49 protein-coding genes and 2 pseudogenes (2 of these 51 cut by a window edge) are annotated in these 57,671 nt (G+C 56.6%); 20 read left to right on the top strand and 31 right to left on the bottom strand.

Annotated features, from left to right (window positions below):
• The 3 genes in view from ACR0C3_RS14960 to ACR0C3_RS14950 are tightly spaced (each overlapping or abutting the next) and all read left to right on the top strand, a layout consistent with a single transcriptional unit that may run on beyond the window.
• A protein-coding gene (locus tag ACR0C3_RS14960) for a cbb3-type cytochrome c oxidase subunit I (protein WP_480759185.1) crosses the window boundary here: on the top strand, positions 1 to 183 show its 3' portion. It extends 1,905 nt beyond the left edge of the window; 183 of the gene's 2,088 nt are visible here — the last part of the coding sequence; its start codon lies beyond the left edge, outside the window; it ends in the stop codon at positions 181 to 183.
• Positions 180 to 812: a cytochrome c oxidase subunit 3 gene (locus ACR0C3_RS14955; protein WP_170659089.1), complete on the top strand. Its 633-nt coding sequence runs from the start codon at positions 180 to 182 to the stop codon at positions 810 to 812. Before ACR0C3_RS14960 ends, ACR0C3_RS14955 begins: the two co-directional genes overlap by 4 nt.
• Positions 805 to 1,131, top strand: coding sequence for a cytochrome o ubiquinol oxidase subunit IV (locus ACR0C3_RS14950; RefSeq protein WP_419741360.1), 327 nt, complete (start codon positions 805 to 807; stop codon positions 1,129 to 1,131). Before ACR0C3_RS14955 ends, ACR0C3_RS14950 begins: the two co-directional genes overlap by 8 nt.
• Positions 1,132 to 1,139: 8 nt before the next feature.
• On the opposite strand, the gene crcB is transcribed toward ACR0C3_RS14950, so the two are convergent.
• A complete protein-coding gene (gene crcB, locus ACR0C3_RS14945) occupies positions 1,140 to 1,502 on the bottom strand; it encodes a fluoride efflux transporter CrcB (protein WP_170467499.1) in 363 nt (120 codons plus the stop codon).
• On the bottom strand, positions 1,499 to 1,867 hold the full coding sequence (locus ACR0C3_RS14940) for a fluoride efflux transporter FluC (RefSeq protein ID WP_480759184.1): 369 nt from the start codon (positions 1,865 to 1,867) through the stop codon (positions 1,499 to 1,501). Before ACR0C3_RS14940 ends, crcB begins: the two co-directional genes overlap by 4 nt.
• 265 nt (positions 1,868 to 2,132) lie before the next feature.
• Here ACR0C3_RS14940 and ACR0C3_RS14935 point away from each other — a divergent pair, with 265 nt between their 5' ends.
• Positions 2,133 to 3,713: an FMN-binding glutamate synthase family protein gene (locus ACR0C3_RS14935; protein WP_480759183.1), complete on the top strand. Its 1,581-nt coding sequence runs from the start codon at positions 2,133 to 2,135 to the stop codon at positions 3,711 to 3,713.
• A 3-nt stretch (positions 3,714 to 3,716) separates the two neighbouring features.
• Here the strand turns inward: ACR0C3_RS14935 and ACR0C3_RS14930 are convergent, their stop codons facing one another.
• Genes ACR0C3_RS14930 through ACR0C3_RS14915 form a run of 4 tightly spaced genes read right to left on the bottom strand, consistent with a single transcriptional unit; the run spans position 3,717 to position 7,632 of the window.
• On the bottom strand, positions 3,717 to 4,373 hold the full coding sequence (locus tag ACR0C3_RS14930; protein WP_170378328.1) for an ABC-type transport auxiliary lipoprotein family protein: 657 nt from the start codon (positions 4,371 to 4,373) through the stop codon (positions 3,717 to 3,719).
• Entirely contained in the window at positions 4,370 to 5,686 is a 1,317-nt protein-coding gene (locus ACR0C3_RS14925) for an MlaD family protein (RefSeq protein ID WP_170378326.1), read from the bottom strand. Before ACR0C3_RS14925 ends, ACR0C3_RS14930 begins: the two co-directional genes overlap by 4 nt.
• Positions 5,687 to 5,699: 13 nt before the next feature.
• The gene (locus ACR0C3_RS14920; protein ID WP_170639677.1) at positions 5,700 to 6,506 is read right to left on the bottom strand and encodes an ABC transporter ATP-binding protein; all 807 of its coding nucleotides are present in this window, start codon (positions 6,504 to 6,506) and stop codon (positions 5,700 to 5,702) included.
• Between the two features lies 1 nt (position 6,507).
• A complete protein-coding gene (locus ACR0C3_RS14915; RefSeq protein ID WP_480759181.1) occupies positions 6,508 to 7,632 on the bottom strand; it encodes an MlaE family lipid ABC transporter permease subunit in 1,125 nt (374 codons plus the stop codon).
• Between the two features lie 252 nt (positions 7,633 to 7,884).
• On the opposite strand from ACR0C3_RS14915, the gene ACR0C3_RS14910 reads away from it, so the two are divergent.
• The 3 genes from ACR0C3_RS14910 (at position 7,885) to ACR0C3_RS14900 (ending at position 12,402) form a co-directional block, all read left to right on the top strand.
• A complete protein-coding gene (locus tag ACR0C3_RS14910) occupies positions 7,885 to 9,750 on the top strand; it encodes a PAS-domain containing protein (protein WP_480759364.1) in 1,866 nt (621 codons plus the stop codon).
• Positions 9,750 to 10,451, top strand: a complete 702-nt coding sequence (locus ACR0C3_RS14905) for a response regulator transcription factor (protein WP_170720213.1) — start codon at positions 9,750 to 9,752, stop codon at positions 10,449 to 10,451. Before ACR0C3_RS14910 ends, ACR0C3_RS14905 begins: the two co-directional genes overlap by 1 nt.
• 133 nt (positions 10,452 to 10,584) lie before the next feature.
• The gene (locus ACR0C3_RS14900; RefSeq protein ID WP_480759180.1) at positions 10,585 to 12,402 is read left to right on the top strand and encodes an ABC transporter ATP-binding protein; all 1,818 of its coding nucleotides are present in this window, start codon (positions 10,585 to 10,587) and stop codon (positions 12,400 to 12,402) included.
• A 57-nt stretch (positions 12,403 to 12,459) separates the two neighbouring features.
• Here the strand turns inward: ACR0C3_RS14900 and ACR0C3_RS14895 are convergent, their stop codons facing one another.
• From ACR0C3_RS14895 to ACR0C3_RS14880, 4 genes are all read right to left on the bottom strand, one after another.
• Positions 12,460 to 13,770, bottom strand: a complete 1,311-nt coding sequence (locus ACR0C3_RS14895; RefSeq protein ID WP_480759179.1) for an HlyD family type I secretion periplasmic adaptor subunit — start codon at positions 13,768 to 13,770, stop codon at positions 12,460 to 12,462.
• Positions 13,754 to 15,901: a type I secretion system permease/ATPase gene (locus ACR0C3_RS14890; RefSeq protein WP_480759178.1), complete on the bottom strand. Its 2,148-nt coding sequence runs from the start codon at positions 15,899 to 15,901 to the stop codon at positions 13,754 to 13,756. Before ACR0C3_RS14890 ends, ACR0C3_RS14895 begins: the two co-directional genes overlap by 17 nt.
• 99 nt (positions 15,902 to 16,000) lie before the next feature.
• Positions 16,001 to 16,840: a SapC family protein gene (locus tag ACR0C3_RS14885; protein WP_480759177.1), complete on the bottom strand. Its 840-nt coding sequence runs from the start codon at positions 16,838 to 16,840 to the stop codon at positions 16,001 to 16,003.
• A gap of 38 nt (positions 16,841 to 16,878) precedes the next feature.
• Positions 16,879 to 20,688, bottom strand: coding sequence for an Ig-like domain-containing protein (locus ACR0C3_RS14880; protein WP_480759175.1), 3,810 nt, complete (start codon positions 20,686 to 20,688; stop codon positions 16,879 to 16,881).
• 228 nt (positions 20,689 to 20,916) lie between these two features.
• Between ACR0C3_RS14880 and ACR0C3_RS14875 the strand changes: the two genes are divergently transcribed.
• From ACR0C3_RS14875 to ACR0C3_RS14850, 6 genes are all read left to right on the top strand, one after another.
• Positions 20,917 to 22,965: a dockerin type I domain-containing protein gene (locus ACR0C3_RS14875; RefSeq protein ID WP_480759173.1), complete on the top strand. Its 2,049-nt coding sequence runs from the start codon at positions 20,917 to 20,919 to the stop codon at positions 22,963 to 22,965.
• 220 nt (positions 22,966 to 23,185) lie between these two features.
• Complete coding sequence (locus tag ACR0C3_RS14870; RefSeq protein WP_480759172.1) at positions 23,186 to 23,797, top strand: TetR/AcrR family transcriptional regulator; 612 nt, start codon at positions 23,186 to 23,188, stop codon at positions 23,795 to 23,797.
• Positions 23,794 to 24,057: a hypothetical protein gene (locus tag ACR0C3_RS14865; protein WP_425084435.1), complete on the top strand. Its 264-nt coding sequence runs from the start codon at positions 23,794 to 23,796 to the stop codon at positions 24,055 to 24,057. Before ACR0C3_RS14870 ends, ACR0C3_RS14865 begins: the two co-directional genes overlap by 4 nt.
• A 9-nt stretch (positions 24,058 to 24,066) precedes the next feature.
• Positions 24,067 to 25,218 (top strand): aromatic ring-hydroxylating oxygenase subunit alpha, encoded by a 1,152-nt coding sequence (locus tag ACR0C3_RS14860; RefSeq protein ID WP_480759170.1) that lies wholly within the window; start codon positions 24,067 to 24,069, stop codon positions 25,216 to 25,218.
• Between the two features lie 47 nt (positions 25,219 to 25,265).
• Complete coding sequence (locus tag ACR0C3_RS14855) at positions 25,266 to 25,709, top strand: hypothetical protein (protein WP_480759169.1); 444 nt, start codon at positions 25,266 to 25,268, stop codon at positions 25,707 to 25,709.
• 12 nt (positions 25,710 to 25,721) lie between these two features.
• Entirely contained in the window at positions 25,722 to 26,780 is a 1,059-nt protein-coding gene (locus ACR0C3_RS14850) for a 2Fe-2S iron-sulfur cluster-binding protein (RefSeq protein ID WP_480759168.1), read from the top strand.
• Between the two features lie 398 nt (positions 26,781 to 27,178).
• Here ACR0C3_RS14850 and guaD read toward each other — a convergent pair whose 3' ends face one another.
• From guaD to xdhA, 5 genes are all read right to left on the bottom strand, one after another.
• Positions 27,179 to 28,507, bottom strand: a complete 1,329-nt coding sequence (gene guaD / locus ACR0C3_RS14845; protein WP_480759166.1) for a guanine deaminase — start codon at positions 28,505 to 28,507, stop codon at positions 27,179 to 27,181.
• Between the two features lie 63 nt (positions 28,508 to 28,570).
• Complete coding sequence (locus ACR0C3_RS14840) at positions 28,571 to 30,172, bottom strand: xanthine/uracil/vitamin C permease (protein ID WP_425084431.1); 1,602 nt, start codon at positions 30,170 to 30,172, stop codon at positions 28,571 to 28,573.
• A 43-nt stretch (positions 30,173 to 30,215) separates the two neighbouring features.
• Positions 30,216 to 31,094, bottom strand: coding sequence for a xanthine dehydrogenase accessory protein XdhC (gene xdhC, locus ACR0C3_RS14835; protein WP_480759165.1), 879 nt, complete (start codon positions 31,092 to 31,094; stop codon positions 30,216 to 30,218).
• Positions 31,095 to 31,097: 3 nt separating this feature from the next.
• Positions 31,098 to 33,416 (bottom strand): xanthine dehydrogenase molybdopterin binding subunit, encoded by a 2,319-nt coding sequence (xdhB, locus tag ACR0C3_RS14830; protein ID WP_480759163.1) that lies wholly within the window; start codon positions 33,414 to 33,416, stop codon positions 31,098 to 31,100.
• Positions 33,417 to 33,431: 15 nt separating this feature from the next.
• A complete protein-coding gene (gene xdhA / locus ACR0C3_RS14825; RefSeq protein ID WP_480759162.1) occupies positions 33,432 to 34,895 on the bottom strand; it encodes a xanthine dehydrogenase small subunit in 1,464 nt (487 codons plus the stop codon).
• A gap of 154 nt (positions 34,896 to 35,049) precedes the next feature.
• Here xdhA and ACR0C3_RS14820 point away from each other — a divergent pair, with 154 nt between their 5' ends.
• Positions 35,050 to 35,952 carry a LysR family transcriptional regulator gene (locus ACR0C3_RS14820; protein ID WP_480759161.1) on the top strand — a complete coding sequence of 301 codons (903 nt, stop codon included), beginning with the start codon at positions 35,050 to 35,052 and terminating at the stop codon, positions 35,950 to 35,952.
• A gap of 41 nt (positions 35,953 to 35,993) precedes the next feature.
• Here ACR0C3_RS14820 and ACR0C3_RS14815 read toward each other — a convergent pair whose 3' ends face one another.
• Positions 35,994 to 37,226, bottom strand: coding sequence for a urate hydroxylase PuuD (locus ACR0C3_RS14815; RefSeq protein ID WP_480759159.1), 1,233 nt, complete (start codon positions 37,224 to 37,226; stop codon positions 35,994 to 35,996).
• 101 nt (positions 37,227 to 37,327) lie between these two features.
• Between ACR0C3_RS14815 and ACR0C3_RS14810 the strand changes: the two genes are divergently transcribed.
• A complete protein-coding gene (locus ACR0C3_RS14810) occupies positions 37,328 to 38,239 on the top strand; it encodes a LysR family transcriptional regulator (protein ID WP_480759158.1) in 912 nt (303 codons plus the stop codon).
• A 10-nt stretch (positions 38,240 to 38,249) separates the two neighbouring features.
• Here ACR0C3_RS14810 and uraH read toward each other — a convergent pair whose 3' ends face one another.
• The gene (gene uraH / locus ACR0C3_RS14805; RefSeq protein WP_170378283.1) at positions 38,250 to 38,603 is read right to left on the bottom strand and encodes a hydroxyisourate hydrolase; all 354 of its coding nucleotides are present in this window, start codon (positions 38,601 to 38,603) and stop codon (positions 38,250 to 38,252) included.
• 146 nt (positions 38,604 to 38,749) lie between these two features.
• On the opposite strand from uraH, the gene puuE reads away from it, so the two are divergent.
• Positions 38,750 to 40,162, top strand: coding sequence for an allantoinase PuuE (gene puuE, locus ACR0C3_RS14800; protein WP_480759157.1), 1,413 nt, complete (start codon positions 38,750 to 38,752; stop codon positions 40,160 to 40,162).
• Complete coding sequence (locus ACR0C3_RS14795) at positions 40,159 to 40,644, top strand: ureidoglycolate lyase (RefSeq protein ID WP_480759156.1); 486 nt, start codon at positions 40,159 to 40,161, stop codon at positions 40,642 to 40,644. The genes puuE and ACR0C3_RS14795 overlap by 4 nt, the downstream gene beginning before the upstream one ends.
• Before the next feature lie 185 nt (positions 40,645 to 40,829).
• Here ACR0C3_RS14795 and bhcD read toward each other — a convergent pair whose 3' ends face one another.
• The 4 genes from bhcD to bhcA all read right to left on the bottom strand — a co-directional run bounded on the left by bhcD (position 40,830) and on the right by bhcA (position 45,270).
• Positions 40,830 to 41,795, bottom strand: a complete 966-nt coding sequence (gene bhcD / locus ACR0C3_RS14790; protein WP_480759154.1) for an iminosuccinate reductase BhcD — start codon at positions 41,793 to 41,795, stop codon at positions 40,830 to 40,832.
• A gap of 110 nt (positions 41,796 to 41,905) precedes the next feature.
• Positions 41,906 to 43,069, bottom strand: a complete 1,164-nt coding sequence (gene bhcC / locus ACR0C3_RS14785; protein ID WP_480759153.1) for a 3-hydroxy-D-aspartate aldolase BhcC — start codon at positions 43,067 to 43,069, stop codon at positions 41,906 to 41,908.
• A gap of 42 nt (positions 43,070 to 43,111) precedes the next feature.
• Positions 43,112 to 44,080: a beta-hydroxyaspartate dehydratase BhcB gene (gene bhcB / locus ACR0C3_RS14780; protein ID WP_480759151.1), complete on the bottom strand. Its 969-nt coding sequence runs from the start codon at positions 44,078 to 44,080 to the stop codon at positions 43,112 to 43,114.
• The gene (bhcA, locus tag ACR0C3_RS14775) at positions 44,080 to 45,270 is read right to left on the bottom strand and encodes an L-aspartate--glyoxylate aminotransferase BhcA (RefSeq protein ID WP_480759150.1); all 1,191 of its coding nucleotides are present in this window, start codon (positions 45,268 to 45,270) and stop codon (positions 44,080 to 44,082) included. The genes bhcB and bhcA overlap by 1 nt, the downstream gene beginning before the upstream one ends.
• Before the next feature lie 167 nt (positions 45,271 to 45,437).
• Here bhcA and bhcR point away from each other — a divergent pair, with 167 nt between their 5' ends.
• On the top strand, positions 45,438 to 46,274 hold the full coding sequence (gene bhcR, locus ACR0C3_RS14770) for an HTH-type transcriptional regulator BhcR (RefSeq protein WP_480759148.1): 837 nt from the start codon (positions 45,438 to 45,440) through the stop codon (positions 46,272 to 46,274).
• Positions 46,275 to 46,281: 7 nt separating this feature from the next.
• On the opposite strand, the gene ACR0C3_RS14765 is transcribed toward bhcR, so the two are convergent.
• Both ACR0C3_RS14765 and ACR0C3_RS14760 read right to left on the bottom strand, forming a co-directional pair.
• Entirely contained in the window at positions 46,282 to 47,124 is an 843-nt protein-coding gene (locus ACR0C3_RS14765; protein WP_480759147.1) for a bifunctional allantoicase/(S)-ureidoglycine aminohydrolase, read from the bottom strand.
• A gap of 408 nt (positions 47,125 to 47,532) precedes the next feature.
• Positions 47,533 to 47,700, bottom strand: a complete 168-nt coding sequence (locus tag ACR0C3_RS14760) for a hypothetical protein (RefSeq protein WP_480759146.1) — start codon at positions 47,698 to 47,700, stop codon at positions 47,533 to 47,535.
• Positions 47,701 to 49,764: 2,064 nt separating this feature from the next.
• Between ACR0C3_RS14760 and ACR0C3_RS14755 the strand changes: the two are divergent.
• A pseudogene (locus ACR0C3_RS14755) lies at positions 49,765 to 50,090 on the top strand (transposase); the annotation flags it as partial.
• 103 nt (positions 50,091 to 50,193) lie between these two features.
• Here the strand turns inward: ACR0C3_RS14755 and ACR0C3_RS14750 are convergent.
• The 5 genes from ACR0C3_RS14750 to ACR0C3_RS14730 form a co-directional block, all read right to left on the bottom strand.
• Positions 50,194 to 50,880, bottom strand: coding sequence for an ABC transporter ATP-binding protein (locus ACR0C3_RS14750; RefSeq protein WP_480759144.1), 687 nt, complete (start codon positions 50,878 to 50,880; stop codon positions 50,194 to 50,196).
• Entirely contained in the window at positions 50,877 to 51,626 is a 750-nt protein-coding gene (locus ACR0C3_RS14745; RefSeq protein WP_480759143.1) for an ABC transporter ATP-binding protein, read from the bottom strand. The genes ACR0C3_RS14750 and ACR0C3_RS14745 overlap by 4 nt, the downstream gene beginning before the upstream one ends.
• Positions 51,619 to 52,602, bottom strand: a complete 984-nt coding sequence (locus ACR0C3_RS14740; protein WP_480759142.1) for a branched-chain amino acid ABC transporter permease — start codon at positions 52,600 to 52,602, stop codon at positions 51,619 to 51,621. The genes ACR0C3_RS14745 and ACR0C3_RS14740 overlap by 8 nt, the downstream gene beginning before the upstream one ends.
• Positions 52,599 to 53,519 (bottom strand): branched-chain amino acid ABC transporter permease, encoded by a 921-nt coding sequence (locus ACR0C3_RS14735; RefSeq protein WP_480759140.1) that lies wholly within the window; start codon positions 53,517 to 53,519, stop codon positions 52,599 to 52,601. The genes ACR0C3_RS14740 and ACR0C3_RS14735 overlap by 4 nt, the downstream gene beginning before the upstream one ends.
• Positions 53,520 to 53,582: 63 nt before the next feature.
• On the bottom strand, positions 53,583 to 54,713 hold the full coding sequence (locus tag ACR0C3_RS14730) for an ABC transporter substrate-binding protein (protein WP_480759139.1): 1,131 nt from the start codon (positions 54,711 to 54,713) through the stop codon (positions 53,583 to 53,585).
• A gap of 232 nt (positions 54,714 to 54,945) precedes the next feature.
• Here ACR0C3_RS14730 and ACR0C3_RS14725 point away from each other — a divergent pair.
• A pseudogene (locus ACR0C3_RS14725) lies at positions 54,946 to 55,236 on the top strand (DDE-type integrase/transposase/recombinase); the annotation flags it as partial.
• A 373-nt stretch (positions 55,237 to 55,609) separates the two neighbouring features.
• On the opposite strand, the gene ACR0C3_RS14720 reads toward ACR0C3_RS14725, so the two are convergent.
• The 3 genes in view from ACR0C3_RS14720 to ACR0C3_RS14710 are tightly spaced (each overlapping or abutting the next) and all read right to left on the bottom strand, a layout consistent with a single transcriptional unit that may run on beyond the window.
• Positions 55,610 to 56,119, bottom strand: a complete 510-nt coding sequence (locus ACR0C3_RS14720) for a TetR/AcrR family transcriptional regulator (protein ID WP_480759138.1) — start codon at positions 56,117 to 56,119, stop codon at positions 55,610 to 55,612.
• Positions 56,116 to 57,111 (bottom strand): flavin monoamine oxidase family protein, encoded by a 996-nt coding sequence (locus tag ACR0C3_RS14715; RefSeq protein WP_480759136.1) that lies wholly within the window; start codon positions 57,109 to 57,111, stop codon positions 56,116 to 56,118. The genes ACR0C3_RS14720 and ACR0C3_RS14715 overlap by 4 nt, the downstream gene beginning before the upstream one ends.
• Positions 57,108 to 57,671: the 3' portion of a cupin domain-containing protein gene (locus ACR0C3_RS14710; RefSeq protein WP_480759363.1), read on the bottom strand. It continues 108 nt past the right edge of the window; the window shows 564 of its 672 coding nt (coding positions 109-672); the start codon falls outside the window, past its right edge — the gene reads right to left on this strand; the stop codon is at positions 57,108 to 57,110. Before ACR0C3_RS14710 ends, ACR0C3_RS14715 begins: the two co-directional genes overlap by 4 nt.

Here is a 57,671-nt window from a genome sequence, read left to right as displayed (position 1 = left end):
CTTGCCTTCATCATCTGGACCTTCGATACCAGCACCGAAATCACCATCCCCGCCGAGGAGGTCCGCAAAGACCACGAAGCCTGGCTCGCACTGGTTCACAGCGAAACCGCCGTGGATCGCGACCACGAGACGGCGACTGAAAACCGTGGCCTTGCCCGACCCGATATGGAGGCGGTGACATGAAACGCGCCCCGACCCATAGCTACCCCGGCATCAACCTCGGTGAACGCCATGCCAGCGCTCACAAAGCGTCCGAAGTCGTCACCTTCGGTTTCTGGGTCTTCCTGATGAGCGACCTGGTCTATTTCGGCCTGATGTTCGCGATCTACATCACGATGATCGACGCGCAGGCGGGTGGTCCCGGCCCGCACGAGCTGTTCGACCTCAAAAGCATCTTCGCGCAGACCATGATCCTGTTGACCAGCAGCCTGACCGTCGGGTTGGCCATGCTGGCTCTGAAATACAACCTGCCACGGTCAAAGATCATTCTGTGGTTCGGAGTAACGCTGTTCCTGGGCCTCAGCTTCCTTGTGCTGGAGATCCGAGACTTCATGGCAATGGTCGAGAAGGGTGGTATCCCGCAGCGCAGCGGCTTCCTTTCTGCCTTCTACGGGCTGGTGCCGTTGCATGGGCTGCACGTAGCGGCAGGCTGTGTTTGGTTGATTGTTTTAGGCATTCAACTGCGCGTCATGGGCATGACCGATCTGGTCATCTCACGCGTCGTGCGGCTTGCATTGTTCTGGCACTTTCTCGACCTGATCTGGATCGGCATCATCACAATCGTCTATTTCGGAGGTCTGACCTATGGATAAACGCTCCGAGATGCACCGGCGCGAGCGGCGGCGCTATGTCATCGGCTACGGAGGCTCGCTGCTTTTAACACTTGCGATGTTTGGCGTTGCGCAGGTATTTGGTATTGAAACGACCGGAGTGTATCTGACCATCGGTCTGTTGGGTTTGGCGCAGCTGATCTTTCAACTGGTCTATTTCCTGCACATAGATCGTCGGCGCAGCAGCCGCGAGGATCTGGATCTGATCCTATTCTCGACCCTCGTTTTGTTGATCATCATTCTCGGAACGGTCTGGATCTTGGGCAACCTTGCGGTTCGAATGCACATGCACGCAATGTAGCCGGTACGTCAGCGTGTTATGACGAGACCCAACCACAACGCGCCCCAACACATTACAAGGCTTACGACGATATTGCCTGCGGCCAGAGCCAGAGTTTGCTTGCGTCGCAGCTCTAGCGATTGATAGGCGAAGCTGGAAAAAGTGGTAAACCCGCCGCAAAAGCCGAATACCAATCGCTTTTCCTCCTCGCCCATGTCGACGGGGCCTCCCAGATAGCCCAGCCACAGCCCAAGCAACAGGCTGCCAAGCACGTTCACTATCAAGGTTGAGAGAGGGAGGTCATGCGTGATCCGCAACGCCACCCAATGACGAAGAACAGCACCCAAACCACCGCCTAGGCCAAACAGAGCATGCAGGTACAGATCCGTCATACGGACCCCCGACCTGCATGAAAACGCCGCCCGAGGGATTCACCAGCGATTGCGGCACCCAGGCCAACGGCAATTTCCAACCCGGCCGCAGTCGCTGCCGCCCCAAGCGTGTTTGCGGCCAACCGTTCAAGCTCGGCCACGAATGAAGAGAACGTGGACAGGCCACCACAAAATCCGACGGCTCCGAGGTGCAAAACATGCGCGTGAACCCGATGGCGAATGGAATACAGCCAGCCAAGGACGAAACAGGCGAAAACGTTGATCCCGAACGTTGCAGTCAGGACCGAAGCGCCCGGGATTTCTACTGAAAAAAACTCCCGCACTAGAGAACCCAGTGCGCCGCCGACAAAAACGGCAAGAAACATCAGGACGCGGCCTTGGGTACCTGATTGAGAGTTCTGCGTGTTCACTCTGCCTGCCCTTAATGCCAGCCTGTCAGGCGTCGCGCCTTAAAACATCAGATCGATCAAACCCGTAACGCGATTTCACAAACGCGTCCCCTTTGATTGCAAACTGTCTGGGGGCTTGCAATCAAAAGCCAAGCTGTTTCACTTTGATTCAGCATTTTCGGTTTTGATCTGAATGGATTTTACGCCGCCCTCCAACACAACCCACCCAAGGAGATCAGGAATGGTTGTACGCAGGCTTTACTACTTTCTCAGCTTCGTCTGTTTGCCTCTGGTTTTGCTTTTGGGCTTTGTCTGGCACCCGGTGCATTGGCTCCTGATCATTCTGATCCCCTATGCGGTGATCGGCATGTACGACATTCTGACCACCAAGCATAACGTGCTGAACAACTATCCTGTGCTGGGCCATTTCCGGTACATGTTGGAGTTCGTCAGTCCCGAGATCCGTCAGTATTTCGTGGAAACCAACGAAAGCGGTCGTCCCTACAACCGGATCGTACGCAGCCTGATTTACTCCCGCGCCAAAGGTCAGGTCGATACTCAGGCCTTTGGTACGCAATACGACATCACGACCGTAGGCTATCACCGCGCCAATCATTCGCTGGCGCCCAAACACGTGGATGAAAGCGAAGAACGTATCATGTTGGGCGGGCCGCAATGTGAAAAACCGTACAGCGCGTCGCGCCTGAACGTCTCGGCGATGAGTTTCGGGGCGCTTAGCGCCAACGCCATTCGGGCTTTGAATGGTGGGGCAAAAGATGGCGGTTTCGCCCATAACACGGGTGAGGGCGGATTGTCTCCGCATCATTTGGCCGAAGGCGGTGACATTATCTGGCAGATTGGCACCGGCTATTTCGGTTGTCGGACCCCCGACGGCGGGTTCGACAAGGATAAATTTGCAGAAAAGGCCACTAAGGACGTGGTCAAAGCGATCGAAATCAAGCTGTCTCAGGGGGCTAAACCCTCGCATGGCGGGGTACTGCCCGCGGCCAAGGTCGACAAAGAGATTGCTGAGATCCGAGGCGTGCCAGAGCATCAGGACGTCATTTCTCCGCCGGTTCATTCGGCCTTTGACGGCCCGACCGAGCTGCTCGAATTCGTCCAACACCTGCGTGAGATGTCAGGCGGAAAACCGGTCGGCTTCAAGCTGTGCATCGGCAACCCGTCCGAATTCATGGCAATCTGCAAGGCAATGTTGGAGACAGGGATCCTGCCCGATTTCATCACCATTGATGGTTCCGAAGGGGGCACGGGGGCGGCTCCGGTCGAGTTCACGAACCGTCTTGGAATGCCGCTGAACGAGGCGTTGATTTTCGTGAACAACTGTCTGAAAGGCGTGGGTCTGCGTGACAAAATTCGCATCATCTGTTCGGGCAAAGTGGCCACAGGCTACGATCTGGTCGAAAAATTCGCACTGGGGGCTGATATGTGCAACGCCGCGCGTGCCATGATGTTTGCGGTTGGTTGTATTCAGGCGCTGCATTGCAACACCAACCGCTGCCCATCCGGTGTGGCGACCCAGGACCCGATCCGGGGGCGGGCGGTAAACGTGCCGCAAAAACGCAAGCGGGTACATCGCTATCACGATGCCACGTTGGAGAGCTTTCGCGAATTGTTGGGCGCGATGGGAAAATCAACCGTGGCCGAGCTTCACCCCCGTGACATCCTGCGCCGGACCGCCGACGAGCGGGAGCATTCCTACGCGCAAATGCACACAATCCTTGAAGAAGGCGCATTGCTGTCGGACGCTATTCCAGCCGAATTTGCCGACGATTGGAACCGCGCGTCTGCCCAGCATTTCTAGGGTCTATTGCAAAGACGGTCGGGGATTGTTGGCCGCGTGCGAGTGGATTTTACGCACGCTCCACTCAACGGCATCGCGCATGGTTTTGCCAAGCGCGATGTCGAAGGCCTCTACTAGATCAGGGGTCTGATCGCTGGCCGAGACGACATATTCGCGGAATGAGCTTGAGGCGATGATTTTGTCTTCGAACTCGTCGATGATCTTGATGTTCATCCGCACCTCGACCCTTACCGACGTGGAATCCTCAGTTTCCGATACGACAAGACCCTGAAATTCACGCAAGTCCGGTTGAATGACATAGTCCGCGCGCAGACCGACTGTGGATCGACCCACCGCAGCAACCTTGCCCGAGTTCTCAAAGCTCTCGACCATCAGCGCCTGCACGATCAGCGGCGCGCGATCGACCCAGCGCGCTTGCGGCAGGTATTGCACCTGAAGCGCAGTGGGCTGAATGGCGATCTGGTCGGTGTTGACGGCGGCCGTCGCCGTCGGCTCTTGCACGACGATCTGCTTTTGGACCCGGGGCAGCGAAGAAGAAAACGTGCTTTTGGGTGTCAGCAGATACAGGTTGTTGGGTTTTGAGGCCTGTCGCAGCGTACCAAGCCCGGCGCAGGCCCCCAGCAACGTCAAAGACAGGGTCAGAAACAGGGTCCTAATCATTGACGGAACTCCGATGCTTGGGTGCCCAGCAGGAACCGTGCCGGGTCGCGTTCTATTCTGTCAGCCAAGCGGTCGAGGGAAATGACCAGCCGCTGCGCCTCTTCGACAAAACGGACGAATTGAGGCAGGCCAACGCGTAGGAAGTTCGACACCTGCCGGCTGTTGTCTTGTACGATCTTGTCGACCGTTCCCAGCAGCTCCTTCGCTGAGTTCGAGGCGCTGAGGACGTCGTCCGAGATCTCGTCGATTTTATTGGTGATGTTTGAGACGGTCTCGGTCACCTGATTGGCCGCTTTGCGGATGTCTTCAGCCACGGGAGCCACGTCTTCGTCTATCACCCGGTTGGCCGTATCAAAGGCACGCTCGGCCGAGGCCAATACGCCTTTGGTCGAGTCCATCGCGGTGGTGATTGACGCCAGCGTGGTGTTGGCATTCGCCACAGTTTCGGTGATCACACCTAGCGAGACACTGGCCTCATTTGACAGCCGCGTCAGGTTCTCGGCCAGTTCCGAGCCGCGCTGAATAAAGGGCTTGATGTCTTCGGCCATGACGCTGTTTGCCGTTGTCAAGGTTGTTTTGGCTTCATCCAACGCGCCTGTCGCCGAGTCCGCCGCCGTTTTGACTGATTGCAGCGTCTCGTTTCCGGTCTGAAGCGTGGTTTCAGCCGCAGCGATCAGCGGGTCGAGACGTTTGGTGAACTCACCGATATCCTTGGCCGCATCGCCGATATTGCCGGAAACGGTTTCAAAATCCGACATGGTCTTGTCCAAACGCCCGGTGGCGGAGGCTAGGTTTTCGAGAATATCCGAGACGGCCTTGCGGTTCTTTTCATCGACGACCGAGTTCAGCTCTTGCAACAGTGTGATGGCTTCATCCAAAACCTTCGGCGCGCCTTCGAACAGAGACTGAATTGTACTGCGTTTGCTTTTAATCACGCTGTTTTGCGGCAGACGGGCGGCGGTGGTCGATCCTCCTGTCAGTTCGACATAGCCAACGCCGGTTACACCAAGCGATTGCAATTGGGCGATCGTGTCTTCGGTGACGGGGATATCTGCATCGACCTCAATCCTCACCCGCACTTTCGAGGGGTCGTCATCATCCAGATTTAATGAGATCACCTGACCGACAGGAAGGCCGTTGAAACTCACCCCGCCAGCGGCCGACAGGCCAGAAACGTTGTCGAACAACACGTCATAGTAGGCGTATTGGCGGGTCACCTCGAACTTGGCGAGCCATAGGAAAAAGCCAAAAGCCCCCAATAGTGCTGCAAGGGTAAATGCTCCGATTAGAATATAGTTCGCTCGGGTTTCCATCGCCTTACCTGCCTTACCCCTTCTGCTGTGCCGCGCGGGCGCGGGGGCCTGTGAAGTATTCCTGAACCCAAGGATGGTCGACCTTGGTCATCTCTTCTATCGGACCTTCAACCAGTACGCGTTTTTCTGCAAGTACCGCGATGCGGTCGCAGATCGCATACAGACTGTCCAAATCATGGGTGACCATGAAAACCGTCAGGCCCAATGCCTGCTGCAACTCTCGGATCAACTCATCATAGGCGGCGGCGCCGATTGGGTCCAAACCAGCGGTGGGCTCATCTAGAAACACGATCTCGGGGTCCATGGCCAAGGCGCGAGCCAGCGCGGCCCGTTTGCGCATCCCGCCCGAAAGTTCGGATGGAAACTTGCCGCAACTCAGCTGTGGCAGACCCACTAGGCTGATCTTCAATGCGCCCAGAGATTCCATCAGTTTTTCGCTCAGGCCAGTATGTTCGCGCAGCGGGGCCATGACGTTCTGCAAAACGGTGAGCGAGGAAAACAGCGCACCATCCTGAAACGCCACGCCCCAGTGGCGTTCTATACGGCGGCGATCTTCCTCGGGTCCATTCAGGACATCTACGCCTAGTACCTCGATGCTGCCTGCCGCTGGCGTGTTCAGCCCCACAATCGTGCGCAGTAGTACCGATTTACCGGTGCCCGAGCCGCCAACGATGCCCAAGACCTCACCCCGCCAGACATCGAGATCCAGATTGTCATGGACAACCTGCGGCCCGAACTGATTGCGAAGCCCGCGCACGCGGATCACCGCCTCGCGTTGCGCGTCTGCCTGAGTGGTCTGATGTTGCACCGTGCCGTCCATGTCAGATCCCAATCTCAGAGAAGAAGATCGAAAACAGGGCGTCGATGGCGATCACCATGAAAATTGACTGCACGACCGAGGCCGTGGTGCGCTGACCCACGCTCTGGGCCGAGCCTTTAACCTGCATGGCCTGCCAGCAGGCGATCACGCCGATGACCAACGCGAAGAAGGGCGCTTTGATCAGCCCAACGGCCAATTGCCAGACATCCGTGCTTTCGTTCAAACGGGTGACGAACATGCCGGGGCTGATGCCGAGGTCGATCCAGCTCATCAATCCACCGCCGAACAGCCCTGCCAAATCGGCGACAAAGCCCAGAATCGGGAGCATGATCAACAGGGCCAGAACACGCGGCACCACCAGCACCTCGATTGGGTCCAAGCCCAGAGTGCGCATGGCGTCTATTTCCTCCTGCACCTTCATCGACCCGATTGACGCGGTAAAGGCCGACCCCGACCGACCGGCAACAATAATAGCGGTCAGAAGGATCCCAAGCTCTCGCAGTACCGAGATCGAGATCAGCTCGACCACAAAAATCTCGGCACCGAATTGTTTCAGTTGCGTGGCCCCCTGAAAGGCCAGAACAACGCCGATCAGAAACCCCATCAATGCCACGATGGGCAGAGCCTTGAACCCGGTTTCCTCCATATGTGTAAACAGGGCAGCTCTGCGCAAACGCCAGGGCATGACCAGTGTGCGCCCAAGCCGATGCAGCGTTAGACCTAGGAACCCCAGGATCGAGAGCGTGTCCGTCCACGCGCCAACTGTTTTTTGACCCACGCTGGCGACCCAATCCACGGCATTGCGAGGCGGGGCCAGTTTTCCGGGATGGTCTGGGATGTTCTGCGATACGGTCTCGATCAGTGCGGCATGTGCCGGTTGAACACCCCGGAATTCCAGTTGCGCGCCAGCCGTCGTGAACCGCTTGGCAAGATCCGCAACCAACCACGCGCCGCTTGTATCCAATGCTTCCACATCCGACAGATCCAGCGTGACATGCCCGCCCTCTGGCTGAATGCCTGCAAAAGGCCCCTCGACCGGAGCAAGCAATTGCGTCAGCATTTCGCCTGCAATGCGGATCCGGGTGCCATCGCTTTCGTGTTCGGCAGAAATGGTTGGGCTGCTCATATCTGTATGTGATGCAAAAAAGCCTGAATCTGCAATGGTTGTATGCCTTTGTCGCCGGATTTACAAATCTGGGATTGCGCGGCTGCGACACTTGCAGCTTGCACGCCACGGTTGTTTGGCGCGTACCTGCTTGCAGATTTTGGGACAAAATAACCGGCTGGGCGTTCGCCTCTACACCAAGTCTAAATCTGATGCTACGGATAGGCCGCAAGGAGGGCGATCTTGACCGTTAGCGAAAAGCGCATCAAAGCGATGACGACTGCCGGGCTGAATTTGATCGGTCAGGCGCTGTCGATCTATGACAACAAACTGCGTCTGGTTCTCAGCAATCGACGCTTTCAAGAGATGTTCGGCCTTCCCGACGACCTCGTGAAACCCGGCGCGTTGTTTCGTGACACGATTCACTTCCTCGTCACCCGCGGAGAATACGGGCCCGAGGGCGATGTAGATGAAATGGTGCAGCAACGCGTCGAGCAAGCCATGGCGTTTGAGCCGCACTACATGGAGCGCGTCCGCCCCAACGGGCAGGTTGTCGCTGTTGAGGGATCGCCTCTGCCGCAGGGTGGTTGGGTTGCAGTGTACACAGATATCACAGGCACGAAACGCGCCGAAAACTTGCTGCGCGCCCGATCCGAGGAGCTTTCGGACCAGCTGCTCAGCCATACCGAGGAACTTTCGGCCACCAATCGCAAGCTTGCCGCCACCATCGCCGCGTTAGAGGAGGCCAAGCGCGAACTGACCGAGATCGAAGCCCGCACGCGCATGACGACCGAGATGATGCCCGCCCATATCGCGCATCTCGATGTCGATGGGCGCTACGATTACTCAAACCGGCGGCTCAGCTCGGTGCTGCCGGGTCGCCCATCTGATATTCTAGGGCTGCAGATCTCCGACGCCCTTGGCTTACACGCTTTTTCACGAGTCGAGCCGCATCTGTCAAAAGCCTATGGCGGCGAAACGTCCGTTTTCGAGTTCACGGAAGAACAGGATTCCCGCCGCATTCGCGTGTCCTTTACCCCCGATGGGGAAGGTGGCGTCTACATCATGTCCGTGGACATCACCGAGGAAACCCAAACCCGAGTCGCGTTGCAACAAACCCGCCGCCGCGAGATGGCCGCGCAGATGACCAGCGGGCTGGCGCATGATTTTTCGAACTTGTTGACCATCATTCTGGGGATGCAGGGGCGGCTGGACAAAATGAACCTGCCCGATGAAGCGCATGAGCTGATTGCGGCGACCCGTCAAACCGCGCAGCGCGGCGGGCAGCTTTTGAACCGGATCGCGGATATGACGGGGAACCGGACGCCGCAGCCCAAAGCAACAGATATGCTGCAATTGCTTGAGGATCTGCGCATTCTCGCCTCACCTTCTCTGCCGCGAGGGGTGGGGCTGTCGGTGGTCAACACTCTGCCGGACCAGGCCCTGATGCTGGACCCGGGCATGGTGCAGGATGCCTTGCTGAATTTGGTCCTGAATGCGCGCGACGCTTGCGGCAACAACGGTCAGATCACCATCAGCGCCCATGCGATTGGCGCGATTTGGGTTGAGATTACGGTCTCTGATACCGGGCCGGGGTTCTCGCCCGAGGCGCTGGACAAAGCCCTCAATCCGTTTTTCACCACTAAAGGCAGCGACGGGTCCGGACTTGGTTTGCCAATGGTCTATGACACGGTGAAACTGGCCGGAGGGGACCTGAGCCTGAAGAACACGCCTTCGGGTGCGTCGGTGGTATTGCGGCTTCCCTACCGTCCTGCGCCCCCCATGCGCGGCGGGCTGGTTCTTCTGGTCGAAGACAATCAGGACTTACGCCTCCAGTTTCGCGACATGCTGATCGAGCTTGGGTTTTCGGTCATCGAGGCAACCTCGGTCGACGAGGCATTGACGCTGGTGAGCGAACTGGATGACATTGTTCTGGTCCTTTCCGATATCCGGTTGGAAGGGGAGGCAACCGGGCTGGACCTGATGGAGCGTCTCAAACCCCGGCTGCCATGTATCTTGATGACGTCGTTGCCATCGACTGATCCTGTGTTGAAGCGGGCGATCGGTCGGGTGCCCGTCTTGCACAAACCGTTCACTCCCAAACAACTTTCGGCTTTGATCCGAACCGAGGCTGCGTGATGACTCAACCGTTGGTGACCATTCTCGATGATGAACCCGAGATTCGCCATATTCTGACGGAGACCCTGCAAGACGCAGGTTTTCGAACCCAGAGCTTTTCACGTGCCCGAGAATTCGAGGCCGCGTTGAACCGTGTTACGCCCGATGTATGTCTGGTTGATCTGTCCCTGCCGGATACGGATGGATTGGCGCTGGTGCATCGCCTTGCCTTGGAACAGGGCGCAGCCGTCATTATCATTTCAGGCCGCGCGCAGGTGCAGGATCGGGTCACCGGGCTAGAGCTCGGGGCCGACGACTATATAACCAAACCGTTCGACCCCGCCGAGGTCGTTGCCCGTGTGCGGGCGCGGTTGCGGGCTCCTAAGGGGCAGGCGGCGCATTCGGAGACGGCCAGTTTCAACGGTTGGGTCGCGCATTTTGACCGATATGTTCTCGAGGATCAAAACGGTGCAGAAACCGCGTTCAGCCATGCAGAAGGTGAAGTGCTGCGTTTGTTCCTTGAAAGCCCAAAACGGCTGATCAGCCGCGCCCAAATGCAGGAAACTTTGGGCGGCGCGGCTGGCGAGAGCTTTGATCGTGCAATGGATGTGCGTATATCCCGTCTCAGAACCAAGTTGGGCGAAGATCCCAAAAACCCGCGATTGATCAAAACGATCTATGGCGCAGGCTATATTTTCCTGGGCGATGTGGTCTGGCACTGAAAGTCCCGGTGCGCGCATTTGACCCTGCTTCAAGGATATCTGCACGGGCGGGCTGGAAACTCGGGCTTGTCCTGATTAACTAGAGCGACCTCGACGACCGAGGGGCAGAGGTATAAGACACCGCTGTTTAACCGTGCGGTTGCCCGATAAGGGCGGCGACACCGACGATCTGGAGTGTGAAATGATCGGCAAGGCCTGGGCAAAATGGCGATCGGGCTATATCGGTAGGCTTGTCGTGGAAAGCCTGCGCAAACAAGGGTGGATGTACGGCATCGCGATGGGTGCGATGGTAGTCGTTGCCGCCACGACCGCTGGTACGGCTTGGATGATGGAAAACATCGTCGATGCCATGACCACCCCCGAAATGAGGTCGCAGGCACATTGGATCGCGCTTGTTGTCGTCGGGCTGTTCGGCGCTAAGGCATTCGCTTCCTATATTCAGTCGATTTTTTTGGCGCGCGCGGGGAACCGAATTATCGCGGTCCAACAGGAGCGGCTGTACAATCGGCTACTGCAGCGCGGTATTGGGTATTTTGCCGAGATTGAGTCTTCCAACCTATTGATGAGGGTCACCGCAGGGGCGGGGGCCGCCCGGAACCTGGTAAATATCATCGTAACTAGTTTCGTGCGCGACGCGCTAACGCTTGTGGGTCTTATTATTGTCATGATCTATCAGCAACCGCTGCTTTCCGTGCTGTTTTTTGTCGTTGGTCCGGTTGCTTTGATAAGCGTGCGCTATCTGTTGAAGAACGTACGGCGAATAATGCAGGCCGAGTTGAAATACCTTTCCGAGATCATCCAGGTCCTGCAGGAAACATCGAACGGGATCAAAGTCATTAAGGTGTTCAGCCTTGAAGGCCGCATGACCGATCGGATGAACATTGCGATCAAACGCGTCGAGAAACGTTCGAACGACATCGCCTCTTTGCAGGCCATCGCCAGCCCGTTGATGGAGTTTCTGGCAGGCCTGGCCGTTGCCGGTGTTCTGGTTATCAGCACTTTGGGGATCGGAGGATCTGAGCCTCCGACGGCGGGTCAACTGATGTCGTTTATCACGGCCCTACTGATGGCATATGAACCCGCCAAACGCTTGTCGAAAATGCGGGTTTCAATCGAGACATGCATGGTGCCAATTGGTATGATGTTCGAGCTTCTGGATGAACAGGATTCGATGCAGGAACATTCAGAACCCAAAGAGATGGTTAAAGGTCCAGGCGAAATCCGCTTGCGTGATGTGACCTTCGGGTATCAGGGGACACTGCCCGTTATCAAAGACATGGATGTTACTTTCGAAGCAGGAAAAACCACGGCTCTCGTGGGCCAATCCGGCGGAGGAAAATCCACGGTTTTCGGCCTGATAATGCGGTTTTATGATCCCAATCAGGGCTATGTAGAGATTGACGGTCAGGATCTCACCGAAGTCAGTTTTGCATCGCTGCGCCGGAAGATTTCCTATGTCGGGCAGGACACGTTCCTGTTTTCGACCACCGTCATGGACAATTTGCGCTATGTCGCGCCGGACGCGACCGATGAAGAAATTTTTGCAGCTGCACGCGCTGCGCATGCGCATGACTTCATCTCTCAGTTGCCAGAGGGCTATGACACTCAGGTTGGGGAAAACGGAGCTTTCCTGTCCGGAGGTCAGAAACAGCGGATCGCAATTGCCCGCGCAATTTTGCGCAAAGCGGAAATCCTTCTGCTGGATGAAGCCACAAGTGCGCTTGACGCAGAATCCGAAACTCTGGTTAAAGAGGCATTGGACAAGCTGACGGAGGGGGTCACGACAATCGTAATCGCTCACCGACTATCGACCGTTCTGGAAGCGGACAACATCATGGTCGTTCAGGATGGTCAAATCGTCGAGCAAGGGACCTTGAATGTGTTGTTGGAAGAAAACGGGGCGTTCCGCCGGCTGTTTGACCAGCAATTCAAGAAGCCTAACTCGTTATAACAACAGGATTTCACGCGACGTGAATGAGTTTAGTGTGGTGCTGTGATCGAGGCTGCGCTATTCCCGCAGCGCTTGGTCCTTAATTTTCACGACCGGTTGGAGCAAATAGTCCAGAACGGTTTTGCGCCCAGCCAAAATATCGACCTCGGCAATCATGCCAGGAATGATTTCAACAGCGGCCCCCGAGGCGTCGAGCATTGTGCCGTTGGTCCGGATCTCGATGACAAAGACCTCTTCGTCGTTGCGCTCGGACCGGGTGATGGTATCTGCGCTAATTCGAACAATTTCCCCATCCAGCCCGCCGTAGCGGGCGAAATCATAGGCGGTGATTTTGACTTTCACGGGCTGTCCAGCATGAAGAAACGCGATATCCTGTGGGCGAACATAGGCTTCGACCAGCAAACTGTCATCCAATGGAACGATCTCGACCAGTTCCTCTCCGGTGCGGGCAAGGCCACCAAGAGTGGTGCGGTGGATACGGTTTACGATGCCGCGCGCCGGGGATTGAACCTTGGCTCGAGACGCTCGATCCCGCAGAGCTGGCAGCATTGGTTCCAGGGCGGACAGCTCAGCTGTCGCAAGGGCGAGGTCGGTCAGAGCATTGCTTCGAAATCTGCTGCGCGCCGCTCGAATCCGGTCGTCAATCTCTTCCAGACCGGTTTTTAGTCGACTGGTCGCGGCTATGGCTCTGACCCGGCGACCTTTCCATTCTGCCTCACTGCGCCTAAGGGCCAAAAGCGTGGTCGCGGGCTCCATTTTGCTGGCGACCAGAGGTGCCATCATCGCCCGTTCTTCAGCCAGAACGATCAGCGTTTCTTCTGCCGTAACCTGATCCACCAATCCTTCTTCGTATTCCCGGTGGCGTTGTTGCTGCTGTCGCAGCAAGATATCAATTTCCGCCTGCAACTCGGCTTGCCGACCCTGATACAAAGCCGTTTCAGATTGAACTACATCCGGTGCGCCTGTGACGAGCGTAGCGTCAAAATGAAGGTCCCGGCCCTTGATCTCGGAGTGTAGCCGCTGAATCCGAGCCATCAGACCAAAAGCACGTTGTTGTTCCTGATTCAACTGACTGTCGATTTGGGTTGTATCGAATTCCATCAACAAGGTCCCGGCTTGAACCACTTGGCCTTCATGCACGTTCAATGCCTTCAGAACGCCTGGCTCTGTTGCTTCGATGATCAGGATGTCCCCAGATGGCACGATTCGGCCATCTATGCGGGTTACATTGTCCAACTCGGTCAGATAGGCCCAAAGCCCGGCTGCGAGGAGGCATGTGAGAATTGCCATAAGCAGAAGAGAATTCCGCAAAGGCGAAGTTCTGCGCGTCGCGCGTGCCAATGAGGCAAGATCATGATGCTGCGACATTCAGGTGCCTCCTGTTTTGGCTTGCATGTTGTGACAGAAGGCTTTTTGGCCCGTCTTTCGCGATTTGGCCGTCGTCAATGACAATAACGCGGTCCACCAGCTCCAAGAGGCTAGGACGGTGCGTGACGATCACCATCGTCGTGTCCAGGGTCGCCTGCTTGAGGCGGGACAGAACGCGCGCTTCGGTTTGAACATCCATGGCGCTTGTTGGCTCATCCAGGAGCAGAACCGACGGTTTGCCAATCAAGGCTCGTGCCAGGGCAATCGCTTGTCTTTGTCCACCAGAAAGCCCTTCGCCCCTTTCCGCAAGCAGTTGGTCATAACCTGATGGATGACGCGCCACAAAATCTTCAACTCCGGCAATTTGCCCGGCTTCAATCACTTCTTCGTCGCTCGGTCTGATGGTGCCACTGGCGATGTTTTCCCGGATCGAGCCGGAAAACAGCCAAACATCCTGTAGAACAGAGCCGACACCTCGTCGTAGATCGCCTGGGTCAATTTGCCGAATGTCCAACCCATCCAGCATGACCGACCCGACCCGCGGCGTATAGAGCCCCAGCAACAGTCGCGAAATTGTGCTTTTGCCCGAGCCAATTTGGCCAAGAATTGCGACTTTCTCACCCGGGTTGATGGTGAAGGAAACACCTTTCAAGGTATCTTCTGATTGATCCTGGTACGCGAAATGAACGTTGCTAAACGAGATTGCACCCTTGAAGCGTGAACGACCGATCCAGGATCTGCCTTCCGGCCGCTCACTGTCTGCCCGCATAATCTGGTTGAGGTTTCGAAAAGCGCTACGCGCCTGGTTGTACCGCGTCAAAGTTTGCGCCAATTGCCCTAAGGGTGCCAAGGCGCGACCCGTCAACATGACTGCGGCGATCAGGGCGCCTATGCTGGCTTGTCCTTCCGTGACCAGGAAAACGCCATAGAAAACGATCAGCACCTGTGCCGCCTGTTGCGTGAGGCCGGTCAGATTCAGGGCGAATTGTGTAATCGCGCGACTGCGAACTCCGTGGCTCGATTGTCGTTCTATTGCGCTTTCCCAACGGGCACGCATCTGACGATCAGCAGAAGTGGTCTTTATGGTTTCGAGGCCAGAGACGGCCTCAACAAGAACAGATTGTTTGGACTGACCATCCTTGAATTGCCGCTCGGCCAACCGAGATAGCATAGGTTGGGCGAGCAAGCCAGTCAGCAGAACAATGGGTACTGCCATCGCAGGAACGATGGCCAGCGGGCCGCCCACCAGGTAGATCACTAAGACAAACAGAGCGATGAACGGTAGATCGACGATCGCAACCAATGTTGCGGACGTGAAAAACTCGCGCAGAGTTTCGAACTCGCGAACTGTATTTGCAATCGCGCCGGTCGATCCGGTGCGAGATTTCATTTGAATATCGAGTAACTTGTCAAAAATGCGCCGTCCCATCAGTCGATCAGCCTTTTGACCGGCCTGATCAATGAATCCAGCTCTTAGAATCTTGAGTAGGAAATCGAAGCCAAGGGCGAGGCCCACGCCTATGGTCAGTGCAATCAGAGACTCCGTTGCTTCATTTGGAAGAACTCGGTCATAGACGACCATGATGAAGATAGAAGTTGAGAGCCCTAGAAGATTGGCGAGCGCTGCTGCGAGAATGACCTGGTAATAGGACCACCGACTGGCGGCTAAAGCAGACCAGAACCAATGTCCAGACCATTGGGTCTCACCGTTCTTAGTGATATCTTGATGGTCTCGGCGAAATAAGATTGCATAGCCGGTATACACTTTTTCCAACTGCTTCTCAGGAATTGTCCCGGTTCCCTGCCCGATGCAAGGGTCGTACACCAACAGCATGCCGTCGTCGCTGCGCCCATGATAGACAACGGATCGTCCCCCCTCCAGCAACAGTATGGCTGGTGACAAGTCGTCATCCAATTTGCTCAGCAAGCGCTTACCATACCCTGCCTGAAGACCGCTTTGGCGGGCAAGCGCCAGTGCATCACTTATCGAGAGGCCATTTTCCAAATTTGACTGCGCGGCAAAGAGAGACGCTTTTGCTATTGGACGTTCAAGTGTTTCACCCACATGCAGCATACACGTTTCGAGTTCTGTCAAACGTGATGTGTCCGGTTGGGTTTCGTGCCGCGTCATCAATCAGTTCCTCTCAAGCAAATTTGGGCAGCGAAGAAATGGAGTGCGTCCGCTGATCGGATCTGTTTTCGGTTTTGTTGCGTCGCATGCGACCAGGGTTTAACGGGCACGAGCGTGTATCTCCGAATTCTGGCCCCAAGAGGTTTCGCTCGTTTGCGCATCGGCCAATGCAGATAAGAAGCCTTCGGCATTGGCCTTCCGCTCAGCATCCTTTGAACCCGGATTATGTGTCATTCGTGATTGTGCTTGGGCCAACCAAGGTATGTGAGACAGCGAGATTTGATGCGCGTGGACTAGCCGCAGAGCGCCACAAGCCGTCAGTGTGGCCAGCTGCTTGTTTGTCAAACTGTTCAACCGATCGGTCGAGATACCCCAACAGCTCCTTGGCAAAATGCAGCTCTCGTATTGGGTGAGTGGGTCCAACAAGTTCATTTCCGCGAGCACATCACAAATGGCCTTTGTGGTTTGTGCGGACGACATTCGACCTTGGAAGAACGTCACTAAGGCTTCAAGGTTGGAAGAAAGCGCTCCTGTGTCACGGTAGAAGGCCTCATCTCTGGGGTCATCACTGATCAAGCCAAGGGTCTCGTCGATCAGCAACTGGAATTGAGCATCCTTGACCTGCCCACCTCTTGGTATTGGTTCGGCATCGAAAGGCGGGCACCTCATCGCAGAGGGCAAGTAGGGTGCCAACCATCCGCCTGTTTGAGACACAAATGGGTTTTCAGCCTCTTCTGTCAGGGAAAACACTGCGACCGGCTCTACCAGGCCCTCCGCTTTGCGGAAAACAAGCGGAAAAGAAGCCGCGACGGGGAAGACTTCAGCCTCGACAACTGAGCACTCAGTCACGTGCCTCGTATGGTCAAATGAGGTGAAGCGTTTCCAGAACCTATTCCCAAATCTTTGGAATGTGAGCGGTTTGAGGTGGGTGCTTGTCATGGCGGCCTTCCAAATTCCCGGCTGGTCCTCGAAAAGGATCAGGCTGTGGCACCTGTGGGATCAGTGTGGAGGATATTGTCTGCGCTCAGGCTGCTCAGATCATTCAGACCATCGAATACTGCGAGCGTATCGACAGTGACGTCGTCTGATGTCGAATAGCTGGCCTTGACGAGCTTGGCGTCGGTGCCGTCGGTCGTCAGGGCATATATCTCGTCTCCGGACTGCGCACCGACCAAGCTCTCCAATGCCAACTCTATGGTGTTGGCCGTGAGATCGCCGAGGATGGTCGTCAAACCGATGAAGCCTGTGTCTGTGCCGAGATTGTCGCCGTGGCTCAGGAATTCCACACCCGTTCCCGTGCCTCGCAACGTCGCGACATCAAGGCCCTTGAACATCAGGGCATCTGCGACTTCCGTTGCTGTTCCGATGCTGAAACCCGTGATGATATCCGTGCCATTAGCCGCCGGGTCTGCTTCGAACACAACGATGTCTCGACCAGCTTCCGCAAGGTCAATCGTATCGTCGCCATCACCACCCCTGATGTACGTATCCACATTGCTTGCGCTTATGACGTCGTAGGTGGTCGACCCTGATTGGTAGACAGAGTCGCCTCCGTTTGGCGTGACGATCTTCAGCTCAAAGGGTTGATTGATGTTCTGAATGTCGACAGAAAACTGCACCAGAGGCGACGAAATGTCGGAGAAACTCAGCGTTGCTCCGGCAAAATTGACGAAACTAGGGTTGGCTGCGTTTACGGCAAGAGGCAATTGCCCGTTGAATATTATGGAGCCGCTGTCAAAGGTGACCTGAGCAGAGTCGAACTCCAATCGCATGTCTACAAATAACCCGCTCGACAGATCCCGATCCGATTCCGAATAGACCGCAAATTGAACGGTTGAGCCACTTCTACCAACTTCCGAGATGACATAGGCTGCGGGCGTATGAGCCGTGGCTTCAGCGCTCACTGGAACGGGATCAGGCCCTCCTGACACTGTTGCTTCGGCTGAAAAGTTCAGATCCGTCCCGGCCGTTGTGGCGGCAAAAGCGGAGGCTGCGATAGGCGCAGACCATGTTCCATTTGCGGCGACGGTTGCGGTGCCAACGGATGTACTGCCCAACAGGATGTCCACTGTGTGACCGGCAACCAGACCGACCGAAGAGCCGCTGACTGTAATCCCGGAACTTTGCGCATTAGCAAGAGAGATCGCCCCATTGGTTCCAATCGAATCGAGGCTCAAGGTTGGTCGGAAATCGGTTGAGAAGTAACCTGTTGCCGCGTTGGAGGAATTGCCTGCAGCGTCTTCAACCGATGCCGAGATCTGGAAGCTAGTGCTGTCTGCCAAGGCCGCGAGATCGCCGGTTGGAATATCCGCATTCCAACTTCCGTTCATTGCGGTGGCTGTATAGGCCTCGCCGTCCAAGGTGATGGTTACAGTGTCTCCGTTGTCGGCCGTTGTTGTGCCTGAAACCGTCAGGTCCTGCCCACGTTCCACGACATCCAGGACTGATCCGATGGACAGTGGATCGAGGGTAATGCTGGGTGCCGCAAAATCAGTTAAAAAGCTCATTGTGGTCTGGGACGTATTTCCAGCTGCATCAGCCACGGTCGCGGTGATGGTATAGCTTTCCTGATCCTGAAGCCCCAAAAGATCAGACGCCTTTGTCACCAACGTCCAATTGCCACCGGTGACGGTTGTCGTCTCGCCGATGTCAACCGTGCCGTCGGCGCGTGCGATCGTGATAGATACGACAGCCCCAACGCCTGCATCGCTTGTGCCCGAAATGGTCAGATCCGTTGCCCGCTCGGCGGCGTTCATGATCGAGCCGTCCGTAACGCTCGTGATCGCGATGGTTGGATCAGTGAAATCTGTATCGAAGCTGCCTGTCGCCGGAACAGCCGGGTTTTCGGCGATGTCCAAGACATCTGCTGTTACCGCAATTGTTGCTCCGTCTGCCAAGAGTGATAGATCAGCAGCTGGTACGGTAACGGTCCACGAACCGCCCGAAGCCTCGGCAGTATAGGTGAGCCCATTCACGCCAACGGTCACGGTTTGATCGTCTTCAGCTGTGGTGGAACCCGAAATGGTCAGGTCGGTTCCGCGCTCTACCGCATTCATGACAGCCCCGTCCGAGAAGCTGTCGATAGTGACTGTCGGAGCGCTGATATCCTTGGCCAATTGCGCCGTTGCTTGAGGCGCAGCTAGCCCGTCCGCGTCAGACACATTGGCTGTTATCGTAAAATCGCCGCCATCGGACAGAGACGCTAGATCGGCTGTCGGGACGGTTATGCTCCAAGTGCCACTCGAAACGAGGTCCGTATAGATCTGGCCGTTCAGCATGACGGAAACCTGCTGGTTGTCGCCAACATTTCCGGTTGTGCCTGAAATGGTCAAATCTGAACCGGCTTCGGCAGCGTTCAGGACATCACCTACGGACAAGGGCGAAATGGCAATGGATGGACCAGAGAGGTCGACGGGCACTGTGGCCGTCACGGTGGTCGCCGGGTTGCCAGCCGCATCCGCGAGCCAAACGCTGATCTCTGCCGGAGTGCCCGTCGTCAACCCGGCAAGGTCCGCGTTGGGAATAGTGACAGACCAACTGCCGCCCAGCGTCGTGCCGGTAAAGGACTGCCCATCCAATACAAGCGTTACAGTTTGGTTGTCCTCAGCCGAGGTCGCCCCGGTCACGGTCAGATCGCAGGTTACATCAATAAGGTCAATGGACCCTCCACCGACCGGATCGAGCGTGAGGGTTGGAGCCGTGAAGTCTGTATCGAAGCTGTTGCTGGCTTGAACGGCCGGGTTGCCAGCGCGATCCGAAATATCCGCTGTCACGCTGATGGTTGCCCCATCCGACAAGGCTGCCAGATCGGCGGCTGGAACGGTTGCCGACCATTGGCCGTTGGACACCGTGCCGGTGTAAGTCTGGCCATTCAGGGTGACGCTCACCGACTGCCCGTTTTCCGCGTCTGTCGCACCACTTACGACAAGATCGGTTCCCTGCTCGGCGGCGTTCATGACGGCGCCATCCGAGAATCTGTCAATGCTGAGTGTTGGTGGGATGGTGTCTACGACCACGGTTGCCGTCGATACGGAGATCTCGTCCCCCAAGGTATCAAGCATACGAACGGTCACGGTGGACTGGCCTTGGGCCAGGGCGCTCGCCTCGGGCGCTGTGAGGGTGACGGTCCAGTTCCCTTCGGACTCCGGTGTCACGGTCTTAGTCACGGAGCCGATCGTAACCTCGACCGAGGTCGCATCGTCCGGCGCAGTTGCGTTGGTCAGAGTGTTGTTGAGGGAGGTGGCCTGCAACTCTGCCAGATTCAGTGTCGGGAAATTTGGCGTAGGGGCTGGATCGTCCCCGCCGCCTCCGCCGCCGCCACCTGCCGCCGCAGCACCGGCGAGACCAATACCCGCCGCCGCAGCACCAATGCCGCCCAGACCACCTGCTGCTGAGGCGGCTCCGGCCTCGGCGACAGCGCTGAATTCGACGATCTGCGAAACCATCGCCTCGGCGATCATGATCGAGCCGCTTTCAAGGACCTGAACATGTTCCGCCGCAACAACCATGGTGCGCCCATCGAGCATTTTCAGTAGCACATCCCCGTTGTCCATCAGCTTTGCAGATTTCACACCCGGGATGGTATCCGCGAATTGGAACGCATAGAGTTCCTCAACCGTCGCCTGCGCAAAAGCCGGAAGGGCCAGCAAGGCCGACACCAATCCGCCCGCAACGCTGCGCCCGGACAGTTTGCGCAGGGTGCGCTCGATCCATGAACGCTTGTGGCGATCGCGGTCTGCCCGTGAAAGATCGGCTGGCGTTTCAGTATGGCGCTCAGGTGTTTTCATCATCTTGCCCCTCAGATTTGGTTTCCGCGATCCTGGGAAGGCTGTCCTCGACATGACGCTTTGTTCATCTGTCTTGCCTTCCGGTTACCGCCGCGGGCGAACCTGAAAAAATTGAGTTAAACTGAAGCCGAACTCCTCGTTTTCACCACATTCCCGCTTTTGTTTCGGTCTGGGCATCAGATCATCCTCAGGTCACTGCCAGGCGTGGCATTGGGGGTGATCAAGGTGATGCTTCAATTCGAAACTGTGGTTGCAACGGGAAGCCCGGCGCTCGATTCAGGTATCGGCGATACGGCTTTAAAAACGTTTAACGGGGATACGTATCTCTATTCCGTCACCGGTCCGTTCGGTGGCGTTGCCGCCTGGCGCCTCACCGAAGGGGCTGGGCCGCAGCTGGTGGATACGGTCTATCATAGCGGCCCGATCCTGTATCAGGTGGGGCGGACGGGTGTGCCAATCACCTTGGGCGCTGAGAACCAACTGGCCCTTGATATCAATGATGCAACGGGTTTGGTGGGGTACACGCTCAACGCGGATGGTACCTTTGGCGATCTGCAGGAAACCGAGACGCTCGTCGGTGGCGGAGACATCTCGGCGATGGCGCAACTGGACGTCGGAGGGCAAAGCTATCTGACCCTCGCGCATGAAGATACCGATCAGATCGTCAGCTATGCAATCAACCCAGACGGCACGCTTTCGGTCGTGTCGTTGGTCTCAGGCCAAGCCGATTCGATGCATGCTGCGAGGGTCGGGTCTGAGCAATTCGTGATCACCGCGAACGCTGCAAATAGTGAAATCGCCGTATTTGACGTTTCCGCAAGCGATGGCAGCCTCAGCGCTCTGGACAACAGTGCCGCCGTTTCGACCATGGGGATATCCACGCCCACGGCGATTGAGGTGGTCGAGGCCTATGGGCAATCCTGGGTCATCGTGGCGGGGTCGGGCAGCAATTCCCTCAGCGTTATGGGATTGCGCAGCGATGGTCAGTTGATCCCCAAGGATCATGTTCTTGATACGTTGAATACCCGGTTTGAATCCGTTCAGGACCTGTCGGTGATCGAGGTGAATGGTCGTGCATTTGTCGTGGCAGGCGGGTCCGACGATGGGGTCAGCCTGTTCACGCTGACCCCGAATGGAAAGTTGGTCTACCTGGATAGCTTTGCCGACACGCTGGATAGTGGGTTGGGGAATGTCCAGACCCTCAGCCTTGCCCATATCGGTGATGAGCTTCAGGTGCTTGCAACCTCGCAGCAGGATCCCGGACTAACGCAGCTGAGCGTTTCTTTGGCAAATCTTGGCGTCGTTCGGGACGGTAGCGGGCCGGTTATGGGCACGGCGCAAGACGATATGCTCAGTGCGGGGGTGCTGGATGCCCAACTGTCCGGTGGGGACGGAGATGACATCCTCATTGCAGGTAGCGGTGAGACGACACTGACCGGTGGGGCAGGGGCTGACATATTCGTCATGCAATACGGTAGCGACCCAACGACGATAACGGATTTCGAAGCCGGCACCGATCGGCTGGACATGTTCGACTATCTTCTGCTGCGCACCCCCGATCAATTGACCTTTACCGCCACATCCCAAGGGGCCGACATCCAGTATCTGAATGAGGTCGTCCACGTGATTTCCTCGACCGGAGGGCCGTTGACGAAAGAAGAGGTTTTTGGCTCCGGGTTCGGTGGACCAGATCACATCCCCGTGGATTTCGGAACGTTCGGCGGGTTGGAGCCTGCAAGCTCGGACGGTATTCAGGGCCGCGTGAGCATCGATTCCGAGACGGCCAATCCCGGCATTGCAGACGCTGAGGTCAAGTTCACTCCGACAGGAGGCGGCACCGTCACCGCAACCACGGATGAGACCGGACGCTTCGATCTGAACGTTCCGAACGGGACGTTGGCCGGAGAGCTAGAGGTCGTCAAAACCTATTCAACAGCGAGCGGACGGGTTAACGCTCTGGATGCGTTGCAGGTTCTGCGTATCTCGGTTGGTTTGGATCCGACATGGGGGCCGGCGGCTCCGGAGAACCTGATTGCCGCCGACATAACACAGGACGGAGCCGTCAACGCACTGGACGCGCTGTCCATCCTGCAGGCGGCGGTCGGACAAACTTCTCCATATCCCGCGAAATGGGTTTTTCTGGACGCAGATGCCGACTTCTCGGGGATAACGCGAAATGCGGTGAACTATGACACTCAGATGGATGTCACTGTCCAAGACGGTTCGTTTGCGGTGGATATGACCTCTATTCTTTTGGGAAACATCGAGTCGTTGTGAAGGTGTTTTGCTGGCATTTTGCCCGGACTGAACACTCTTTCCCGAACCGGTTTGCGGTCCTGTTGAAAGAGTGGAGGGGCGGACTGTCGCACTCGCGAACGCAGGGGATGGTGGCTGGCCCCTCAATCTAGCCCCTCCGAAACACAGTTTCTTTTCACACGCTGGTCTCAAAGTAGATTGTCATAGTTGACAAACAATCTTCAATCATTATTTGTCAAAAATGACAATCTACGGGGCCGCAATGCCAAGACCATCTCTGAAAGACCAACGATCTCAGGAAATCCTGGATGCGTACCTCACATGTGTGGCGCGGTTCGGCCTTGACGGCGCGACCCAGGAACTGATTGCAGAGGAAGCTGGCGTCAAGCGCCCCCTGCTGCGCCACTATCTTGGCAACAAGGACGAAATGATTGCCGCACTTGCCGAGTACACCCTTGAAGGCTTTGCGATGTCACTGGACGGTCTGCGACAGGCCCTGCCAGACAGAGCAACGCCAACCGATCTTGTGGACGCTCTTTTTGCCGAAAACAGCGGAACTGATCCGCGGTTGATGTTGGCGTATCAGGCGCTGGTGACAGTTGTTCCGGATCGTCCCGAATTGCGGCAGGATCTTATGGACTGCCTAAGTGCTTTCTTTGACGTGGTTGAGGATGTCCTGAAGCGCGCCGCCCCTAACGCGCCGGATGCAAGCACTCGTGCCGTGACTCAGGGTATTTCCGCAATCTTTGTCAGCATGGATGCCCTGTCGCCACTCGAGCCGCCCAAAGTCTGGCGCGCGGAATTGAAGCTGGCGGCGTCTTTGCTTGCCTCTACGCTGGAGGCCGAGCTATGAGCCACGCCAGAACCGCGAACTATATAGCTCTGCCTGTACTGTTGGCTGCAGCTGTCCTGGGATACTACTGGGTCTGGGGGCTGCTCTTCCTGTGGTGGACCATTCCGACCATCCTGAATGGTCAGGCTTTTCTGGTGTTCGAGATCAACCGACACGACGATCCAATTCTATTCTGGGCCATTGCCTGCCTCTGGGCTTTGTCAGGACTGATGATGCTCGCCGCCAGCCTTTTTCCGCAATACGCCCATCTGATGACCTGAAGGACAAAGATGACCAAAATGTATCATCACCTGCCCGTCGAAGCCTATACCTCGCAGGATTGGTTCGACCGTGAACAACAACAAATCTTCTCACGCACTTGGCGTTTTGCAGGATTGGTTGAGGATATCGAAGGCCCCGGGCACTATCTGTCGGTGCAGGCAGGTTTGAACAACCTGTTTATCGTCATGGGGCGCGATCACCGTCTGCGGGCCTTTCACAATGTTTGCCGCCATCGCGGTACACAACTGATCCGCGCGGTTGGCAAGACGCAAAAAGCGCTGACGTGTCCTTACCACGATTGGACCTATGATCTGGAAGGCAATCTGATCTCCGTCCCCGATGAGGCGTCGGAATTTCCCGGTGGTATCGATAAATCCTGCCTTGGCCTCAAACCGGCGAGCGTAGACGTCTGGCGCGGTATGCTGTTCGTCCATCCTGATCCGAACGCGCCCACGCTTGCGGAGTGGTTTGGCGAGGTCGATCCATTCCTTGGTCCGCACAAACCCGAGGAACTGGTAGAGTACACCGAAGGCCGGAACACCTATGAGATCAAGGCCAATTGGAAAATCGTTGTCGAGAATTACATCGACGTCTATCACCTGAGCCACCTGCACTCGAACACCCTTCATATGTATGATCATGCCAAGGCAGAATACGGTTGGAAGGGGCCGCACTATCACTTTTGGGAGCCCCCTTCAGCGGAGTACGCCAAGGATCATGAGGCGAACCTGCCGATGCCCCTCGCGATCCCAAAACCCCATGTCGGCGCCTGGGTTCCGATGCTGTTTCCGGGCATTGGCATTGGGGCCAGTGAGGAAAGTTGGAACCTGTTTGTCATCACACCACTGGCGCCTGACCTGACCCGCATCGAAAATCGCACGAAGCTCGCCAACGTATCGGGTTGGGCGTTCCAGCAACAGCAATGGAAAAGCTGGGGTTTTTGGAAGGACTTTGGCGGTGCGAAGTACCAAGGGGACGATGCCGCCGGGGAGGACGATCCGATGGCGTCCGGAGACTTCACGACCGAGGATATCTATGCCTGCGAACAACAGCAGAAGTCCCTGAAAAGCCCTTACTTGGAAATCGGCCCGGCCGGTATTGGTGAAAGTCCGATTACCCAGCACCAGAAAGCCGTTTTGGAGTTCATGAAGGCTGATTGAACAATGCGGAGATGGATTAGACACCCGTTCAAGCCACCCTAATTGGCGTGGCTATCGCGTTGGCTTTGGTGCTGACAGCGCAAGCAGAAACGCCTGAGGAGATCTCTGCCTGTGTCCTTGCGGCTCAAGACGAAGATAGCCTTCTGGCTACGTGGGAAATCTGGCATCCCGAAGCTACTCATCGGATCGTTCTCAAATACGGTGCGGGGCAGGAAGATGATGTCTTCACTTACCGTGTGGGGGACGTTACCGCCGCTACCGATGCTGAACTCCCCAAGGATCTGGCGGGCTACAAGGAAACTGAGCGATCCACGCCCAGAATGACCACCCGCACCGAAGATGAGGTCCACCACATAACCGCGGTTACGGATGTTGAATATGATTGGCAGGGATATGCCGGCAAAATGCGTCAAACAGATGAGTTTGCCTTTGAACCTTACCTTGGCCGGATGGTGATCCGGTCATTGACCACAACCTATGACTACCGGTGATTGGGTGATCTAATGCAACGCAACTTCTATCCATTGACCGTATCTGACATCCGCACAGAGATCGGCGGTGCAGTCACAAGTGTTACTTTAGATGTCCCTGCCAGACTGGCTGATCTGTTTCAATGGATAGCAGGGCAACATCTGACGATCAGGTTTTTGATCGAAGGACAGGAGCATAGGCGCAGCTACACTATCTCAAACCCTCCTGGATCCGCACTGCGCATCACTGTGAAACGTGTGAAAGACGGGATCGTGTCGAACCATATCGGTGATGCTCTGTCGGTAGGGGATATCATCGAAGTCATGCCCCCCTTTGGACAGTTCACCTTAACGCCCGGACCCCTTAAACGCCGCACGCACTATTTCTTTGGCGCGGGCAGCGGCATTACGCCTCTATACGCGATGATCAATGCCGTTTTGACGGACGAGCCGCACTCTGTTGCAAATTTGGTCTTCGGCAATACCAACGCGGACAGCATCATTTTTCGGGACGAGTTGGAGCAAATTCAAGCGCGATACTCAAAACGCTTTTTTGTGCGACATGTTCTGTCCCACCCCTCCTTGTTCAGTTGGTTCAGCCCTTGGCGTACGGGTCGTTTGGATGCAAACGCCGTTCAGGCCGCTATTGCTGAGACCCCACCGGTGGCGCAGGACACGCAATACTGGATCTGCGGTCCGGGCAGCATGAACACGGACCTGCGGGCGGCGCTTAAGAATTTGGACGTGCCAGACGATCGTATTCACACGGAAAGTTTTGGCGGCGATGTCAAACCCGATCTCAGCACGTCAGGAGTCGCGGCGACAGCCCGCATAAATCTGCATGGTGCATGGCATGACGTACCGGTGGCTGCGGGTCAAACCATACTGGAAGCTGCTCAAGCGAAAGGCTTGAACCCACCATACAGTTGCCAGTCCGGTGTTTGTGGTGCCTGTGTTGCCCGCCTTACCGAAGGGGCCGCCCATATGCGGAACCGAGTTGCACTTGAAGACGGAGATATCTCGAAAGGGTTCATCCTCTGCTGTCAAAGCGTTGCGACGCAAAAAAGCATCGCCTTGAAGTTTGAGGGGTAGATTCGAGATCACGAAAAACGCAGGCAGAAGCCAAGCAAACAAGTCGGAACCCCACATCGCAAGTTGAAGGATTGGAAGTGGTGGCTGCGAGAAAATCAAATCTCTTTGCAGGCCCGCGTCATAACCTAAAACACTAGTACTCGCCGCCAAGTCGCAGCAGATGATGCCGTCACCTGCCTTGTTACTCAAATTGTGGAATGACGGGATACAGATTGATTTTTCATTGCATCAGAAGGATTCATTGGGCACCCGAGGCATCCCGCGCTTTTTGCCTTGTGCGATCAGAAACTTGGCCGCGCGGTTTTGAAGGGTCTAGCCCGGATCGAGCAAGTCGACTGATCAGGGCTTTCAATTAAAGACCGTCGCGGGCTCGAAATGGGCCCGCGATCCAGGTGCCGCTAGGCAGGGACTTTGGCTCGTTCAGGTTGCGACCCTGCAACCTTGCTGGGTGTCCCCGACACATAGACTTCCTCGATCGCGCGGTCGTCTCCCATCATCTGCAGAACGAACAGCTCTTGTGACAGGCTGTCCACCCGGTCCATTCGAAGGGCCATGGCCGGGGTGCTGCGTGCGTTCAGAACAACGACGTCCGCTTCGCTTCCCGGGGCGAGCGTACCGATTTTGTCTTCGAGGCCCAGAACGCATGCATTGCCGCGGGTTGCCCAATGGAATGCTTGCAAAGGGTGCAGGGCTGTCCCTTGCAGTTGCAGGATCTTGTAGCCTTCGTTGAGGGTTTGCAGCATCGAATAGCTGGTGCCAGCACCAACATCCGTCGCGATCCCGTTGACGATACCGCGCGCGCTCAACCCGGCATGATCAAACAGGCCGCTGCCTAGAAACAGGTTCGAGGTCGGGCAGAACACGGGATGCGCGCCGGTTTCGGCCAGCGTGTCGATCTCGCGCGGTTCAAGATGGATGGAGTGTCCGAGCAGGGTTTTTCGTCCCAGCAGACCGTAAGACTGATAGACATCCAGATAGTCCCGGGCTTGCGGGTAGAGTTGTCTGGTGAAGGCGATCTCGTCCTTGTTTTCCGACAGGTGTGTCTGTATGTGGCAGTCGGGATGCTCTTGCGCCAGCGCCTGGGACATCGCCATTTGGTCCGGGGTTGAGGTGATCGCAAACCGGGGCGTGATGACATAGCCGTTGCGCCCTTTGCCATGCCAGTCGGCGATCAGGGCTTTGGTTTCGTCATATCCGGATTGGGGCGTATCCTGCAGCGCCTCAGGCGCGTTACGGTCCATAAGGACCTTCCCACCCAACATGCGCATGTTTCGTCTGGTCGCCTCAGTAAAGAACGCGTCAGCCGATGTTTTGTGGACCGAGCAATAGGCAACCGCCGTCGTGGTGCCATGCGCGATCAACTGATCATAGAACGCCCGTGCCATTGTCGCGCAGTGCCCATCCGAGGCAAAGCGGGTTTCTTCTGGGAATGTGTAGGTGTTGAGCCAGTCCAATAGCTGCGCGCCCCACGAGGCGATGACCTGCACTTGAGGGAAGTGGATATGGGTGTCGATGAATCCCGCCATCATCAGATGAGGGCGATGGTCCGTCACGGGCACATCTCCGGCCTTCGCGCTAATCGCCGAGAAGGGGCCGGTGTCCTGAATGATCCCGTCCCGGATCAGCAGCGCGCCGTCCTCAAGATAGGTATAGGCGCCGGCGTCGTCGCCGTTTTGTGGTTCGCGATGAAAGGTCAGCAGACGACCGCGCAGCAATCTCTGTGTCATGGAATGTCTCGTATGTCGTGGGAAAACGGGCAGGGGGCAGCCATGAGGCTGCCCCATCATGGATCAGGCCTGTTGTGCAGGTGTATCGTCGTCGATGAGATCGGGCTCATCTGGAACGATCACGCGATGCTCAAGATCCTCTTTCGGGGCGAGCATCGGGTAGAGGTAGAGGAACCCGCCGACGATCAGATAGCCGATGGTAATCCCGTCGAACTGTGGCATCTGCAGCGTGTAAGAGTGGATGATTCCTACCGCCGACATCAGCCCGCCAGCGACGGCAAACGCCCCTGCCATCCGGAACCGGCCGTCAATCACGTCGGCCACAATGGCCCCCCAGATCAGACCAGTGATGATCGCACCCTGGCTAAGCGCCAGATGTCCTTCGTAATGGGCTCCCTCCATCAGGAGTGCGGCGGTCAGGCCCTCGTCACCCAACGCTGGCAGGCCTTCGACACCGCTACTGCGAAGCGCGTTCATCAGCGATCCCCATTTGACCATCAGAAAGGCCGAGATATGGGGCAGGATCGCGAAGGAGACCGCGGCCATGTGCATCGGCTTCACCGCCCAGGCCGTGTTGGTAATCAGGCTGACCGAGACAAAGACCAGAACGGGTGCTGCAGCGGCAATCGGTATCAGGCCCGCAAGGAAGGACAGGAAGCCCAGGAAAGCGGCAGCCGCGATCACAACGGCCACACCTACGATGTAGCCCGCATGTGCATCAAGCCGCTTGTAGGCCGGATGACCGATATAAACGGTCGTCGGGAAAGGAGAGCCAAACAGCGCGCCCAGCATCGTGCCCGCGCCATCAGTTACCTGGCACAGCCCGACGGGGTAGTGATCGCCCGCGGCCTCGGCGGATTCCACGTTGTTCATGGTTTCGATGAAATTGTAGATCTGGACCGGGATCAGCACCAGAAACAGCTCTGGGTTGGCGAACAGGTACTGCACACCTGCGATGAGGTCGCCGAAATAGGGGATTGGTGGGTAGAAGCCGATGCCGCTTGTGTCGATTTTCGATTCACCAAGGATGATGGCAATCACCGTACCAGCCGCAATCGCAACCAAACCGGCAGGCACATTGCCCGGCAGGCGGAATCGCCCGATCAGACCCCAAAGGATGAACAGCAACGAGGTAAAACCGATGATCGGGTTCTCAAACACCTCGGCCAGGGGGACGGAGCCGATAAAGACCAGCGCAATGCCGCACAGCGTGCCGAGCATCCCGGCGCGCGGAGTAATTCGCTTGAGGTAAGGACCCACAAACGCCCCAAGGGCTGCAACGATCCCTCCCATGAAGCCCGCGCCGATACCTACCTGCCAGGCCAGCATCGGGTCATTGGTGGCCCAGTAAATGGGTCCGATCACGCCGAAAAGATACACAAACATGACCGGCGTCGAGATGCCGTAGGGCAGGGCGGTGACATCTTCGCCCTTCCTGGTGGCCGCCCATTTGGCGAGAAACGTATAAACTCCGACACCAGCCAGGATTGCTATGGCGGCACCAGGCACGATGCGGCCAAAGACAATCTCAGCTGGCATTTGGAACACGAACTGACAGACCCCGGAAAGGATCAGCAGGTTCACTAGATTATCCGTAAAAAGCGCCCAGAAAGCGCTGAAGTCGCTGCGGGTAAACAGCTTGTATTCGTAGGTCCTCCCGTCCATGACGGTCTCCTCCTCTGATAGGACCGGAATTGCCTGGTGGATGTCAGGCGGATCTCCCTCTCCGGTCGTGATGTTGGCCCGCAAGGGGCGCCTTGGTTGCCCCGGTTGGGGCGGTCGCGGCAGTTTCAGAGGTCAGTTCAGCAATCACCTCGGCCACCACGAAGGTGGCGATGACGCTGGGCCGCTTGTCGCGGCTACCGCTTGCCCCGATGGGGCATCTCAAATGTTCGATGGATTGTCCGTCACACTGTTTATGTGCCCAATTCCTCAGCTTGATCCGCTTAGTTGCGGATCCGATCATCCCGACATAGGCCGCATCCTGACGTTCAAGCGCGGCGGTGGTCAGCAAGAAATCCAGCCCGTGATCATGGGTCAGGACGATAAAGGCGCTGCCTTCGGGCGCACTGAGGATTTCGGCTTCGGGGATTGCACTCAGTCGGGTTTCGACATCCGCAGTGCAGAGGTCGATTTCCTCGGCCCGTGTGTCAACAAGGATGCAGCGCACAGGCAAGTGCTGAAAAAGATCCGCAAGTGCGCGTCCCACATGACCCGCCCCCATCACGTAGACATGTGGCAAGGCATCGTCGCGCAGCGCCGCCCGGTCGGTTGCGGCCCCCTTGTCCGAGGACCGCATGCGGGTCAGTTGCAACTCGACCCGTCCCCCGCAGCACTGGCCAATTTCGGGTCCGAGCGGTACATCCATTTCCCGGTGTAGCGACCCATCCCGCAGCATGTCCCGCGCAGCGTTGATGGCCATGAATTCCAATTGTCCACCGCCGATCGTCCCCCACAGCGCGCTTGGCGCTACGAACATCTCAGTCCCTTCGTTGCGGGGCGAAGACCCGCGCGCACGTGTCAGCGCGATGCGGATCACGCTGCTTTGTTCGGAGAGAAACGTCTTCAGGGACTGCGCGGCAGGCATCGTTTAGGCACCGTTTTGCAGGCGGGCAACGGCAATCAGGACGCGCTCGGGCGTGGCGGGGGCGTCCAGGCGAGGACATTCTCGGTAGTCGGCGACGGATGCTACAGCCATTGACAGAGCCTCGAACACCGAAATTCCCAGCATGAAAGGCGGCTCGCCCACGGCTTTGGAGCGTTTGATCGTCAACTCTCGGTTTTCCGACCAATCGGCGAGTTTGACATTGAAGACACGCGGGCGGTCCGAGGCCAACGGGATCTTGTATGTCGACGGAGCATGGGTGCGCAGGCAACCGGCATCATCCCACCAAAGCTCCTCGGTGGTCAGCCAGCCCATGCCCTGAACAAAGGCCCCTTCAACCTGACCTTTATCGAGAACGGGATTCAATGAGCGTCCGACATCGTGCAGCACATCCGTGCGGTCGACCCGGTATTCTCCGGTCAGGGTATCTATGGTCACTTCCGAACAGGATGCCCCATAGGCGTAGTAGTAGAACGGGCGGCCTTGCCCCTTGTCACGATCCCAGTGGATCTTGGGGGTTTTGTAGAACCCGGCTGCCGACAGCTGCACACGCGCCAGATAAGCTTGCTTGACAAAAGCGTCAAAGGGCAGAACCTCTTCGCCGATGTGAACATGATTGGCGTGAAAGAGCACCTGCTCGGGGCTCACATCCCAGTTTTCCGAGGCGAATTTCACCAGCCGTTCCTTGATCTGCTCGACCGCATTCAACGCGGCCATTCCGTTCAGGTCGGTACCGCTGGAAGCTGCAGTGGCGGATGTGTTCGGGACCTTCTCGGTCGTGGTCTTCGTGATCTTGATCCGGTTGAAATCAACCTGGAAGGCCTCGGCCACCACCTGCGCGACTTTGGTGTTGAGGCCTTGCCCCATTTCGGTGCCGCCGTGGTTCAGATGGATCGAGCCGTCCTTGTAGACATGCACCAGCGCGCCGGCCTGATTGTACCACGTCGCCGTGAACGATATGCCGAATTTCACAGGCGTCAGAGCGATCCCCTTTTTCAGGATCGGTGAGGATTGGTTGAAAGCGATGATGTCTTGGCGGCGCTGGCGGTAGTCTGAGGTCTCCTCCAACTCTCCGACCAGCCGGTCAAGAATGCTGTCTTCGACCACTTGATGATAGGGTGTTACGTTCCGCTCTTCGGTGCCATAGAAATTGGCCTTGCGCACATCCAGAGGGTCCTGTCCCGTGGCGTAGGCAATTTCCTCGATTATCCTTTCCGCCGCGATCACCCCCTGCGGCCCGCCAAATCCGCGGAAGGCGGTGTTTGAGACAGTATTGGTTTTCATCGGATGGCTGCTAAGGCGCACATTCGGGTAGAAATAGGCGTTATCCGCATGAAACAGCGCCCGGTCGGTCACGGGGCCCGAAAGATCTGCCGAGAACCCGCAGCGTGCGGCAAAGCTGCCTTCGACGGCTTGAATGCGCCCCGCATCGTCAAAGGCCACGTCATAGTCGATCACAAAGTCATGGCGTTTGCCGGTCGCCGTCATGTCCTGATCCCGGTCGGGCCTGATCTTGACGGCGCGGTTCCACTTTTTCGCGGCCATGGCGGCCACAACGCAGAACAGGTTCATCTGGCTTTCCTTGCCGCCAAAGCCACCACCCATGCGGCGCACATTGACCACAACGGCGTTGGACGGCACCCCAAGCACTTGGGCCACCATATGCTGCGCCTCGGACGGATGCTGGGTCGAGCAATGCACGACCACATCATTATCTTCGCCCGGAATGGCAAAGGCGATGTGACCCTCAAGATACATGTGATCCTGACCGCCGACGCGCATCCGACCCTGAATCCGGTTTGGAGCCGCCGCCTGAGCCGGGGCAACATCCCCGCGCTCTAGCTTGAGGGGTGCGGTGACATGCGGGTAGCCAGCGTTTTGCGCCTCAATGGGGTCAAGCGCATGGGGCAGGGTTTCGTATTCTACCTCTGCCAGCTCGGCGGCGCGGCGCGCGATGTCGCGAGTCTCGGCTATGACGGCAAACAGGGGTTGGCCGTGAAATTGAGTGGTATCGGTTGGGAAAACCGGCTCGTCGTTCAGATGCGTCGGGCTGATGTCATTGACGCCCGGCACGTCATCTGCTGTCAGAACGCCCACAACGCCGGGTGTCGCCAGAACCTTCGCAAAATCGATGCCCAACAGTTTGGCATGGGCCACGTCGGACACGCCAAGATAGGCGTGCAGCGCGCCTTGGGGCAGGGCGATATCGTCGGTGTAGTCGGCCCCTCCGGTAACATGCTTGATCGCGCTGTCGTGGTTGACGTCGGTGTGGGCGGCTCCAACGATGGAAACGGTGTCTTTCATTGTGTCGTCTCCTTGTTACGCACAAGCCAGTTGAACGGGGGTGTCTGTCTGGGCGTCATGTTCGAGGAAGAACCGACGCAGCAGGTTCTGGGCCGTCAGCATCCGATAGTCGGACGAGGCGCGCCAATCGGTCAGGGGCGAGAAATCCTGAGACAGAGCAGTTGCTGCCGCTTCGAAACTTTCCCGCGACCAGGGCTGACCGTTCAGAGCGGCCTCGGCAGCCGCTGCGCGCTTTGGCGTCGCGGCCATGCCACCCATGGCGATGCGGGCGTCGTTGATGATGCCATCTTCAACCGACATATGAATGCCTGCCGCGACCGAGGAGATATCCTCGTCGCGGCGCTTCGAGATCTTGTAGGCGGCGTTTAGGTCCTTTGGCTGGGGAAGGGGAACGCGGATGCTTTCGACAAATTCGTCCGGCTGGCGATCCTGTTTGCCGTAGTCGATGAAGAATGCGTCCAGCGGCAAGGTCCGCACATCCGACCCTCGCCGCAGCGTGATTTCCGCTCCAAGCGCGATCAGCACAGGCGGCGTGTCCCCGATGGGAGAGCCGTTGGCGATGTTGCCGCCCACTGTGCCCATGTTGCGCACCTGCCACCCGGCAATACGATCCCAGTATGAGGTGAGGTGCGGTAGATGCTCGGACAGTAGGTCCTGGCAATCGGTGTAGCTGGCACCTGCACCGATCCGCAGGTGCTGGCCCTGTTTTTCGACCGCTTTCAGGTCTTCGAGATGTCCGGTAAAGATCGCCGGTCCGATTTTGCGCAGGAATTTCGTGACCCAAAGGCCCACATCCGTTGCACCCGCGACAATGGTGGCCTCTGGATACGTCTGCAGGCACTCGGCCAAGTCATCCACGTTGCAGGGAAGGATGCTCAGATTGTCCTGCGGTCCCGAGACGACGCGCCTCCCGTCTTTCAACGCCGCCAGACGCGCGGTCATGGCCTCACGTTCGGTGTTCAGGTAGTCCGAGGCCGGGGTGCCGTAGCGGCTGACAGCAACAGCCGCCCGAATGATCGGCTCATACCCGGTGCAGCGGCACAAATTGCCCTGCAAGGCGGTTTCGACCTGCGCCTCTGTTGGTTCGGGCGTTTGCATCCACAGCGCATAGAGCGCCATGACGAAGCCCGGTGTGCAGAACCCGCATTGGCTGCCGTGATGATCGACCATGGCTTGCTGTACCGGATGAAGGCGACCTTCGGGGCCGGACAAATGCTCAACCGTCACGACATGGCTGCCGTCCAAAGAGGCGAGTAACCGAATGCACGCGTTCACTGGGGCATAGGCAAGACCTGTCCGCCCAAGCCGCCCGACAAGCACGGTACATGCACCGCAATCCCCTTCGGCGCAGCCTTCCTTGGTGCCGGTCAGTCGTCGTTCGAGACGTAGAAAATCCAGAAGAGTCTGGTCGGCTGATACGTCTGGAACAGATACATCCTTGCCATTCAGGACAAATCGGATGTCAGTGCGCGGCGTCATGTTGGTCTCCCTCTACACCTGCCTTCGGGTGGGTCGCCGCAGGACCATAGAGTCAGAGATTGAGTCTTAAAATCGTCGGAAATGACAAATACTTTCAACAAAACGTTGAAAAAGAAATCCCACCATCGCAGTCTTCCCGCAGTGGGAGGAATGAATGTCATACATCGAAAGCTTGCGGGTCTTCGTTCGGGTGATGGAGCTGGGCAGCATCACGTCCGGCGGTCGTGATCTGAGGTTAACACCGGCAGTGGCCAGCAAACGTCTGAAAGAACTTGAAAACCATCTGGGCGTGCGCCTGTTCAACAGAACGACCCGCTCGATGACGGCAACAGAAGTCGGCGAGGTTTTCTATGATGAGGCCAAGGCCGTTTTGCTGGCGTTGGACCACGCCGAGGCGCGCGTCGCCAGTTTTTCGGACGCCCCTCGCGGCGCAATCCGTATCACCGCGCCGTTGGGAGTGGGGCGTAGGATTGTTGCGCCTCTGGTTCCGGATTTCTCGGAGCGCTATCCAGAGACCGAGATTCGCATGCGACTGTCCGACCGAAAAGTGGACATGTTGGCCGATGGATTGGATATCGCTTTCTTTATCGGAGAGCCGGGCGATTCCACGATGAAACTGCGGAAATTCGCGGATTGTGCCCGGCTGCTATGTGCCTCGCCTGAATATCTTTCGAATTTCGGCGTGCCAAAAACGCCGGATGACCTATTGCACTCTCATCACAATTGCCTGCTGCTGCGCTATCCCAGATCGCCCGAGTATTTCTGGACCCTGAACACCGACATGGGTCCGCGCAAACTTGAGGTTCGGGGCAAGTATGATGCGGATGATGGCGATGTCCTGACGGATTGGGCTTTGGCTGGCAAGGGGATCGTCAACAAACCGCGCTTTGATGTGAAAGAATATCTCGTGTCAGGCCAATTGGTCGAGGTTCTGCCCTCGACACCACCATTGCCGACCATCTTCGGCTGCCTTTACCCGCATAAAAAACTTCAGGATCCCAAAATACGCCTGTTCGTCGAACACATCGCGAAACACAGCAAGAGCTTCTTTGGATAAACCAGCAGGAGGGGCCTGTTTCACCTGCTACAAGTCGGGGCTTACTGGCCTCTTACTTCACGCACCCATGCGATGATAGTCTGACGGGCTTCGTCATCCATTTGTACCGCAGCTGGCGGCGGCATCGCGTGGCTGATCCCGGCCTGCAGATAGATTTGATCAGCCTGACGGGCGACGTCGCCGGGCGTTTCAAGATAGACCTTCTTGGGCGCCCATTTCATTGTGCCATAAACCGGCTCGCGCGCATGACACATGGAACAGTTGCCCAGGACCGTGTCATAAGCGGCCTCGAACCCCTCGGCCGAGGCGAATTTCTGTTCATAGGGTGTCAGTTCGCGCGCTTCGGCCTCTTCCCATGTTTCGCCGGACCGGACTGAGGACAGCCATGCAATCGCGATCATCAGAAGGACCGTGACGGCCCAGGTCCAATGCGGGCCTGTTCCAGTCGCATGCATTGTGTTGAAGTAGTGGCGAATGGTGACGCCGGTCAGGAAGATCAGGCTTGCAATGATCCATGAATACTCGGTGCCGAACGCCAGCGGATAGTGGTTCGACAGCATCAGGAACACGACCGGCAAGGTCAGATAGTTGTTGTGCGTCGAGCGTACTTTGGCAATCTTGCCGTACTTGGCGTCAGGGGTTCGACCCGCCTTGAGGTCTGCGACCACGATGCGCTGGTTTGGCATGATCTGAAAGAACACATTGGCCGTCATGATCGTTGCGGTAAACGCCCCAAGATGCAGCAGCGCGGCCCGTCCGGTGAATATCTGGTTGTAGCCCCAGGACATGATCACCAGGATCACGAACAACAACAGCATCAGAACGGTGGGATGATCGCTCAGCTTGGATTTGCACATCTGGTCATAGAGCAACCAGCCAATGGTCAATGAGCCGCCCGAGATCAGAATTCCCTGCCACAGCGCCAGATCGACCTTGGTCGGGTCTAGTAGGAACAGCTCTCCTCCAACCCAGTAAATGATCATCAGAAGCGCGGCGCCGGACAGCCATGTCGTGTAGCTTTGCCATTTGTGCCAGGTCAGATGCTCGGGCATCTGCGCGGGGGCCACCAGGTATTTTACGGTGTGGTAAAACCCGCCGCCATGGACCTCCCATTCCTCGCCATAGGCCCCATCCGGCAGCGCAGGGTTTGGCTTAAGCATCAGGTCTAATGCGATAAAGTAAAAAGATGCCCCAATCCACGCCATCGCAGTGATCACATGCAGCCAGCGGACGGAAAAGGCGATCCACTCCCACATTACGGCCAGATCATACATGGGTTTGCTCCTAAGATTCTTTGCTTCCGCTCACTCTATGCGAGACTGCTTTGTTCTGGTATTGCTAGCAAAGACCAAGCAGTATCAAAAAATGCAAAAAAATGTCCTATCTAGATAACATCAGAACCTTTGTCCGAGTCTACGAGTTGGGCAGCATGTCCGCCGCAGGCCGCGATCTGAGGGTTTCTCCGGCTGTCACCTCGGCGCGAATATCGCAACTGGAAGAACATCTCGGCGTGCGCCTTTTTCAACGCACGACGCGCAGCCTGACGCCGACCGAACAAGGGCAATCGTTTTATCGGGGGGCCGCTGAGATCCTTGAGGCCGTCGAAAACGCCGAGGCTCAGATCGTCAATATTACCGAGAATCTGAAAGGCTCTCTCTACGTGGCTGCGCCATTGGGCGTGGGTCGCAGGTTGATCGCGCCGCAGGTGCCAAAGTTTTTGGCCGAGTACCCCGAGGTCAATGTCAGGCTGAGGCTGACAGATCGAAAAGTCGACCTGACAACAGAAGGTCTGGATCTTGCGTTTTTCCTAGGGCAGCCCGAGGACAGCAACTTGCGCATTCGCAAGATCGCCGATGTTGAAAGAGTGCTGTGCGCATCCCCAAAATACATCAAAAAACGCGGAATGCCGGCAAGCGGAGACGACTTGATCGCCGACAATCACGAATGCCTCAACCTGCGTTTCCCTGGTGCGACCGAGTTTCAATGGCTGCTCAGGACCGTTTCGGGGCCAAAGCGATTCCGTGTCTCTGGTCGCTATGAATCGGACGATGGCGATGTATTGACGGATTGGGCGCTTGCAGGTCACGGGATCGCGCTGAAGCCGATCTTTGAGATTGCACAGCACCTTAAGGCCGGAAATCTGGTTCCGGTTGCAACAGAAACGCCGCCGGAACCTATTCAGATGGCGTGCCTGTTTACGCACCGCCGCATGCAAGACCCCAAAACGCGGCTTTTCATGGAGTTCATTATAGAGCGTATCGGGTCCTCGATATCCGCGAATGCCTAAATCGGAGACCTTAGCTGCCGCGATAGGTCGAGTATCCAAATGGGGATAGAAGAAGCGGCACGTGATAGTGGGACTGCTCGGACATCCCGAACCGGATCGGTATCACATCCAGAAAGCGAGGGTCCTCGGGCGGCGTGCCCGACGCGTCAAGGTAGGCGCCGGCATAGAAGATCAGCTCGTATTCGCCCGTTGAAAACTCGGATTGCGGCAGAATCTGTTCGTCGGTTCTGCCGTCGTCATTTGTCACCAGTGCTTTCAGCAAGGTGCGGTCTGTGCCATTGATGCGGTACAGCTCGATTTTCAGTCCTTCGGCGGGACATCCCCGCGCAGTATCCAGGACATGTGTGGTAAGGTAACCGGTCATTTGTGCCACTCCTAAAGTTGCTTATTCCTTAGTCTGTTTTCTCGTCCGAGGGCAAAGCCAGACTATCCGAAGCTGCTTTTCGTATTTTTTGAAAAATTTCTTTGATTATCCGGAGTATTGAGGAACTCAAGAAGAAGGAAACAGATGTGAAGCCTTATCCACGAGATATGACCGGCTATGGCAGCGAAATGCCCAAAGCCAACTGGCCCAATGGGGCCCGGATCGCGATTCAGATCGTATTGAACTATGAAGAAGGTGGCGAAAACAACATCTTGCACGGCGACGCTGCATCTGAGGCATTTCTGTCCGAGATTACTGGTGCGGCTCCCTGGCCGGGGCAGCGGCACTGGAACATGGAATCGATCTACGAATACGGCAGCCGCGCCGGGTTCTGGCGTGTTCACCACCTTTTGCAAGACCTGCCAGTGACCGTTTATGGTGTGGCGACCGCTCTGGCGCGTGCCCCGGCGCAGGTTGCGGCGATGAAGCTTGCAGGCTGGGAGATCGCGAGCCACGGGCTGAAATGGATCGAACACAAGGATATGGACCCGCAAGACGAGCGCGCCCAAATCCGCGAGGCGATCCGACTGCACACCGAAGTCACCGGCCAGCCTCCGCGCGGTTGGTACACGGGTCGGTGTTCGATGAATACGATCGATCTTGCCGCCGAAGAGGGTGACTTTGCCTATATCGCGGACAGCTATGCCGATGATCTGCCCTATTGGATCAAAGCAGGGGGCAAGGATCAGTTGATTGTGCCATACACGATGGATTGCAACGACATGCGGTTTGCGATTCAGGCCGGGTATACGAATGGCGCGCAGTTCGAAAGGTATCTGAAAGACAGTTTCGACATGCTCTATGCCGAGGGCAAGGCGGGCTTGCCGAAAATGCTTTCGATCGGGTTGCACTGCCGCTTGATCGGCCGTCCGGGTCGCGCCATGGCGCTGAAACGCGCGCTGGACTATTTCAGACAACATGATGGTGTCTGGTTCGCGACACGTGAACAGATTGCCGATCACTGGGCAAAGGAACACCCACCGATGCAACGCCTCACTCCGTCCGAAATGGACCAGCCGACCTTTGTGTCCGAATTTGGCGGCGTGTTCGAACACAGCCCTTGGATTGCCGAAGGCGCGTTTGACCTTGAACTCGGACCGACCCATGACAATGCGGCTGGTGTCCACAACGCGCTTGCGCGTGTATTCCGTACCGCAACGGCCGAGCAACGCCTTCGCGTTCTGACGGCGCACCCAGATTTGGCGGGCAAGCTTGCTGCCTCCGGGCGGCTTACCAAGGAAAGCACGGCGGAACAGGCTGGGGCTGGTCTGGATATGCTGACAGATGAAGAACGCGAAACCTTTACCGCGTTGAATGAGGCCTATACCTCCAAATTCGGCTTTCCCTTCATCATCGCCGTCAAGGACAACACGAAGGCCAGCATCCTGGAGGCCTTTCACCGCCGCATTGACAGTGATCGGGATACCGAGTTCGACGAAGCCTGCAGACAGGTCGAAAGGATCGCCGAGCTGCGCTTGATCGAGAAGTTCTCGGAATGACCATCGAGTTGAAGCTGCAGCCCCTGACCCCCGAGGCCTTTGCACCGTTTGGAGATGTGATCCAAGCGGAGGGTGAGGTGGACAAGTACATCAATCAGGGCAAATGCGCCCGCTATCATGACCGCGCGGAGTTGGATTTCCACGACGGCCGCGCCGGGATCAGCGTGTTCCAGTCCGAGGCTTTCAGCCTGCCTATCACGCTTGATATGATGGAGCGTCACCCTGAGGGCAGCCAGGCGTTTCTGCCATTGTCCGAAAAGCCGTTCGTTGTGGTTGTCGCGCCAGATGAAGATGGGAAACCCGGCCACCCGATTGCGTTCCTAACTGCGCCGGGGCAGGGGGTGAACTATCACCGCAACACCTGGCACGGCGTGCTGACTCCGCTTTTTGATCCGGGGCTTTTTGCGGTCGTGGATAGAATTGGAACTGGACCCAACCTAAAGGAGCATTGGTTCGAGGTCCCGTACCTTATCGTCGAATAAATCGCTTGAAGATGCGCGGGGTGTCGCAGCTTCCTTGTGCATGAAGCTGGAACTGCAGAGAAAATCCACCGCCCAGCAAAATCTTCCCAGTGGAATGACATAGGCCGGGGCATAGACCCCGGCCGTCCGTTGCAAACCGATGGGCGACTTGCCGCTCGGAACCAGGTATCAGCCTCGCTTTGGCGTCAGAAATCGACCTCGATCGCGATCCCTTTTTTTACGGCAAGGTCGACCACCGCTGCGGCCACCGCAAGATCCTGTAGGCCAACGCCTGTGCCGTCGAACAATGTAATCTGATCATTTGCCGAGCGGCCCTCATGCGTTCCATTGATGACCGCGCCAAGCTGCGCGACGTCGCTTTGGCTGATCAGTCCTTCGGCGACGGCGTGCTGTGCCTCGCCAATGGTGATGGATTGCGCGATCTCGTCTGTGAAGACACGCGCCCTGGCCAGCAGGGCGGATTCGACCTCTTGCTTGCCTTTGGTGTCTGTCCCCATGCAAGCAACATGCGTTCCGGGGCTGACATGGTGTGCCATCAGCGAAGGCGCAAAGGCCGAAGTGATTGAGATGATCACATCCGCTTCGGTCATTCCGTCAAGTTCGACCGCCTCAAACGGAACGCCTGCCTCAACGGCGACTTTCTCGATATTGGGCAGCATTTCCGGGTGGTAGTTCCAGCCAATGACCTTTTCAAAGCTACGCTGTTCCAGCGCGGCGCGCAGTTGAAAACCGGCCTGATGGCCCGCCCCGATCATGCCAATCACCTTGGCATCTGCGCGGGCCAGATGTTTGATCGACACGGACGAGGCTGCCGCCGTGCGCAGCGCCGTCAGCAGGTTGCCGCCAACCATCGCCGAAGGTTTGCCGGTATCAGGATCGAACAGGAAAACCGTGGATTGGTGGTTGATTAAACCGCGTTTCTCAAGATTGTTCGGCCAGTAGCCGCCCGCCTTCAGGCCCAAAGTCAGGCCGGCGCGGTCAAAACCACCCTTGAAGCCATACAGAGCGTCTTCGTGGCCGATGGCCTCACGCACGACAGGGAAGTTATAGGCATCGCCTGCGGCCATTGCCGCAAAGACGCTTTCGACGGCATCAAAGGCCGCTTGGCGAGTCATCAATCCGGCGATCTCACGCTCGGGTACGATCAACATGTCAGTCTCCACTTGGAATTCGATCGCCCATGCGCTTGTCCCGAAGGGAGAGGAGGCACACGGGCGAGGATCAGGCTGCTGTCGAGCCAGATTTCTTTGATTGTTTGGTCTCAGTAGGCGCGGCCGCGGGCGGATACGGGCCAGACGGCCTCGACCTTGCCGTTGCGCACGCCGACATACCAATCATGCACATTGGCTGTTGGGTCGCAGTGACCGGGCACCAGCTTGAGCTTGTCGTTGACCTTGAGAACACCATCCGTATCCATCACAACGCCATGCTCGTCCGAGCATTTAATGTACTCAACGTCGTCGCGCCCAAACACGACGGGTAAACCGCTGTCTACCGATTGCGCCTTTAGGCCTGCATCGACAATCGCCTTATCAGCTTTGGCGTGGCTCATGACGCTGGTCAGGATGAACAGAGCGTTCTCCCACTCACCCCGGTCGATGCGGTTGCCGTCTTTGTCCAGAATGCGGCCGTAATCGGCATCCATGAAGGCATAGGACCCGCATTGAAGCTCATTGTATACGCCCGAGTTAGACTCGAAGTAGTAAGAGCCGGTACCGCCGCCGGAAACCAGCTCGCAATCGATGCCTTCCACCTTAAGGCCGTCAACGGCGTCTTTGACCATCGCAATTGCGGTATCCAGCTTTTCCTTACGTGCCTCATAGCTGTCGAGATGCTGCATCGCACCCTGATAGGCTTGAATGCCGGTGAATTTGAGTTTGTCGGCCGCTTCGACCGCTTTGGCAATTTCAATCACCTGAGGCGTAGTGGTCACGCCGCACCGTCCCGCGCCGCAGTCGATCTCGACGAAGACCTCAAGCTGAGTGCCGTGATCGACGGCTGCTCCGGAAAGATCTGCGACGTTGTCTACGTCGTCGACACATACAATAATGCGACTGCCGAGTTTTGGCAGGCTGGCCAGGCGGTCGATCTTGGCGGGGTCGCGCACCTGGTTCGACACCAACACGTCCTTGATCCCACCGCGCACGAAAACCTCGGCCTCTGAAACCTTCTGACAGCACACGCCCACTGCTCCGCCAAGGCGTTCCTGCAGTTTCGCCACATCGACGGATTTGTGCATTTTGCCGTGGACGCGGTGGCGCATGCCGTGGGCCTTGGCATAGTCACCCATCTTCTTGATGTTGCGTTCAAGCGCATCAAGATCCAGCACAAGGCTGGGGGTCTGGATATCTGCTTCATCCATTCCGGGCTTGGCCGGAATGTCATAGCCTACTTCGAATGCGTCGAGATTGGTCATATCTTTCATGTCCGTATTCCTGTGTCGGGATTGATGTCTGTCGCGGCTGGGTCAGGTGTTCAGCCAGGGCAGCTTGTCCAGATCGACATTGCCACCGGTGATGATCAGGCCGACCCGCTTGCCTTTAAACGCGTCGGGGTTCTTGAGGATTGTGGCCAGAGGCACAGCCGAGGACGGCTCCATCACGATCCGAAGGTGTTTCCACGTCAACTTCATCGCGTCGATGATCTCTTGCTCAGAGGCCGTGTAGATCTCGGAAACGTGGTTCGAAACGAAGTGCCACGTCAGGTCTTTCAGCGGCACCAGCAGGCCGTCAGCGATGGTTTTTGGCGCGTCATCGGCGATGATGTGACCCGCCTTGAAGCTGCGATAGGCGTCATCCGCCTGTTCGGGTTCCGCCGCAATGATTGCGGTTTCGGGCGCGAGGGTGGACAGGGTCAGGCAAGTGCCGGACACCATGCCGCCGCCGCCGATGGGGGCAACCACCGCGTCCAGACCATCGGTCTGCTCGATGAATTCGCGCGAGCAGGTCCCCTGTCCGGCGATCACCCGCGGGTCGTTGTAGGGATGGACAAAATCCCCCCCAGTGGCCGCCTGAACCTGGGCGAAAGTCGCCTCGCGCGAGGTGGTTGAGGGTTCACACTCGGTGATTTTGCCCCCGTAGCGACGCACCGTGTCTTTCTTGGCCTGAGGCGCCGTGCGCGGCATCACCACGTTGCACGGAATGCCCCGCTTCATTGCGGCGTAGGACAGGCATGACGCGTGGTTGCCAGAGGAATGGGTGGCAACACCTTTCTTCGCCTGTTCCTCGTCAAGGCCGAACACTGCGTTGGTGGCGCCGCGTACCTTGAAGGCGCCCGGTTCCTGAAAGTTCTCGCATTTGAAGAACAGCTGGGCGCCCGTCAATTCGTTCAGGTAGTCCGAGGTTCGAACCGGGGTCCGTCGGATGTAAGGCTCAATCCGGGTATGCGCTTCGAGCATGTCCAGATAGGTCGGGATATACATGGAGAGGTCCTTCATCATGCTGCGTCCTTCTGAACGGCGGCTGGATGGCCGCGATAGTATTCCTGCGCCGCCGCCACGCCCGAACCCAGTTGGATGTTCAAACCCAGATCGACCATGCACATTTCGGCTGTCGCGATCCCCGAAAGGGCCATAACGTCGGTCAGGCTGCCCAGATGTCCGATCCGGAAGACTTTACCAGCGACTTCTCCGAGGCCAACGCCAAAGGCGACACCGTATTTCTCGGCGGCATGGGTGACGATATCGGCCGCGTTGAAACCATCCGGCGTGCGGATCGCGCTGACCGTGTCGGAATAGACCGCAGGGTTCGCGGCACAAAGGTCCAGCCCCCATGCGCCTACAGCGGCACGCACCCCTTCGGCGATGCGGGTATGGCGGGCAAAGACGTTCTCCAACCCTTCCTTCAGCAACATGTCGCAGGCTTCGTTTAGGCCATTCATCAAGCCGACGGCAGGCGTGTAGGGATAGGCGCTGTTTGCGTAGCCCTTGGCCATATCATGGACGTCAAAGAAGGTGCGGGGCAGGGTGCCGGTTCTGGTCGCCTCCATCGCCTTCTGGCTAAAGCCGACGATCGCGAGACCAGCAGGCAGCATAAACCCTTTTTGCGATCCGGTGACGGCCACATCGACGCCCCACTCATCAAAGCGGAAATCCATCGACGCGATGGACGAAACACCATCAACGAACAGCAATGCAGGATGCCCTGCCGCGTTCAGCGCCTTGCGCACGGCAGCGATGTCAGACTTTACGCCAGTCGCCGTTTCGTTGTGCGTGGCAAGCACGGCTTTGATCTCGTGGTTCGCGTCGGCAGTCAGAATCTCTTCGTAGCGGTCGGCAGGCAGGCCCTGGCCCCACGGGGTTTCGACGATCTCGACCATTAACCCATGGCGCTGGCACATGTCGATCCAGCGATGGCTGAACATACCGTTGCGCGCGGCCAGAACCTTGTCCCCAGCGGATAGGGTATTGGTCAAAGCTGTTTCCCAGCCGCCTGTCCCGGTCGAGGGAAAGATGAACACCTCGGCGCTGTCGCTTTTCAGAACCTTCCGAACACCTGCGCGAGCAGGGTGCAGTATTTGCCCAAACAGCGGCGACCGGTGGTCGATCGTGGGCATGTCACAAGCCTTGCGCAGGCTTTCAGGGATATTGGTCGGGCCCGGAATGAAAACGGGATTTTGAAAGCTCATGGATGGTCTCCTTCCGTCGTTGGGGACATCCTAAGGGCAAGCTTCTTGATTTTAAATTTTTTTGAAAACGATTTTCAAAAACTAATAGTCGCGATTTAAATTATAGTTGTCAGTATCTTATGTTTTTCATATGATGAATTAAAATTTCGAAAAAACCGAAGGTTCTTATGGCTTCTCAAAAAAATGGCGCTGGTTCCCCTCGAAAAGCACGGGGAAGGCCGCGGGGATGGGATGACAAAACGGCTCAGAACACGATCAAATCCCTCGACCGTGCGATGGAGGTTTTCGAGTATCTGAGCGAGGCGCAAGGCAAGTCATTGACGATGTTGTCCGATGAAATGCAGCATTCTCCGGCCACGGTCTATCGCATCCTTGTCACGCTAGAGGGCAGGGGCCTGGTAGAGTTCGATCCTGTTGAACAGATCTGGCATATCGGCCCCCGTGCCTTCGTCATAGGCTCGCGATTCCTAAGGCGCACCAGCCTTGTTGATCGGGCAAGACCGGTGATGCGCAAGCTGATGGAAGCTACGGGTGAAACCGCCAATTTGGGCATTCAGAAAGAAGGCTCAGTCCTGTTTCTAAGCCAGGTGGAAACCCATGCCAGCATCCGGGCCTTCTTTCCGCCCGGAACACTGTCGCCCATGCACGCATCGGGGATCGGGAAGGTCCTGCTGGCGCATATGGATGAAGACCGGTTGGACAGATTGCTGGCTTCGGTCCAGTTACAGGCGTTCACGGACCGGTCGATCACGACTGTAGAAAGTCTGAAACAGGACCTGACTTCTATCCGCGCGCGAGGTTTTTCGATCGACAATGAAGAGAAAAACGAGGGCATGCGCTGTATCGCTGCGCCGGTGTTCGACGTGAACGGGGAAGCGGTTGCGGGGATTTCCGTCTCGGGACCCACCAGCCGGGTGCGCGAGAATGGGATCGAACAACTCAGCCGCCCCGTGATCGAGGCGGGCCGAGCATTGACTCAGGCCATCGGAGGAATCGTGAACTGAGAGGCCTCTATCGCCGGTTGGCGGCGGATCCAAGGCGCAGAGGCATGTGTCGGTTCACATCCTTATAGAGCAGGTACCGGAACTTGCCCGGACCGCCGGCGTAGCAGGCCTGTGGGCAAAACGCGCGCAGCCACATGTAGTCTCCGGCCTCGACCTCGACCCAGTCATTGTTCAACCGGTACACCGCCTTACCCTCAAGCACATAGAGGCCGTGTTCCATGACATGTGTTTCGAGGAAAGGGATGACTGCACCGGGTTCAAACGTCACCACGGTCACATGCATGTCGTGGCGCAGGTCACTCGGGTCGACAAACCGCGTCGTTGCCCATTTGCCATCGGTACCGGGCATTGGGGTCGGTTCGATATCGTTTTCGTTCAGCACGAGGACATCCGGAATACCCAGCCCATCAACGGCTTCATAGGCTTTGCGAATCCAATGGAACCGCAAGGTGTTTTCAGAGTGGTTGCGCAGGGTCCAGTGGCATCCGGGCGGCAGATAGGCATAGCCGCCTGGGGTCAGCTCATGGTGCGTTCCTTCAGAGATCAGCGTTGCGGCCCCTTCGACCACGAACAGAACACTTTGGGCATCCGCGTCGGTTTCGGGCCGGTCAGAACCTCCGCCCGGCTGCACTTCCATGATGTATTGCGAGAATGTCTCGGCAAATCCTGTCAGTGGGCGCGAAATCACCCATAGGCGCGTATCGTCCCAGAACGGCAGAAAGCTCGTCACGATATCTCGCATGGTGCCCTTGGGGATCACGGCATACGCATCTGTAAACACGGCGCGGTCCGTCAGCAGCTGGTCTTGTCCGGGATGTCCGCCATGGGGTACGTAGTATTGCGTGTTCATGTGTGCTCCTGAAGAAAAGCCGTGCCCGTATACATATGCTCCGGTTCCGAGGATCGAACCAGCCGTAAGGAGGCGACAGCTCTCTCTGCGAAAATTTGACAATCATGGAAATTGTCTGGGGATTTCGAGGATTCACTTGGCGCGGGACAATTTCTTTATTTGATCCGCAAAAAGTGGCTTCGCAACGAGTTTGCGTCGCGATTCACGAGCCGTTCGGCGTGTACATAGCCTCAAAAAGCCATTCTCTGACACAGCCTACTGATGCGTTGCGTATTATCAATGGCCGGTCAACATAGCGATTTAATAAACTTGTGCCTGTCATCAACCTTGAGGTGAATCCGAAAGCGGCCAGGATTTTGCCAATGACCTTATCCCCACGTGGACGCATTTCGCAGTTTCCGGACACAACTAGTCTACCCAGAACGCTACCGCTTGCAGGAAGTCATTGTCGATGAAGCCATGTCGGGCAATGGCCTTCTCAGCATCTGGCCGCCCGGCACCGGAAAATCCATGTATTGCCAGATGCCCGCTCTGTCTCGGTATGTCAAAATCGGACCAGCGGATGCCGTCGATCATTCACAATTCCATATAGATGTTTTGACAGTGATCAAACGACTGCGGCCCTCTGAAGTCTAATCCGACACCGTGATATCTTGCACGACGCGTAGTGAGACCGAGCACGTTGCTGAGTTTCAGAAACCACAAGGCACGGGCAACGAAAAACCGATACCCGCCCGATCAAGCATACCAACTTCCTTAGATCGCTGGAAAGCTACCTGCAAAAGGTCGGGTGCGCGGGTGAGACCAACAAGTTGCCGATTGCTTGATTTTGCACGAAGGCGATGAAGTAGAACGCAAATTCAGGTTGTCGACTAGTTCGCTTTTGGCTCGGGATGAAGTTTAGCATTCTTCAAGCCTTGCGCCGTATTGTCGAACGTACGCGTAAAGAAAGCCGCGGAGGATTTTCCCTTCGTCCCTGCGGCTCCACTCTTTGTACGAGTCGAAACAACGGCATGCGGGTGCGGAAATCACTGAAGCACATCGCGACAAGCTGCTGGATATCGTAAGATATCTGATTGTGACCCCGGCGGATGTGGGGATATCCAACGGTCAACTGTTAGGTATCAGCGTTTCGGTTCAAAGGAACTTGGCTGGTCGTCAAGATCGCAGCAACAAAGCAAAAAATAAGCAAGATTTCTGCGTTTAGCGCCTTCCAACCGACGCATTTGCGGGGCGTCACCATAAGGGTGTCACCGATCATCATCAAATCAAGATCAATGCGTATGGTTATATCTCGCATTCTATGCAGCCTTCTTCGAACGCGGCGATTGGTGTATTCGACTATGTGTTTCCCCAAGGTGCGGATGTAACTCAAAATCTGGATTGCTTACCTATTTCGGTTTGATTCGTGTGTTAGGGTTCTTCAGCAGCACCACAAAGCGACTTCGCGCTGGTCCAGGGATGTAGCGTTCGTGTGCCCAAACTTTATTGTAAAGCATCAAATCCTACTTCTAGTGCCCGAAATGGCCGTGGTGAGCGACATCAAATAGAAGGAAGCGCGCCATGTCTCGAATGGGGGCTTTTGCATGTTCCCAATCCTCGAAACTCCAACGTTCCTTCAAGCTCGGTTGTGTACAAACAACACCCACTCCATGCTCTCTTTAGTTAACCCACTGACGTCCAACAAGTGACGCACTCCTGTGTAGTTGTCGGATTACCTTAATGGTGGAACTGTGGTTTCAACATAATAAGCTACTTGGAGTTTTGAATTTTTTAGACCCCAGAACCCGAGATATTCTAACCAAAAAAAGAGCAGTCGTTCGTCAAACGCGCAAAGAGCGACAGCAATGAGCCCAACATGTGAATTCGATATTCATGCTACGCGTACTGTTTCATTCACCTGCCTGGATTATGGCAACCTATGTCGCCATTGAAACCGGCCATTTGTTCAGAGTGTTGCGGCAATATCTGACGCCGAGACTTGAGATAGTGACTAGTGGATTGTGGTTATTATCCCTCGGAAGTCGAGCATCATGATACTCACTTTGGTTTCCGGGCCTTCGCATTTGAGGTGCATTCAAACGGCCTCTTGAACCGAGACATGGCATTGTGCGCCGTGGCTCAGCTGAACGTAGATCGGGCGCTAGGTACATTGGATGTGCCAGAGGGTCCGCGCCTTTTTTGCAAGCGATCTGCTCTGCATCATGAGCGCGGTCGAGATGTTGCCATGCTTGCGCTTTGGATTGCGGGGTGTAAAGGGCAAGCCAGACCGCCGGGGGGCGTGGCGACCACGGCGGCGCGAGTGTCATCTTTCATGATCCGCAGCCGATTGGCGGCTTTGGCCAGACATGTCCGCGTACCCGGTTGATCAAACCCGGGGCATGTCGCGTCTGGAGGAGTCCAGAGTTGCGATGGGTTTTGGACATCACAATAGACTTTAAAGGGGTCGAAGGTTTTGTGGTCTTCCGTAAATGTCAGCGGTTGGCCTGCATCCGGGTCCAAGGGCACGGCGCGATAGAAGCAAGAACACTAGCCCAAATACAAGGCACCCGATCCAGTAGCGTCGACCCGCAGCCAAACCGCATCTGCATTTATCCAACCCAACATCAGGACTTCACCCGATTGTGCATTGGTGGTGATGTATCTGCCGGGCAGGTGAGCGACTATACTGGGGCCAGGGCTTTGACAAACAGCCTACATCGGCTGATTGGCTGCTGGGAGGTCGAGCTTGTGACGCGGGGCGGTTCCGCGAAGCCGTTAGTGGCAGGGGACTAAGGCCCTGTTTCCTAGGTCGAAAATCACGCGACAAGCCTGTCAGATACGATAAGCGCCGCTACAAACGACGCAACAGGATCGAGATTATGTTTGGACGTCTGAAGGATTGGCTGCGCGTCGCAACCCGATATGACAGATGTCCAAAGGTCTTCCTCTCAGCCATCGCCCTAGCAGCTACCGTGCTGTTCTAGCTGTTAATCAATGAATCTGGAGCATAGCTAAGGCCGTAATATGTTCCAAAGTCCCTGAAGACGGACAGCTTTAACATTGTATTCTGTGCAAGTTCAAAAACCACTACACACCAACATATTGTTCGGCCAAATCGGCGGTCAGCGCATCCATTTTGCCCGACCATACTGTCTTTCCCCGCGCTACAATGACCGCGCTATCCACAACAGAGGACAGCTCGCGTAGGGATTTATCAATCAACAAGATGGACATGCGGGTTTCCTGCTTAATCTGCGTGATTGCGGCCCAGATTTCCTGACGGACGATCGGGGCCAAGCCTTCTGTCGCCTCATCGAGAACCAGAAGTCGTGGATTGGTCATCAAGGCGCGTCCAATCGCCAGCATCTGTTGTTCTCCCCCAGAAAGGGATGCCGCGCGCTGGCCTTTGCGCTCGCCTAGTCTTGGGAACAGCTGTGCAACCGAGGTCATATCCCATGGTCCGGGACGCGCCGCGGCGACCAAATTCTCTTTGACGGTTAGATCCCGAAAACAGCGCCGTCCTTCGGGGACTAAGCCCACCCCTAGTCGGGCGACGTTGTGACTGGCCATTTTGTGCAGATCTTTCCCGGCAAAGGTCAGACCGCCGGAAGAGTCGATCATTCGACAAATCGCTTTGACAGTGGTGGACTTCCCCATGCCATTTCGCCCCATCAATGCGCAGGCTTCGCCCTCATTCATAGCCAGGTTGATGCCGAACAAAGCTGGCACAGGACCGTAGGATGCCGTCAGGTTTTCAACGTTCAGCAAGCTCATACATCTTCCCCCAAATAGGCTTCTTTGACCTCGGGCGAAGACCGGATATCGTCGACTGTTCCAGACGCGATCACCTGGCCATAGACAAGCACGCTGATCCTATCAGCCAATGAAAAAACCGCGTCCATATCATGTTCAACCAACAGAATCGGGGCCTCTTCGCGCAGGTCGTTCAGAAAACCGGTCAACGCTTTCGATCCTTCGGCTCCTAGCCCAGCCATTGGCTCATCCATGACAAAGGCCTTCGGGGATAGGGTCAGGGCGACGGCAACTTCCAATTGCCTGCGTTGACCATGGCTGAGGTTTGCAGTGGTTTGGTCGGCGGCCTCTTCGAGGTCCACGCGGACCAGTGCCTTCATGGCGCGGTCGCGCAAGTCTTGATCCTTCTTTGCCGCCCGCCAAAAACGCCATGGTCGACCGGAGTGTCCCATAGCACCAAGCAGCACGTTTTCGAAAACGGTATCTTCCATCGCAAGCTGGGATATTTGGAAGGTCCGACCCAGTCCGGCCTTGGCGCGCGCTTGTGTGGGCAACGCAGAGATGTCCTGACCATTCAGGTGCACGCTGCCGGAGTCGGACTTCAGCCCTCCACAGATTTGCCCGATCAAAGTGGATTTTCCGGCGCCGTTCGGGCCTATGATGGCGTGGATTTCCCCCGCACGCAGATCAATCGAGACATCTTGTGTCGCTTTCAGAGCGCCGAAGCTTTTGTTGAGGTTATGGGTGGACAAGACGGTATCAGACATTAGGACCCTCCTTGCCTGTGAGAATGCCCACAAGACCACCACGGGCAAACAGAACGATGATCAAAAGAATAACCCCCAACCAGATGTGCCAGAAGTCGGTCAGCCCCCCCAGAAAGTGCTCTAGCGCCACAAAGAGCGCGGCTCCTATCACAGGCCCCATCAGGCGCCCTACGCCGCCAATGATGATCAGAACGATCAACTCGCCCGACAATTGCCAACTGAACATCGTTGGGCTCACAAAGCGGTTGAGATCGGCAAATAGCGCGCCTGCCAATCCGGTAATGGCACCTGAGATAACAAAGGCCAGAAGTTTCAGGCGCGTCGGATTCAATCCGACTGTTTCCACTCTTTGCGGCACTTGGCGCGCGGCGTTCAAGGCCAGACCAAAGGGCGAGGACCGCAGCCGTGCGTGCAAGAACAGCGCTGCACAAAGCATCAAAAAACACAGACCGAAGAACTGGATCGGAACAAGCGTGTTCAATACCGGAAACCCGTTGCGCACGTAGATCGACAACCCATCTTCGCCGCCATAGGCGCTCCAGGATATCGAGAAGAAAAAGAACATCTGACCAAAGGCCAGCGTTATCATGATAAAGTAAACACCAGAGGTACGCAGTGACAGCACCCCGATCAAAAGCGCGGCAAGGGCCGAGATGATCACGGCAGTAAGCCAGATCACCGGCATGGATTTCGTACCGTCGATGCTGGTGAGCCCAAGATCCAATGCCGTATATGTTTGGGCGTGATACGCGAGAATGCCCATTGCATAACCGCCAAGGCCAAAAAACACGGCATGACCAAGACTTACCAGCCCGCCAATCCCGAGTGCGATATTCAGCCCCACGGCGGCAAGTGCGAGAATGACGGCCCGTGTGGCCAGAGTGATCGTGAACGGCTCGTCGGTCATCAGCGCCCAAAGCGGGACAGCAAGGAACCCAGCCAGTACAACCCAGTTGATATAGTCTTCCCGGATCATGCGCGCGCTCCAAACAAACCTGTCGGACGCCAGATCAACAAGATACTCATAAGAATGTAGACGGCCATTGACGCCAAAGCTGAGCCGGTCTGTGTTGCGGCTCCTGGTTCCATAAACAGCTTGAAGACTTGCGGTAGAAAGATGCCGCCAAGTGTATCGGTCAAACCGACGAGAACTGCGCCGACAAAAGCCCCTTTGATTGAGCCGATCCCACCAATCACGATCACCACGAAAGCTAGGATAAGCACGGGTTCGCCCATGCCCACCTGAACGGATTGAATCGCGCCCACTAAGGCACCGGCCAGACCTGCGAGAGCTGCGCCAAGTGCGAAGACAATCGTATAGAGTTTAGAGATATCGACGCCCAGCGCAGCGATCATTTCTCGGTCATTTTCACCGGCACGGATCTGAATGCCGATCCGGGTGCGCGCGGTAAGCCACCACAATCCAAGCGCCACAATGATGCCCGCCCCGATGAGGGTTAAGCGATACAGCGGATACTCAATCCCGCCTGGCAAAATGACTGGGCCCGACAAGTAGTCCGGGATATCCAGAAACAGCGGAAAGGAGCCAAAGACCCAGCGCGTTCCCTCTGAGAAAATCAGGATCAGGGCGAAGGTCGCCAATACCTGATCAAGGTGGGGGGCGCTATAGAGCCTCCGTATGACGACAATTTCAACAATCGCGCCGGCACATGCTGCTGCGGCCAGCGCTGCAACAAGCGCAAGTAGGAAAGATCCTGTGTATCCTGCAACGGCGGCAGCGGCGAATGCTCCAATCATGTAAAGTGAGCCATGCGCCAAGTTTATCAGACCCATTACGCCGAAGATCAGTGTCAGGCCGGCTGCCATTAGGAATAACATCACGCCGAATTGAAGCCCGTTCAGGACCTGCTCGATGATGAGAATGGTCGACATTCATTTGCCTCGGAAACAAGCGGGCCTGTCTTGCAAATGATGCGCGACAGGCTCGCCTTTTCGCTACATTTTGCAATCAGCCGCGTAAGCGTCTGAGTGGTTTTCCAGGGCAACTCCAAGGATCTTGTTGGTGAAAACGTCACCTTCCTGGATCACTTGGCGTGCGTAAATCGTTTGCACCGGGTGATGGTTTTCTCCAAACGCAAAGTCTCCACGCGTGCTATCGAACTCGGCCGCTTTGAGAGCTGCGCGGAACGCATCGGCATCGTCAGCGCTTGCCTTGTTCAATGCGGAAAGGATCAGGTTTGCCGTGTCAAAGCCTTGGCTTGCATAAAGCGAGGGTAGTCGTCCGTACTCGGCCTGAAAGCTCTCGACGAATGCGGCATTTGTCGGATTGTCGATGTCCTTGTTCCACTGCGAAGTGTTCACAACACCCAAGGCGGCGTCACCAACAGCTTGGAGGATGCCTTGGTCAAAGCTGAATGCTGGTCCGACCACGGGAAGATCGACGCCGCTACCGGCATATTGCTTCAGGAAAGAAATCCCCATTCCACCGGGAAGGAAGAAGAACACGCTATCCGCGTCCGAAGCACGGATTTGAGCGATTTCAGCGGCGTAGTCGGTTTGACCAAGTTCCGTGTAAAGCTCACCAGCCAACTCACCTTCGAAGAAACGCTTGTATCCGGTCAATGCATCTTTGCCCGCGGGATAGTTGGGGGCAATGATGAAGCTGTTGCCGTAGCCCGCACTGTTTGCATAGGCGCCAGCTGCTTCGTGGAGATTGTCGTTTTGCCAGGCAACGTTGAAATAGTTCTGGTGACAGCCTTTTCCTGCCAATGCTGAAGGTCCCGCATTTGGAGACAGGTAAAAAACGCCTTGGTTTACAGCGGACGGGGCGACAGCCATGGCCAGGTTGGACCAGATGATGCCAGTCATGATGTCAACCTTCTCTGACTGGATCATTTTGTCTGACAGTTGCACGGCGATATCTGGCTTGCGTTGGTCGTCCTCAACTACGACCTCGATGTCGTCACGGCCAGATTGGTTTATTGCCAGCATAAAACCGTCACGAACGTCAATTCCAAGCCCGGCGCCACCGCCAGACAGTGTCGTGATCATACCGATCTTGGTCTCGGCTAAGGCGGGTCCGCACAAAGCTGTTACGGCAAGCGCCGCTGCCAGTGTGTTCTTCATGATTTTACTCCCTGTTTTTTGCTGTGGTTTTTTGCTGTGGTTATAATGTGCGAAAGGTCAGCTTTGTAAGCGTCCACTCGTTCCCCTGTGCGGGACTGTTCTTGTTGTTGACAAAAAGACAAACATCTTCCCTCGCAGGTACGTATAGTTTCAGCAGCAGATCGACATCGCCACCGGTCGATTACATTTCAGAGTGGATTTCTTGCAACGCGAGTTCATTTGTCAACATCATAGGGGATCTGGTGCAATCGCTGAAGCAGCACGTCGCCGCAAAGGGCCATGTGATCGTTCGTGGAGAATGGACGAAATTTACACCTAAGTTAAAGACGCAAGGGTTTAGCTCTATCGAGCTTTCGACAAGAACGGTAAGACCCTTGATTTCATGCTTTCACGGTGTCGAAACGAACCAGCCGCCATCAAGTTCTTCGCCAGAATGTTGAAGATCAATGTATTGCCGACGAAGACTGTGACCGACAAGAGCGGTGCCAACACCGCGGGTATCAAGCCTATCAACAAAATGCTTTGAGGTTTTGGCTTCCCTATCCCAATTGAGGTTTTGCTGCTCACGTCTTCGTCGACACAGCCTCGTTGTTGTGTCGGTTCGCTCAGCGCATTCGGTATCTGTCATCCAAGCGCCTCGATCTTTTCGATCCTGCAGCAGCGCTTATGGAAAAGCTTAGCCTGAGTGGCGTAAGAACGAGATAGAACTGACTGTCAAATATTGGATTGACCTCCTGCGTGCTGTCGCTACATGAAAGCCGGAGATATGCCGCGAAGCCCCTATTGCTGTTTTTCGCGGCTGCCGCAAAGCACGTAATGCGGCCATTCATGTAGGCCGGGGCAACGGGAGGTTCTGCCGCAAAGCTGATGCGCATGCAGGGTGCAGCGAATGACCATTAAGAGTGCAAAGCTGACGTTGCTTTCTCGAAGATGTCGTGGTCACCCTGCACGGTCGCAAGTAGTGCGGCACCTTCCAGCGTCGCGAGCACCGCTAATGCGTCAGAAAGCGGATCGGCACTGTCCGGAAATGCGCTGACAAGCCGATCTACCAATGCTGCAAAGAACATTTTCGCCGCCTCAGCGACCGGTTCAGGCAGACCTCCGCTTTCAGCTGCGAGCAGTCCACAAAGGCACATCTTTCCGTCCTGGCGCAAGCTTTCCGCGAAAAGCTCGCGTAGGCGCTCGACACGCGCGTCAGATGGGCAATCATCCAGTGCGTCCAGGAAACGGGACGTGTAATTTCTGGCCAGTCGAGCGACCAAATCAGCCTTGGTCGGGAAGTAATGATGTACGCCTGCGCTGGTCAGTCCTGCGTCGCGCGCAATGTCTCGGAACGAAAAGCCGTTGTAGCCGCCGGTGCGTACCCGCGCCTCGGCGGCGGCAAGGATTTTCTCTTCTGATGTCATACCATCACCCTCGACAATTCCTTCCGCGCTGCATCCATGGCCTCAAGAGCGCCTTCGAGGAAACCACCGTGCGACGGTGCGGTTTCAGTGCCTGCAAAGATCACCCTCCGAGTAGGAGTTAGTGTACTATACATAGGATGGGCTTTAAGCGGCTTGAGGTCGGCAGACGTGGTGGTAGCCATGTCGGCGCTCCAATCCTTGACGATTACACCGCGCGGCTCAGCTGCTTTGGGGCCAAACAGGCGGACCAGTTGCGCCACCGCTTGCGCTTCGAACCCAGACTGTCGCGCCGTGCCGGGCATGGCAAAGCCGAACAGAGCACCCTCGTTGCCGTCCATAGGCGACGCGTCGTGGACTTCAGCCAGCGGGCCTTGATGAGAGATTGCGTCGCCATTCAGGCCCGCAGCGCGCCAGAATGGGGTGTCATAAAAAGCAACGAGTTTGGCATGCCCGGCCATCCACGTTGGAATATCTGGAACGACCACCCCCATCTGTGCGGCGAGTCGCGGGGGTAGCGCCAAAACAACGAATTCGGCGCGTATTGAAAACCCGTTTCCGCTTAAGGTCACGAATTCGTCTTCTTCGATCACACGCTGAACTGGGTGGTCAAGGCGCAGCGTATCATCAAGCTTTTGGGCGAGGGTGTCGGTAATCTGAGCGAGTCCGCCTGAAATGCGAAGCGCGTCACCCATGGGGGCGAAATCGAAGTCACGACGTACATTGCCCTGAGCATCCTCGAACGCCAATCGTCCATCGCTGTATTGTGGAAATGTTCGCAGCCCAAGCTTGTCTACGAGGGCCAGCATGCGGTGGTTGTGCGGCCAAATCCAAGCAGGGCCGAGATCATAGCCGCTCTGTGAGAGAATGCGACCGCCTACGCGGTCGCGCGCCTCCAGCAAAAGCACGTCGCGCCCTTCAAGCTTCAGCGCATGTGCCAAAGCGAGGCCGGACAACCCTGCGCCGACGATGACAATCTCTGCGTTTGGCTTCATGCCACGCTCTCTGCGACGTGACTAAGGTGGCCGGTCTTGATCCAGACTCGCGCCCCGTTAGTGCCAGCGGTCGCCTTGAAACTCGCCCCGACGGGTAGGCGTAACCAATCCCAGTGGGACAGGGTATCGCCACCCTCGTTCAAGCTCCCATCAATCACAAAGACCTCAAGCCCGCCTGAAGCATCTAGAGAGCGCACTGTACCTGCATCCCAGTATTCCATCGCTACAGTTTCACGTACATCTGTGTGAAGGGACAACCTGGAAACACCATCTGCTGCTTCAATCCAGCTTGCCTTGCCGCTGTCGATTTGGACCTGATTGCGGTCGCTAGCATCGAATTGGTGGAGCTTTACCAGAATTGTCGCGCCGTCCTGTGCTGCAGGTGTATGAGACGAGGTCGGCGGGTTCCGCACGTAGGAACCAATTGGAAAATCACCGTCCTCGTCCTGAAAAGTACCGTCGAGCACAAGGTATTCTTCGCCTCCGTAATGCGTGTGTGCAGAAAAAGCGCTGCCAGGCGCGAAACGTACGATGGTGGTGGCACGAGCTACTTCCTCTCC

The organism is Ruegeria sp. CK3 (genome assembly GCF_056536565.1).
This window is presented reverse-complemented; position numbering and strand designations above follow the sequence as displayed.

Coding starts and splice junctions, on each gene's coding strand:
- ACR0C3_RS14955 (WP_170659089.1), top strand. CDS start 180: ATGAAACGCGCCCCGACCCATAGCTACCCCGGCATCAACCTCGGTGAA.
- ACR0C3_RS14950 (WP_419741360.1), top strand. CDS start 805: ATGGATAAACGCTCCGAGATGCACCGGCGCGAGCGGCGGCGCTATGTC.
- crcB (WP_170467499.1), bottom strand. CDS start 1,502: ATGACGGATCTGTACCTGCATGCTCTGTTTGGCCTAGGCGGTGGTTTG.
- ACR0C3_RS14940 (WP_480759184.1), bottom strand. CDS start 1,867: ATGTTTCTTGCCGTTTTTGTCGGCGGCGCACTGGGTTCTCTAGTGCGG.
- ACR0C3_RS14935 (WP_480759183.1), top strand. CDS start 2,133: ATGGTTGTACGCAGGCTTTACTACTTTCTCAGCTTCGTCTGTTTGCCT.
- ACR0C3_RS14930 (WP_170378328.1), bottom strand. CDS start 4,373: ATGATTAGGACCCTGTTTCTGACCCTGTCTTTGACGTTGCTGGGGGCC.
- ACR0C3_RS14925 (WP_170378326.1), bottom strand. CDS start 5,686: ATGGAAACCCGAGCGAACTATATTCTAATCGGAGCATTTACCCTTGCA.
- ACR0C3_RS14920 (WP_170639677.1), bottom strand. CDS start 6,506: ATGGACGGCACGGTGCAACATCAGACCACTCAGGCAGACGCGCAACGC.
- ACR0C3_RS14915 (WP_480759181.1), bottom strand. CDS start 7,632: ATGAGCAGCCCAACCATTTCTGCCGAACACGAAAGCGATGGCACCCGG.
- ACR0C3_RS14910 (WP_480759364.1), top strand. CDS start 7,885: ATGACGACTGCCGGGCTGAATTTGATCGGTCAGGCGCTGTCGATCTAT.
- ACR0C3_RS14905 (WP_170720213.1), top strand. CDS start 9,750: ATGACTCAACCGTTGGTGACCATTCTCGATGATGAACCCGAGATTCGC.
- ACR0C3_RS14895 (WP_480759179.1), bottom strand. CDS start 13,770: ATGTCGCAGCATCATGATCTTGCCTCATTGGCACGCGCGACGCGCAGA.
- ACR0C3_RS14890 (WP_480759178.1), bottom strand. CDS start 15,901: ATGACGCGGCACGAAACCCAACCGGACACATCACGTTTGACAGAACTC.
- ACR0C3_RS14885 (WP_480759177.1), bottom strand. CDS start 16,840: ATGACAAGCACCCACCTCAAACCGCTCACATTCCAAAGATTTGGGAAT.
- ACR0C3_RS14880 (WP_480759175.1), bottom strand. CDS start 20,688: ATGAAAACACCTGAGCGCCATACTGAAACGCCAGCCGATCTTTCACGG.
- ACR0C3_RS14875 (WP_480759173.1), top strand. CDS start 20,917: ATGCTTCAATTCGAAACTGTGGTTGCAACGGGAAGCCCGGCGCTCGAT.
- ACR0C3_RS14870 (WP_480759172.1), top strand. CDS start 23,186: ATGACAATCTACGGGGCCGCAATGCCAAGACCATCTCTGAAAGACCAA.
- ACR0C3_RS14865 (WP_425084435.1), top strand. CDS start 23,794: ATGAGCCACGCCAGAACCGCGAACTATATAGCTCTGCCTGTACTGTTG.
- ACR0C3_RS14860 (WP_480759170.1), top strand. CDS start 24,067: ATGACCAAAATGTATCATCACCTGCCCGTCGAAGCCTATACCTCGCAG.
- ACR0C3_RS14850 (WP_480759168.1), top strand. CDS start 25,722: ATGCAACGCAACTTCTATCCATTGACCGTATCTGACATCCGCACAGAG.
- guaD (WP_480759166.1), bottom strand. CDS start 28,507: ATGACACAGAGATTGCTGCGCGGTCGTCTGCTGACCTTTCATCGCGAA.
- ACR0C3_RS14840 (WP_425084431.1), bottom strand. CDS start 30,172: ATGGACGGGAGGACCTACGAATACAAGCTGTTTACCCGCAGCGACTTC.
- xdhC (WP_480759165.1), bottom strand. CDS start 31,094: ATGCCTGCCGCGCAGTCCCTGAAGACGTTTCTCTCCGAACAAAGCAGC.
- xdhB (WP_480759163.1), bottom strand. CDS start 33,416: ATGAAAGACACCGTTTCCATCGTTGGAGCCGCCCACACCGACGTCAAC.
- xdhA (WP_480759162.1), bottom strand. CDS start 34,895: ATGACGCCGCGCACTGACATCCGATTTGTCCTGAATGGCAAGGATGTA.
- ACR0C3_RS14820 (WP_480759161.1), top strand. CDS start 35,050: ATGTCATACATCGAAAGCTTGCGGGTCTTCGTTCGGGTGATGGAGCTG.
- ACR0C3_RS14815 (WP_480759159.1), bottom strand. CDS start 37,226: ATGTATGATCTGGCCGTAATGTGGGAGTGGATCGCCTTTTCCGTCCGC.
- ACR0C3_RS14810 (WP_480759158.1), top strand. CDS start 37,328: ATGTCCTATCTAGATAACATCAGAACCTTTGTCCGAGTCTACGAGTTG.
- uraH (WP_170378283.1), bottom strand. CDS start 38,603: ATGACCGGTTACCTTACCACACATGTCCTGGATACTGCGCGGGGATGT.
- ACR0C3_RS14795 (WP_480759156.1), top strand. CDS start 40,159: ATGACCATCGAGTTGAAGCTGCAGCCCCTGACCCCCGAGGCCTTTGCA.
- bhcD (WP_480759154.1), bottom strand. CDS start 41,795: ATGTTGATCGTACCCGAGCGTGAGATCGCCGGATTGATGACTCGCCAA.
- bhcC (WP_480759153.1), bottom strand. CDS start 43,069: ATGAAAGATATGACCAATCTCGACGCATTCGAAGTAGGCTATGACATT.
- bhcB (WP_480759151.1), bottom strand. CDS start 44,080: ATGAAGGACCTCTCCATGTATATCCCGACCTATCTGGACATGCTCGAA.
- bhcA (WP_480759150.1), bottom strand. CDS start 45,270: ATGAGCTTTCAAAATCCCGTTTTCATTCCGGGCCCGACCAATATCCCT.
- bhcR (WP_480759148.1), top strand. CDS start 45,438: ATGGCTTCTCAAAAAAATGGCGCTGGTTCCCCTCGAAAAGCACGGGGA.
- ACR0C3_RS14765 (WP_480759147.1), bottom strand. CDS start 47,124: ATGAACACGCAATACTACGTACCCCATGGCGGACATCCCGGACAAGAC.
- ACR0C3_RS14760 (WP_480759146.1), bottom strand. CDS start 47,700: ATGATCGACGGCATCCGCTGGTCCGATTTTGACATACCGAGACAGAGC.
- ACR0C3_RS14750 (WP_480759144.1), bottom strand. CDS start 50,880: ATGAGCTTGCTGAACGTTGAAAACCTGACGGCATCCTACGGTCCTGTG.
- ACR0C3_RS14745 (WP_480759143.1), bottom strand. CDS start 51,626: ATGTCTGATACCGTCTTGTCCACCCATAACCTCAACAAAAGCTTCGGC.
- ACR0C3_RS14740 (WP_480759142.1), bottom strand. CDS start 52,602: ATGATCCGGGAAGACTATATCAACTGGGTTGTACTGGCTGGGTTCCTT.
- ACR0C3_RS14735 (WP_480759140.1), bottom strand. CDS start 53,519: ATGTCGACCATTCTCATCATCGAGCAGGTCCTGAACGGGCTTCAATTC.
- ACR0C3_RS14730 (WP_480759139.1), bottom strand. CDS start 54,713: ATGAAGAACACACTGGCAGCGGCGCTTGCCGTAACAGCTTTGTGCGGA.
- ACR0C3_RS14720 (WP_480759138.1), bottom strand. CDS start 56,119: ATGACATCAGAAGAGAAAATCCTTGCCGCCGCCGAGGCGCGGGTACGC.
- ACR0C3_RS14715 (WP_480759136.1), bottom strand. CDS start 57,111: ATGAAGCCAAACGCAGAGATTGTCATCGTCGGCGCAGGGTTGTCCGGC.